A 56,353-nucleotide genomic window follows, 5' to 3' on the forward strand; every position below is an offset into this window, starting at 1 on the left:
GCTCAGCCGGTTCAGCTCGCCCGTCGGGCCGGGCATCAGCCGCTCCTCGACCTGCGTCTCGGCAAAGCCCGCCAGCGCCGCGCGGATCGCCGCAAGATCGGCCGTGCCTGCAGGCGCCGCATTCGGCGCGGCGACCGGCTCGGGCGCGAAGAAGCGCGCAAGGTAGAGCGGCCCGCCCGCCTTCGGCCCGGTGCCCGAGAGCCCCTCGCCGCCGAAGGGCTGGCTGCCGACGACGGCGCCGATCTGGTTGCGGTTGACATAGGTGTTGCCGACGCGGATCGCCTCGGACACCTCCTGCACACGGGCGTCGATGCGGCTGTGCAACCCGAAGGTCAGCCCGTAGCCGCGCGCGTTCACCGCCTCGATCACGGTGCCGAGCTCGCCCGCCCGGAAGGTGGCGACATGCAGCACCGGGCCGAAGACCTCGCGCTCGAGATCGGCGATGCCCGAGACCTTGAGCATCACCGGGGCGACGAAGGTGCCCTCGGCCGGCGCCGCGGTGCGGTGCAGCACCGCGCCCTCGCGGGCGGCGACATAGTCGAGGATGCCGGCCTGCGCGCGGGCGTCGATCACCGGGCCGACATCGGTCACGAAGTGCCGCGGATCGCCCAGCTTCAGCTCGTCCATCGCGCCCTTCACCATCGCCAGAAGATGCGGCGCAATGTCTTCCTGCACATAGAGGCAGCGCAGCGCCGAGCAGCGCTGCCCGGCCGAACGGAAGGCCGAGGCGACGATGTCGCGCACCGCCTGTTCGGGCAGCGCGGTCGAATCGACGATCATCGCGTTCAGGCCACCGGTCTCGGCGATCAGAGGCGTGCCGGGTTCGAGGGTGTCGGCCATCACCGCGGCGATGCGCTGCGCGGTGGCGGTCGAGCCGGTGAAGACCACGCCCTTCACCCGCGGGTCCGAGGTGATCGCCGTGCCGACGACCGAGCCCGGCCCCGGCATGAGCTGCAGCGCCGAAGCCGGAACGCCCGCCGCATGCAGGAGCCGCACCGCCATCGCGGCGATGAGCGGCGTCGCCTCGGCCGGTTTCGCGAGCACCGCATTGCCCGCCATCAGCGCGGCCGAGATCTGGCCGGTGAAGATCGCCAGCGGGAAGTTCCACGGGCTGATCGCGGAGATGATGCCACGGGGCGCGGCGGCCGAGGTCTCGCCCTCGGCGGCGTAATATCGCAGGAAGTCGCAGGCCTCGCGCAGCTCGCCCACCGCATCGCCCCAGCTCTTGCCGGCCTCGGCGGCGAGGGTGGCGAAGATCGGGCCGAAGTTCTCCTCATACAGGTCGGCGGCGCGGCGCAGCACCGCAGCGCGCTCGGCGGCCGGCACGTCCCAGATGCGGGCGTCATCGAGGGCGCGGGCAACCGTCGCCGCATCGGCCTCGATCACCTGCGCGACGGCGGCGCCGGTCGCGGGGTTGGTCACGGTCAGCGCGGTGCCGGTCGCGGGCGAGACGGTCAGCGGCGCGGCATCGGGGATGGTGCAGTCCCGCGCCGCCTCGATCGCCTCGACCACGCGCTCGTCGGTCAGATCGAAGCCCTTCGAGGCCTTGCGGCGCGGCCCGAACAGATCGGCCGGCGCCAGAAGGCTGGCCGGCGCCTTGGCGGTCGCAAGCGCGGTGAAGGGGTCGCGGGCGATCGTCTCGGGCGCGATGCTCTCGTCGACGAGCTGGTGCACGAAGGACGAGTTCGCGCCGTTCTCGAGCAGGCGGCGCACCAGATAGGCCAGAAGGTCGCGATGCGCACCGACCGGCGCATAGATCCGGCAGCGGCCCTTCGTTTCCTTCAGCACGATGTCATGCAGCCGTTCGCCCATGCCGTGCAGGCGCTGGAACTCGAACGGACGGCCCTCGGCCAGTTCGAGGATCGACGAGACGGTATGCGCGTTGTGCCCGGCGAATTGCGGGAAGATCCGGTCACCCATGCCGAAGAGCTTCTTCGCCAGGCAGATATAGCTGACGTCGGTCGCGGTCTTCGAGGTGAAGAGCGGGAAGCCCGGATGCCCCTCGACCTGCGCCAGCTTCATCTCGGCGTCCCAATAGGCGCCCTTCACCAGCCGCACGCAGATCTTGCGGTCATAGCGGCAGGCCATGTCGTAAAGCGCATCAATCGCAAGGCCCGCGCGCTTGCCATAGGCCTGCACGACGATGCCCATGCCCTCCCAGCCGGCGAGCGAGGGATCGGCCATCACCGCCTCGATCACCTTGAACGACAGCGACAGCCGCGCCTGTTCCTCGGCGTCGACATGCATGCCGATGCCCGCCGCCGCGGCCTGCCGCGCAAGGCGCAGCACCACCGGCACCAGCTCGGCCATCACCCGCTCCTCGTTCGCCAGCTCATAGCGCGGATGCAGCGCCGAGAGCTTGATCGAGATGCCGGGGTTGTCGTGGATCGAGGCCTTGGTCGCCGCCTTGCCGATCGCCGCGATGGCGCGGGTGTAGTCGGCGTCATAGCGCGCCGCATCGGCCGAGGTCATCGCCGCCTCGCCGAGCATGTCATAGCTGTAGGTGAAGCCGATCGCCTCGCGGGTGCGGGCATTGCTCAGCGCCCCCTCGATCGTCTCGCCCAGCACGAACTGCCGGCCCATCTCCTTCATCGCGCGACCGACCGCGGCACGGATCACCGGCTCGCCAAGGCGCTTGATCGCGCCGCGCAGCGTGCCCGCCACGCCCGGGTAATCGTCATCAAGCACCTTGCCCGTCAGCATCAGCGCCCAGGTCGAGGCATTGACCAGCGACGAGGCGGCGGTGCCGAGGTGCTTGCCCCATTCCGCCGGCGCGATCTTGTCCTCGATCAGCGCGTCGATGGTCTGGGTGTCGGGCACGCGCAGCATCGCCTCGGCCAGGCACATCAGCGCCACGCCCTCGCGCGTCGACAGCCCGTATTCGGCCAGGAAATGCTCCATCAGCGTCGGTTTCGCCTCGGAGCGGATGCGCCCGACGAGGGCCGCGGCGCGCGCCGAGATCGCGGCGCGGGTCTCGGCCGAGATCGCCGCGGTGGCGACCAGCCGTTCGAGCAGCGGCGCCTCGGGGGCGAATTTCACTTCCGGCCCTTCGAGGGCGGGGAAGACGGGGACGGGCTTGGCGATCATGGCGGCACTCCGGAAGGGCGATTTCCGGATTCTGTACCCGAATCGCACTGGACGCTGTGACCAATGATTGCCGATACTGCAGCCGATCAGACCAAAATGAAGGACAAATTCAGACCATGGAACCCGCACTCGACGCCACCGACCGCAAGATCCTGAGCGAGCTGGTTGCCAATGCCCGGCTGCCGATCACGGAACTCGCCCGTCGCGTCGGCCTGTCGAAGACCCCGGTCGCGGCGCGGATCAAGGCGATGGAGGAGATGGGGCTGATCACCGGCTATCGCGCGATCCTGTCGCCGCTGAAGCTGGGCATGACCCATGTCACCTATCTGGAGGTGCGGCTGAGCGACACGCGCGAGCGCGCGCTTGCTGCCTTCAACGCCGCGGTGCGGGCGATCGAGGAGGTCGAGGAGTGCTACATGATCGCCGGCGGTTTCGACTATCTGCTGAAGGTGCGCTCGCACGACATGGCCGATTACCGCCGGATCATGGGCGAGAAGATTTCCGCCCTGCCCCATGTCCATGCCACCTCGAGCTATGTCGCGATGGAGGCGGTGGTGGAGCAGAGCTGGATGAGCCCCTGAGCGCTCAGGGGATATGGTGCAGCCAGGCGGGGGTTTCGAACTTCTCGCGCGCCAGCGTCTCGGCCGCGGCCAGTTCCTCGGCGGTGATCGCGCCCGGGGTGCCGCCGTGCAGGTCGAGGAAGGTGGCCTTCATCCGCTCGATCACCGCGCCGCGTTCCAGCCCGGTCTGGCTGCGCACGGGATCGACGCGCTTGCCGGCGCTGGCGATGCCCTTGTCCGACAGCTTCTCGCGGCCGATGCGCAGCACCTGCATCATCTTCGAGGCGTCCATGTCATAGGCCATGGTGACATGGTGCAGCACCGCGCCGCCGGCATAGCGCTTCTGCGCCGCGCCGCCGATCTTGCCTTTCGAGCTCGCGATGTCGTTGAGCGGCTTGTAGACCGCATCGATGCCCAGATCGTTCAGCGCCTTCAGCACCCAGGTGTCGAGGAAGGCATAGGAGTCGGCAAAGCTCATGCCGTCGACCAGTTCGGCGGGCGCATAGAGCGAATAGGTGATGGTCGAGCCCGGCTCGACGAACATCGCGCCGCCGCCGGTCACCCGCCGCACCGTCTCGACGCCCAGCTCCTCGGCCGCCTCGAGGTCGACCTCGTTCCTCAGCGACTGGAAATTGCCGATGATGATCGCCGGGCGCTCCCATTCCCAAAAGCGCAGCGTCGGCGCACGGCGGCCGGCCGCGACCTCGTGGGCCAGCACGTCGTCAAGCGCCAGGTGCATCGCCGGCGACAGCGGCGCCCCGTCGAGCACCTGCCATTCGAAATCGCGCCAGCCGCGGCTGACGCCAAGCGCGCGGCGCACCGCGATCGCAACGGCCTCGAGGCTGAACCCCACCAGCACCGCCTCGGGGCGCAGCCCGGCGCGCAGCGCGGCGGTGATCTCCTCGACCGTCGCCGTGGCCGGCAGCCCCTCGAGCGCGGCGCCCAGATCGAAGATCGCCTCGCCGGGTTCCAGGAAGAAATCGCCCGAGATCTGCACCTGGGCAAGCCGGCCCTCGCGCAGCTCGAGATCGGCCACCACCAGCTTGCCGCCATGGACCTTGTATTCGCCGTGCATCCGCGCCTCCTGCCTGCCGCCCGGGTTTGGGCAACAGATGTGCCGCGGGCGGCGCGCCGGCAACCCCCCTTTTCACCCACCGGCCTGCGGCGGATTGCCGAAGCCCCGCGCCGGGGGTTGACGGCACCGCCACCCTCGGCGCCAAATGCCGCCGACCCGACCCGCGGCAGAAGGAGGCCCGCCATGCCGTTTTCCCGTCGCCGGACGCTGCTGCGCGGCCTGACCGGGGCGCTGATCGCCCCCGCCCTCGCACCGCTTCTCCCCCCGTTCACGAAAGGCCACGCCATGGGCGCCGAAACCTCCCTGCCACAGGCAGGCCGCGACCTGCCGATCCCCGCAAGCTGGACGGGTGTCACCGGCGCGCTCGCACGCGATGATGGCGAGCCCCTGCCGCAAGGCACCCTGCGCCGCTATCGCAGCGACGACAGCCCCGCGCCGCCCGCCTCGGTGCGCGCCCAGATGGACCTGTTCGCCCGGCTCGCGGACCTGCCCACCGGCCCTGATGGCCAGGACGTGACCGCGGCGGCCGCGGCGCGCGGCGTGACGATCGAGGCGCTCGCCACGGCGATCTTCGGCCCCGGCAAGTTCACCCGGCCGACGGTCATCCTCGGCTACCGGCTCGGCAGCGCGCAGCCCGGCTTTGCCCTCGCGCGGATCGCCGTCGACCGTCCCGAAGCCGCGGTGCGGGTGACCCTGTGCGGCCTTGGCCCCGGCCGGCGCGTCACCCTCGCCCATCTCGCCACGGCGCACCCAGCACAGTTTTCCGCGGTGCTCGCGGCCGTTTGTCCAATTGACGGTTGAGCCGTTTTCGGCAAGTTTGTTGACGTGGGGGGAGGTTCCGCGATCGGCGGCCGGAAATGGCGCCGGATCAGGGAAGGTGACTCCGCCTTATAGATTTCGAGACGGAGGGAATTACCCATGGCCCAGACCAAGGCAGAAGCCGCAATTTCCAGTGCGCTCCCCGCAACGGGTCAGCAAATGCTGGCTGACATCACCAACAACCGTGTGTGGGCCGACGGGACGCTGCAATACTATCTCGGCACCGGTGGCGACATCGATCTCGACAGCGAATTCCGCAGTTTCTACAACACCTACTTCGTGGCCGGGTCGATGGCTGACACGACCTATGCCTTCACCTCGCTGACCGAGCGCGCCTTCCGGATGATCGACAGCGTGATCGCGACCGACTTCAGCCGGGTGACCGATCGCACCACCGCCGCGGCCACCGCCGATCTCGTGCTGGTGAGCTCGGACACGCCGGCCTCGGCCGGGCTCGAGGGGTTCTGCATGTTCCCGCAAAGTGCCACGCGCGGCCCGGGCGACTACTGGAGCTTCGGCACCTTCACCAGCAATCTCGACTACATGAACACGCCCGCCGAGCTTGGCGGCGGCGAATATGCGAACTGGACCCTGATCCACGAGATCGGCCACGGGCTCGGTCTCTATCATCCGTTCCAGGGCTCCGCCGCGACCAGCGTCGGCCCGGCGCTCGACAACGAGCGCTACACGGTGATGTCCTACACCGGCTCGGCCTCGGCCGACGCCTATGGCCATGCGGTCACGATGATGGCGCTCGACATCGCCGCCCTGCAGCAGCAATACGGCACCGAGACCTATGCCGCGGGCAATTCCACCTACACGCTCTTTGACGCGCGCGGCGGGGCGCTGTCGCTTGCCGAGGGCGCGATGAGCATCGGCCGCGCCTATGCCGCGATCTGGGACAGCGGCGGCACCGACACGATCCGCTACGGCAACAGCGCCAACTCGGTGATGATCAACCTCAACGACGCGACGCTCGACCGCAGCCAGATCGCCGCCGACGCCGCCCCCTCGATCGCGGCACTGCAGAACACCTCGATGTTCTCGCATCTCTCGGCCAGCCTGCAGACCGAGATCGTGAACCCCGACTACAACGCCGGCGGCTTCTTCTCGCGCGTGCTGACCAATTCGGGCGGCACCTACAGCGGCATCGACGGCGGCTTTGCCATCGCCAATGGCGCGCAGATCGAGAATGCCGCGGGCGGGGCGCAGGCCGACCTGCTGATCGGCAACGAGCTGAACAATACCCTGACCGGCAACGGCGGGAATGACGTGCTGATCGGCGGCGCGGGCAACGACATCCTGCAGGGCGGACTTGGCACCGACACCGCGGCCTTCTCGGGCGTGCGCGCGCAATACACGATCACCGCGAACGCGAACAACTCCTTCACCATCACCCACAACGGCGGTGTCGACGGCACCGACACGCTGTGGGATGTCGAACAGGCACAGTTCGACGACCAGCTGGTGCAGCTCACCGGGATCACCCCACCGCCGGTGCTCGACTTCACCCCGATCGCGAACAACGCCTTCCTGCCCTTCGGCGCCAACGTGCTCTATCACAACGATGACGAATACCAGAGCGACATCGACATCACCTCGATCTTCGAGAACGGGCTGACGATCGGGGGCGTGACCTATACCACCTTCTCGGTCAACACGAACGGCAACGTCACCTTCGGCGGCGGGCTGAGCACCTACACCCCCGGCGCGATCGACGACACCAACTACGAGATCGTCGCCCCGTTCTGGGCCGACGTCGACACCAGCGACAGCTCCTCGGTGACCAACCCCGGCGACGTCTTCTGGGACTTCAACGCGGCGCGCGACTCGCTCGTCATCACCTGGAACGACGTGGGCTATTACGACACCCACTTCGATCTGCAGAACTCCTTCCAGCTCGAGCTGCTCGACCGCGGCAACGGCAACGTCGAGATCGTCTTCCGCTATACCGACGTGGAATGGACGACCGGCGACGCCTCGGGCGGCACCGGCGGGCTTGGCGGCACCGTGGCGCGGGCGGGCTTCTCGCTTGGCGACACCTATTACGAGCTGCCCGCCTCCGGCTATCAGGGAGCGATGCTCTCGCTTGAGAACACCGCCGGCAACACCGGCGTCACCGGCGTGTGGCAGTTCATCGTCGCCGGTGGCCAGGTCCAGGGCGTGGGCACCGACGGCAACGACAACTTCGTCGGCACCGCGGGCAACGACAACTATCTGGGCGACCTCGGCAATGACACGCTGATCGGCAACGGCGGCAACGACACGCTGCTCGGCGGTCTGGGCGATGACAGCATCGCGGGTGGCCCCGGCGACGACAGCCTGAGTGGCGGCGACGGGCGCGACACGATCTTCGGCGGCACCGGCGCCGACACGATCCAGGGCGGCGACACGGGGGCCGATCTGGCCGACCTGATCTATGGCGGCGACGGCAACGACCTCATCAGCGGGGGCGCCGGCAACGACGTCATCCATGGCGAGATCGGCAATGATGCGATCTACGGCAACACCGGCGCAGACCGGCTGTTCGGCGAGGCCGGCAACGACACGATCGACGGCGGCCTTGGCAACGACAGCATCGCGGGCGGCGCCGGCGCCGACAGGCTGTTTGGCGGTGACGGCAACGACTATCTCTTTGGCGGCACCGAAAACGACACCCTTTATGGCAATGCCGGTGCCGACCGGCTGTTCGGCGACGCCGGCAACGACGCCCTCGGGGGCGGCGATGGCAACGACACGATCGACGGCGGCCTCGACAACGACACGCTCTATGGCGGAACCGGCGCCGACCGGCTGCTGGGCGGCGACGGCAACGACTCGATCTATGGCGGCACGCAGAACGACGCGCTCTATGGTCAGAACGGCGCCGACCGGCTGTTCGGCGAGGCCGGCGACGACATCGTCGACGGCGGCAACGGCAACGACAGCCTGAGCGGCAATGATGGCAACGACCGTCTCTATGGCGGTTACGGCAACGATGCGCTGAATGGCGGCAACGGCAACGACCTGCTGATCGGCGGGGTCGGCGCGGGGGCTGACTGGCTGTTCGGCGGTGCGGGGAATGACACGATGAATGGCGGCCTGGGGGCCGACCGCTTCGTCTTCACCAACGGCTTCGGCAATGACGTGATCCAGGACTTCAGCGCCGACGATGCCGAGCGGATCGTGCTGACCGGCGTCACCGGGATCACCGATTTCTATGATCTGGTGAGCAACCACCTCATCACCAATGCCGGCACCGGCTTCGCGATGATCGTCGACGGCGTCAACAGCATCCTGCTGAACAACGTCCACGTCACCGACTTCGGCGCGGACCAGGCCTATTCGGCGAACGACTTCCTGTTCTGAAGGGCGGCCGGCCCCGGCCCCCTCTCCCGAAACGACGGCGCCCCCTGTGGGGGGCGCCGTTTCCGTTTCAGAGCCGCTCGAGCCGGTAGGGCGCGGGGTCGACGATCGGCGGCGCGCCGCACAACAGATCCGCCGCAAGCTGCCCCGCCGCCGGCCCGGTGCCGAAACCGTGGCCCGAAAACCCGGTGGCCAGCATCAGCCCCGGCACCTTTTCGACCGGCCCGATCACCGGTTGTGAATCGGGCGTGATGTCCATCGTCCCCGCCCAGGCCTCGACGATCCGGGCAGTCTCGAAGGCCGGCCAGGCGGCGCGCAGATTGGCCAGCGCCTCGGCGTTCAGATCGGGCCGGGTCGGCGGATCCATCGTGCGCAGCCGCTCGAAGGGCGAGATCGCCTCTGCCCGCCAGCGCCGTGCCAGCGCAAGATCGGTCAACGCCTCGCGCCCGAGACCGATGCGCAGCAATTTGCGCTGGCCGCGCAGCATCGGCAGATAGCGCATCCCGATCAGCAGGTGGTCAAGCATCAGCGGCGCGCCAAGCGCGCCCCGCTGCGTGATGATGAAGCCGCCGTCGCGATGCTTGCGGAAGGAGAAGTCGGGCCCGCCCACGGCGATCTCGGTCGGCCCCTCCATCGGCGCGGTGCGGAAGACCGAGCACACGAGCGGCAGCGTCGGCAGCGAGATCCCGAGATTGCCGAGGAAGCGGCGCGACCAGAGCCCGCCCGCCAGCAGCACCTGTTCGCAGGCGATCTCGCCGCGTTCGGTCACCACGCCGCAGACCCGGCCGGCGGCGCGCGAAAGCGTGCGCACCGCGCAGTTTTCCACGATCACCGCGCCTTTCGCGATCGCCGCCGCGGCAATCGCCGCCGAGGCAAGCGTCGGTTCGGCACGCCCGTCCGACGGGGTGACGATGCCGCCCGCCCACTGCCCGCGCCCGCCCGGCACCAGCGCGTCGATGTCGGCGGGGCGCAGCAACCGGCTGTCGAGCGACAGATCCGAAACCGATTTCAGCCAGTCGGCGTGCATCGCCATCTCGGCCTCGGTCCGGGCCAGATACATGATCCCGGCCTGACGATAGCCGACCTCGGCGCCAAGCCGCGCGGGCATCGCGGCCCAGAGCCGGTCCGCCGCCTGTGCAAGCGGCACATCGGGGGCCGCGCGGCCCATCTTGCGCACCCAGCCCAGGTTGCGCGAGGATTGTTCCGCCCCGATCCGGCCCTTTTCCAGCACGGTGACGGGGATGCCGCGCTCGGCCAGCACCAGCGCGGCGGACAGGCCGACGATGCCGCCGCCGATCACCACGACCGAGGTCTTCTCGGGCGCGTCGCGGCTGGTCAGGACGGGGGTTTGAACGGGCGCCATGGCGGATCTCCTTCAGTCGGGACAATCGGTCGGGAAAGTCGGTCGGGAAAGTCGGGAGGGCCCGCCGCACGCAGGGCGGCGGGCCCGTCGGTCACACTGCGATCACGCGCCGTTCGGTCTCGGCCCGGCCCGCGCCGCGCCGCGCCGTCACCTCGATCTCGACGCGGTAGACGGTCGAGCCGAGCGGCGGGCAGGTCACGGTGGTGGCCGGGTCGATACCGCGGAACATCTCGCCGACGATGGTCATCACCGCCTGGGTGTCGGCGGGGTCCTGAATGAAGACGCGGCTCATCACCACATCCTCGAGCCCCGAGCCGACGGCGGCGAGCGCCCGCGTGACATTGGCGAAGACCTGACGGGTCTGCGCGCCGATCTCGGCGGGGATCTCCTTCGTCACCGGGTCGCGCCCGGCGGTGTTCGACACGAAGATCCAGTCATCCACCGCGACAAGGCGCGAATAGCTGCCGTGATCCTCGAAGGGCGAGCCGGTCTTGATCTTGGTCACCTGCATGGGGCTCTCCTCAGCGCAGCGCCGGCACGTCCCAGAGGTTCAGCTTCGTGCCGATCCCCCGGGCGAGCGCGTTGCGATAGATCATCGTGCCCCAGGCCACGTCCTCGACCGGCATGCCGCCCACCGACATCAGCACGATCTCGTCGTCATTGCGCCGGCCCGGGGTGACGCCGGCGACGATCGCGCCAAGGTCTTCCAGATCCGCGCGCGCCATCCGGCCCTCGGCGATCATGTCCATGAACTTCACCCCGATCACCGGGATCGTGTGATGCGCGGGCTTCGGGCATTCCTCGAACCACGCCTCGTAAAGCCCGGTGTTGTCGAGCACCTTGCGCACATCCCGCGCCTCCATCCCCGCGTCGATCTCGCAGCCGGCGGGCATCGCGAGGAAGGCGCCCGGTTTCACCCATTCGCGCTTCACGATCGGATAAAGGCTCGGATCGCCGGTCTCGCCCGAGGCGCAATAGGTGACGATGTCGGAACCGCGCACCACCGCCTCGAGCGTGTCGACGACCTCGATGGTGGTCACCTGCGGGTAATGCTCGTTCACCCAGGCGATGAAGGTGTCGAGGCTCTTCTGCCCGCGCGCCTTCACCTTGACCGTGTCGATCTGCGGGCAGACCGCGATGAAGGCCGCAAGTGCGGTGCGCGCCATCACCCCCGGCCCGAGGATGCCGACGATCTTCGAGTCCTTGCGCGCCAGGTGGCGCGCGCCGACGCCGGGCACCGCGCCGGTGCGATAGGCCGAGAGCAGGTTCGCCGACATGAAGGCCAGCGGTGCGCCGGTGTCGGCGTCATTGAGGGTGAACATCAGGATCGAGCGCGGCAGGCCCTTTTCCCGGTTCTCGATGTTCGAGCCGTACCACTTGACGCCCGCGGTGCGGAAGTTGCCGCCGAGATAGGCCGGCATCGCCATGAAGCGGCGGTCGGCGGTCGGCTTGGGCATGTCCGGGAAGGGCGAGTTTTCCGGGAACATCACCATCGCGCCGTGGCTGTCGTTGTTGGCGCCGGCCATGCGGTAATCGCCGTGGTAGAGCAGGCCGAACATCTCTTCCATGCAATCGACGCAGGCGGGCATGTCGGTGACACCGGCGCGGATCATCTCGGGTTCGGAGAGATAGAGGAAGTCGATCTTGGGAAGGGCAGTCATCTTGGGTCTTTCACTGCTTGCAGAAAGGGTGAGCCCTGCCGCGCGCCGCCCGCACCGGGAGCACCAACGGATCGTCGCGGCAGGGGGAAAGGTCAGTCGAAGGCGCGGCCGAGGCGGGCGAATTGCTCGGGCCGGGTGCGCTTGATCCAGGCGGCGAACAGCAGCCCGCAGGCGCCGGTGGCGATCACGATCTCGGGGAAGGCGAGCACGATCGGGTTTTCCGAGCCGGTGAGCAGGGTGAGGTTCGAGGAGACGAGGAGGAACGCTCCGACGAGCCCCGCCGTGGCCAGCACCGGCGCCACGAGAACGGTGAGGACCGAGCGCTGATGCGCGGTGCGGCGGAAGAAGACGATCACCGCGACCGAGACCAGCACCTGCACCGCCAGGATGCCCAGCACCGCAAGCCCCGACATCCAAGAGAAGACGAGGGTGTAGGGATCGGCACCCGAGAGGCCGAAGCCCAGGATGATCAGCGCCACGAGCCCCGCCTGCACCAGCCCCGCGACATGCGGCGAGCCATGCGTCTCATGCACCGCCGAGAGCGACTTCCATGCCAGCCCCTCGTGGCCGAGCGCATAGAAATAGCGGTTGAGCGTGTTGTGGAAGGAGAGCAGGCAGGCAAAGAGGCTGGTCAGCAGCAGCACGTTCATCACCTGCACCGACCAGTGGCCAAGCATCGTCTCGGCGGCGGCGAAGTAGAAACCGTCGAGGTTCTCGGTCGCCGCGCCCGTCACCGCGGCCGGGCCGTAGAACTGCACGATCGCCCAGGTCGAGACCGCATAGAAGGCGGTGATCAGCAGCACCGCGACATAGGTCGCGCGCGGAATGGTGCGGTCGGGATCGCAGGCTTCCTCACCGAAGATCGCGGTGGCCTCGAAGCCGACATAGGCGCCCAGAACGAAGACCATGGTGACGCCAAGCCCGGGGCCGAAGACCTCGGAGGGGCGGAAACCCGCAAGGCTCAGCCCCTCGGCGCCGCCGTGCATCACGATCGCGATGTCGAGAAGCAGCAAGATCACCAGCTCGGCAATCATGCACAGGCCGAGGATGCGGCCCGAGATCGCGATGTTGCGCCGCCCGAAAAGCACGACGACGGCCAGCACCGCCAGCGACCACACCCACCACGGCAGCGAGACGCCCAGGCTTTCCATCGCCCCCGCCATGAACACCGCGAAGAGCGCATAGATGCCGATCTGGATCGCGAAATAGGCGAGCAGCGCCATCAGCGCGCCGCCGATCCCCGCACCGCTGCCAAGCCCACGCGAGATATAGGCGTAAAACGCCCCTGCCCCGGTCACGTGCCGCGTCATCGCGGTGAAGCCCACCGAGAACAGCAGGTAGAGGATGCCCGACAGGATGAAGGCGCCCGGCACGCCTGCGCCATTGCCGAAGGCAAAGGCCGGCGGCGTCGCCCCCACCACCGCGGTCATCGGCGCCGCCGCCGCGACCACGAAGAACACGATATGGGTCAAGCCGATCGAATTTCCCTGCAGACGATTTGCGCCTGTCTGATTGTCCATCTGGTGATCATCCCTGTCAGCGTTATGTCATTTAAGGACGAGTTACCCTGCCGCCTCCGGCCCGAGACCATTGCATCTTGCGCCAGAAATCCGATACTTCACGCCAAATGGCCGTTTCGAACGGAGAAACCGCGCCAATGCCGCCGTCCAACGCGCCGCTGCCGAAAATCACGTCCGTCCGGGCCCTAATTCTTGAGCCGATTTTCGCGTACTTTGATAACGATTTGAGCAGAATGGGAATTTTGCTCCATCGCAACGGGCTCTCGGCCGAGATCTTCGACGACCTCTACACCCCGATTCCCCTCGCCGCCTATCTCGACATCTTCGAACAGGCGGCCGAGCTGGCGGGCGACCCGTTGCTTGGCGCGCGGCTCGGCTTCGGCATGCGGCCGGGCACGCTCGCGCCGATCGGGCTGCGCGCGGTGCAGTCGGCGACGATCCGGCGCGGGCTTGCGGCGCTGGCGCGCTGGTCCGGGGCCTTGCAAAGCGGCACGCAGGTCAGCCTCGAGGATGACGGCGCGCATCTGGTGCTGCGCTACATGATCAGCGCGCCGCAGTCCCGCCCGTGCCGGCAGGACAGCGAATTCACCCTCGCCGGGATCTGCACCCTGATCCGCACCGGCTTCGACACCCGCTGGCGCCCGGAGGAGGTGCATTTCGCCCATCCCGAGGGTCCGGGGGCGCTGACACTCGCGCGGATGTTCGGCGCGCCGGTGCTGTTCTCGCAGGGCGCGAACGCGATCGTCATGGCCGCCGCCGAGGCAGACCGGCCGCACCGGACCGAGGATGCCGACATGATCGCGCTGATCGAGCGGCATCTGGGCGATCTGGTCGGCGAGGCGCATCACGCGGGCTCAGTGCGCGAGCAGGTGACGGCGCTGATCGGGCTGCATCTCGGCGTGCGGCCGGTGACGCTCGAGACGATCGCCGCCGCCATGCGGATCGCGCCGCGCAGCCTGCAGCGGCGACTGGCGGACGAGGGCGAAAGCCTGAGCGGATTGCTGGCCGAAGTGCGCCGCGCCCGGGCCGAGACCCTGCTGCGCGAGCATGGCATGAGCATCGAGGCGGTGGCGACCGCGCTCGGCTATGCCGACGGCACCGCCTTCTGGCGCGCCTGGCGGCGCTGGACCGGCGAAAGCCCGAGCCGGCTGCGCACACCGCCCAAGGGGCGGGGGTGAGCCCCCCTCGGCTTCGCCTCACCCCCGGAGAATTCGCACCAGGAAAAGGCAAGGGCGCCCCGATCGGAGCGCCCTTTGTCTTCATCTTGCCGCAAATACCTCGGGGGCCGAGGCATTGCCTCGGCGGGGCAGCGCCCCCACCCGATGGGGTCAGAGCTTCGCGGTCATTTCCGGGACGGCCTGGAACAGATCGGCGACCAGACCGAAATCGGCGACCTGGAAGATCGGCGCCTCTTCGTCCTTGTTGATCGCGACGATGATCTTGCTGTCCTTCATCCCCGCAAGGTGCTGGATCGCGCCCGAGATGCCGCAGGCGACATAGAGCTCCGGCGCCACGACCTTGCCGGTCTGGCCGACCTGCCAGTCGTTCGGCGCAAAGCCCGAGTCGACCGCCGCGCGCGAGGCCCCGACCGCCGCGCCGAGCTTGTCGGCGAGCGCCTCGATGATCGCGAAATTCTCTTCCGAACCGACGCCGCGGCCGCCCGAGACGACGATCTTCGCCGAGGTGAGCTCGGGGCGATCCGAGGTCGCCACCTTGTCCTCGACCCAGGAGCTGAGACCCTTGTCGCCCGCCGGGGCGGCGGCCTCGATCGGCGCCGAGCCGCCCGCACCCGCCGCCTCGAAGGCGGTCGTGCGCACGGTCATCACCTTGACCTTGTCCGAGGACTTCACCGTCTGGATCGCGTTGCCGGCATAGATCGGGCGCTCGAAGGTGTCGGCGTCGACGACGCCGATGACATCCGAGAGCACCATCACGTCGAGCAGCGCCGCGATCCGCGGCAGCGCATTCTTCGCCGCTGCCGTCGAGGGCGCGACGATATGGCTGACGCCACCCGCGAGCGAGACGACGAGATCGGCGAGCGGCTCGGCCAGCCCATGGGCATAGGCCGCGTCCTCGGCGACCAGCACCTTCGCCACACCGTCAAGCGCCGCGAAGGGGGCCGCATCGACGCCCGCGCCGGCGAGCAGAACCGTCACCGGGCCGAGCTTCTTCGCCGCCGTCAGCGCCTTCGCCGTCGCGTCGAGGCTGCTTGCTTCCGCAATCAGAAGAACCGACATCAGATCACCCCCGCGTCTTTGAGTTTGCCGATCAGCTCGTCGACCGAACCGACCTTGATGCCGGCCGAGCGGCCCGCGGGCTCGGCGGTCTTGACCACCGTGAGCCGCGGCGTGACGTCGACGCCATAGTCGGCGGCGGTCTTCTCCTCGAGCGGCTTCTTCTTCGCCTTCATGATGTTCGGCAGCGAGGCATAGCGCGGCTCGTTGAGCCGCAGGTCGGCGGTGACGATCGCCGGCAGCTTCACCTCGATCGTCTGCAACCCGCCGTCGACCTCGCGGGTGACCTTGGCCTTGTCGCCCTCGATCGCCACTTCCGAGGCGAAGGTCGCCTGGCTCCAGCCCAGAAGCGCGGCGAGCATCTGCCCGGTCGCGTTCATGTCGTTGTCGATCGCCTGCTTGCCGGCGATGATCAGGCCGGGCTGTTCGTCCGCCGCGACCTTGGCGAGGATCTTCGCCACCGCGAGCGGCTCGATGTCCTGATGCACGTCATCGGCGGCCACCACCAGGATCGCGCGGTCCGCGCCCATGGCGAGGGCCGTGCGCAGCGTCTCCTGTGCCTGCTTCACGCCCACCGAGACCACCACGATTTCCGAGGCGACGCCCTTTTCCTTCAGGCGGATCGCTTCCTCGACCGCGATCTCGTCGAAGGGGTTCATCGACATCTTCACGTTCGCAAGATCGACCCCCGTGCCATCGGGACGCACCCGCACCTTGACGTTGTAATCAATCACCCGCTTGACCGGGACGAGAACCTTCATGTCTCTCTCCTTCAGACACGTTCCAGAAGCAGCGCGGCGCCCTGGCCGACGCCGACGCACATCGTGGCCAGACCGTAGCGGCCGCCCCCCCGCGCAAGCTCGAGCGCCACCGACCCTGCGATGCGCGTCCCCGACATGCCGAGCGGATGGCCAAGCGCGATCGCGCCGCCATTCGGGTTCACCCGCGGATCGCCATCGGCAAGGCCGAGGCCGCGGGTGACGGCAAGCGCCTGCGCGGCGAAGGCCTCGTTCAGCTCGATCACATCGAGCGCGTCGAGCCCGATCCCGGCGTTGGCCAGAAGCTTGCGCACCGCGGGCACCGGGCCATAGCCCATCACCCGCGGCGCGACACCGGCCGCGGCGGCGCCGACCACCCGCGCGATCGGGGTCAGGCCATGGCGTTTGGCGGCCGCGGCCGAGGCCACGATCAGCGCCGCGGCGCCATCGTTCACGCCGCTGGCATTGCCGGCCGTGACCGAGCCATCGGGCCGGGTGATCGGCCTGAGGCGCGCGAGATCCTCGAGCGTGGTGGCGCGCGGGTGTTCGTCCTGCACCACCTCGACCGCCTTGCCACGGCCGAGGGCCACGGTGACCGGCACGATCTCGGCCGCAAGGCGCCCGTTTGCCTGTGCCGCGGCCGTCAGCACCTGCGAGCGCAGCGCGAAGGCATCCTGATCGGCGCGCGAGATGCCGTGTTCATCGGCAAGGTTCTGCGCGGTTTCCGGCATCGAGTCGGTGCCGTAAGCCGCCTGCATCTTCGGGTTGACGAAGCGCCAGCCGATCGTGGTGTCATGCACCTCCGCCGCCCGCCCCCAGGGGGTAGAGGATTTTGGCATCACGAAGGGGGCGCGGGTCATGCTTTCGACGCCCGCCGCGATCGCCAGCTCCATGTCGCCCGCCTGCACCGCGCGCGCCGCCGCCGCCACCGCCTCGAGCCCCGAGCCGCAGAGCCGGTTCACCGTGACGCCCGGCACCGTCTCGGGCAGGCCCGCGAGCAGAAGCGCCATGCGCGCCACGTTGCGGTTGTCCTCGCCCGCCTGATTGGCGCAGCCCATCCAGACCTCCTCGACCGCCGCCGGATCGAGGCCGGGGTTGCGGGCAAGCAGTGCAGCGAGCGGAATCGCCGCCAGATCGTCGGTGCGCACCGGGGCAAGCGCCCCGCCATAGCGGCCGATGGGCGTGCGGATATAGTCGCAGATGAAGGCGTCGGTCATGGTGTCCTCGCAAGGTCGGAGAGGCTGCGCCCGGTCTCGGCCGCGCGGCGCAGGATGTCGGGCAGCGCCCAGGAAAGCGGGTCCTCGGCGGCGAAGGTCTCGATCCGGGCGCGAATCCCGGGCAGGCCCAGCCGTTCGGCATAGTGCATCGGGCCGCCGCGCCAGCGCGGGAAGCCATAGCCATGCACCAGCACGAGATCGATGTCGGACGGGCTTTCGGCGATGCCCTCCTCGAGGAGACGCGCGCCCTCCTCGATCATCGCGGTGATCGCGCGCGCGACGATCTCGTCATCGCTGAAGGGGCGACGGGTGATCCCCGCGCGCGCGCTTTCCGAGGTGACGATCTGGTTGATCGCGGCGGAGGGCACGGGCTTGGCCCCCTCGTAATCATACCAGCCGGCACCCGTCTTGCGGCCAAGCCGGCCGGTCTCCTCGACGATGCGATCGGCGATCGGGATGTAGCGGATGCCGGGTTTCGTCTTCCATCCCATGCGCTTGCGGTTCGCATGGGCGATGTCGAGGCCAGAGAGATCCTGCACCTCATAGGGCCCCATCGCCATGCCGAAACCGCGCAGCGCGGCATCGACCTGCGCGGGCAGCGCGCCCTCGATCAGCATCACGTCGCAGATCTGGCGGTAACGGGTGAGGATGCGGTTGCCGATGAAGCCGTCGCAGCCCCCCGCCGGCACCGCGATTTTCCTGAGCCGCGCGGTGAGCCGCAGCACGGTGGCGAGCGTCTCGGGCGTGGTCGTGGCGGCGCGGATCACCTCGACCAGCTTCATCACATGGGCGGGCGAGAAGAAATGCAGCCCGAGGAAGCGGCCCGGGTTGCGCAGCCCCTCGGCGATGCGGTCGGGGTTCAGATAGGAGGTGTTCGTCGCCAGGATCGCGGTTTCGGGCAGTGCGGCATCGAGCGCGGCGAAGACCTGTTTCTTCACCGCAAGATCTTCGAACACCGCCTCGATCGCAATATCGGCGGGGGGCAGATCGGCATAGCCCACATGGTAGGAGTGGCGCGCGGCCTGGGCGGCCTCGGCCGCCTCGGGGGAGGATTTGCCGCGCGCTACGGCCTCGGCGTAGAGCGTGGCGACATTCGCCCGCGCCCGTTCCGCCCCGGCCGCATCGGTTTCCACGAGCGCGACCGAGATGCCGACGCCCGCGAGTGCATAGGCGATCGCCGCGCCCATCGTGCCGCCGCCGACGACGACGGCGGTGTCAATCGCCGCGCCGCCCGCGCGGCCGCGGGCAAGCGCCGCGCGCTCGGCAAAGAAGACATGGCGCAGTGCGGCGGCCTGATCGGAGGTCTTCAGGCTCAGGAAGGTCTCGCGCTCGCACGCCAGCCCCTCGGCGAGCGGAAGCGTGGCCGAGGCGGCGACGAGGTCGATCGCAAGGCCGGGCGCCACCTGCCCTTTCGCACGTTTCGCCGCCTGCGCCAGCGCGGCCTCGACCGCCGCCGGGTCGGCGGCCGGGGCGGGCAGCGCATCGGGCAAGGGGCGTGCGGGCAGCGCGAGGGTTTCCGCTGCGGCGACCGGGTCGTCCGCCAGCGCATCGACGAGGCCGAGGCGCAGCGCCTCGGCGGCACCGATCACCCGGCCCTCGGAAATCAGCGCGAGCGCCGGGGCAAGGCCCACAAGCCGCGGCAGGCGCTGCGTGCCGCCGGCGCCCGGCACCACACCGAGCGTCACCTCGGGCAGGCCGAGCGTCGCGCCGGGCCCCGCCACGCGGGCGGCACAGGCCAGCGCCAGTTCCAGCCCGCCGCCCAGCGCCGCGCCATTGATCGCGGCGATCACCGGCACCGGAAAGGCGGCGATCCGCGCCACCAGATCGGGCAGATGCGGCGCGACCGGGGCCGCATCGAATTCCTTCGCATCGGCGCCGGCGACGAAGGCCCGCCCGGCGCCCGTGAGCACCACGCGGGAAACGCCCGCCGCCAGCGCAGCATCAAGCGCCGCACTCAGCCCGGCGCGCACCGGCTGCGCGGTGACATTGACGGGCGGGTTGTCGATGGTGATGCGCGCAATGCCGCGCCGCGCGGTGAAGCGCACCGGATCGGTCATGGGAACCTCTCGGACAGTCTGGGATTTGGGGGGGCGCGAGGCCCCCCGCTCAGGTCATCGCCGCGCGGCTTGCCTCGTATTCGGCCTTCAGCGCATTGCGCAGCGCGAATTTCTGGATCTTGCCCGAGGCGGTCGCGGGCAGCTTCTCGCGAACTTCGAGCCGCTCGGGGAAGTATTGCTTCGCCAGATGCTGCCCCTCGAGGAAGGCGATCATGCCGGCGAAATCAAGGCTCTGCCCCGGTTTCGGCACGATGAAGGCGCAGGCGCGCTCGCCCAGGCGCTCGTCGGGATAGGCGACGATGGCGACCTGATGCACGGCCGGGTGCTTGTAGAGCAGCGCCTCGACCTCGACGACCGGGATATTCTCCGCGCCGCGGATGATGACGTCCTTCGAACGGCCGCAGATCCGGATATAGCCCTCGGCATCCATCCGCGCGATGTCGCCGGTGTCGAACCAGCCGTTTTCGTCCGTGGCATTCCACTGCGGCCGCTTCAGATAGCCCACGAAGTTCGAGCAGCCGCGGACGTAAAGCTCGCCCTCGTGGCCCACGGGCACCGGCACACCATCCGCGCCGCGGATCTGGATCTCCATCCCCGGCAGCACGAAGCCGTCGGTATGCACCGAGCGCTCGTCGGGGTCGGTGGGCGCCACCACGGTGACCGCGCCGTTCTCGGTCATCCCCCAGGCGGAGATCACCTTGGCACCAAGGATCGCATGGGCGCGCTCGACCAGCGGTCCGGGGATCGCGGTGCCGGCGCACAGGAAGATGCGCAGGCTCGACATGTCGGCGCCGCCCGCCTCGACCGCGGTCGCAAGGTCCATCAGGAACGGGGTCGAGGCCATGGTGAAGGTGACGCCCTCGGAGGCGATCAGCCGCGCGCCGAGATCCTTGTCCCAGCTGTCCATCAGCACCATCCGCGCGCCGAGCATCACCGGCAGCAGGAAGCCATACATGAAGCCGGTCTGGTGCGCCATCGGCGAGGCCATCAGGATCCGGTCCTGCGCGCCCAGACCCAGCCGCGCCGCATAGGCGACAAGGTTCGAATACATCGTGTTCGCCGTGTGCATCACGCCCTTCGGCTCGCCCGTCGTGCCCGAGGTGTAGATCAGCTGGCACACGTCATTCGCATCGCCGCGCATCTCGGCCGAACGCGCGCGCAGCGCGTCATCGACGACAAGCGCCGGGTCGAGCAGAAGCGCCTCGAAGCTGTTCGGCCCCTCGCCGCCCGCGACGATCAGGTGCTCGAGCTCGGGCAGGTCGGGGCGCATGCCCTCGGCCATCGCCTCGTGGTCGAAATGGCGGAAGATCTTCGGCACGACGAAAGCCTTCGCCTCGCCATGGCGCAGCATGAACAGAAGCTCGTGCTCGCGGAAGATCGGCATCACCGGGTTGAACACGATGCCGAGCTTTCGGCAGGCGATGTAGAGGACGATGAACTCCCACGAGTTCGACAGCTGGCAGGCCAGCACGTCGTCCTTGCCCAGCCCCAGCCGGTCGAGCCCCGCCGCCGCGCGCCACGACAGCGCGTCAAGCTCGGCCCAGGTGAAGTCGCGCCGCCCGCCCTCGGTCACGGTGATCGCGGTCAGCGCGCGGACGTCGGGCTCTGCCGCAAGGCAGGCCTCGAAATAGTCGAGAAGCGTCTTGCCGGGCCAGAAGCCCGCCGTCTCCATCGCCTCGCGTCTCGGTTCGATCAGGATCGCGTCGAATTTCATCGTGTCTTCCTCCCCAAAGACCCGGCTCAGCCCGCCACCGCGGCCCGGCCCGCCCGCTCGCGGGCGATGATGTTCTTCATGATATGCGCAGTGCCGTCGCCGATCTGCAGGCCCAGCACGTCGCGCAGCCGCTGCTCGAAGGGCAGCTCGTCGGAATAGGCGGCATGGCCGTGGATCAGAAGGCAGGCATGGATCGCCTCATAAGCCAGCAGCGGCGGCCACCATTTCGCCATCGCCGCCTCGGCCACATGCGGCCGGCCGGTGTCCTTGAGCCAGAGCGCATTGAGGCACATCAGCCGCGCCGCCTCGACCTTGGTATCGAAATCGGCGAGCTGGTGGGTGATGCCCTGGAACGCGGCAAGCGGCTTGCCGAAGGCGTGGCGCTCGCCGATATAGGCCCAGGCCTCGTCCAGCGATTGCCGCGCCGTGCCGAGGCATTGCAGGCCAATGAGCGAGCGCGAGAAATCGAAGCCCTGCATCACCTGGACAAAGCCCTTGCCCTCCTCGCCCAGCAGGTTCGCCGCCGGCACCCGGACATTGTCGAAGAAGATCGAGCCGCGGCCGATCGCGTGCTGGCCGAGGTCGGAGAACCGCGTGGTCGAGATCCCGGGCGTGTCCATCGGCACGAAGATCGCCGAGATGCCTCGGGCGCGGTCCTCGGGCTGGCCGGTGCGGGCAAAGACCACCGCGCCCTTCGCCTGATCGGCGGCCGAGATCGAGGTCTTCTCGCCGTTCAGCACGTAATGGTCACCCACCCGCTCCATCTTCAGCCCGAGGTTCGCCGCATCGGAACCGCCGCGCGGCTCGGTCAGCGCGATCGCCACCATCAACTCGCCCGCGGTCAGCTTCGGCAGCCAGTCGCGCTTGATCTCGTCATTGCCGAAGCGCGCCAGGATCTGGCCGTTCAGCGAGGCGAGGATGTTGATGTAGCCCATGTTGAAATCGGCGCGGGCGATTTCCTCGATGATGACGCCCGAATAGATCGAGCCGGCGCCAAGCCCGCCCAGCTCCTCGGGCAGTTCCGGGGCGATCAGGCCAAGGCTGCCCATCTCGCGCAGGATGTCGGGGCCGAAGGCGCCGGCCTTTTCGCGCGCCTTGTAGCCGGGGGCGAGTTTCTCGCTGGCGAACTTGCGCGCCATCTCCCGCAGCGCGGTCAGTTCCTCGGTGTCGAAGATCGTGGGGTACATCGCTTTCCTCCTCAAGCATGGGACGGGTCCGGCCCCCTCAGACCGGACCCGCCGGCCCGCGCCCTCCCCCGAGGGCGCGGCGCGTCGTCACTTGCCGAACTTGCGGAAGTCGGGCTTGCGCTTCTCGCGGAAGGCGACGCCGCCTTCCTTGCTCTCGTCGGTATCGTAATAGAGGCTGAGCGCGCGCATCCCCAGGGCCGAGATCCCGCGGATGTTCTCGCTGTCGGCGTTGAAGCTGACCTTGGCGAGCGCCAGCGCGGTCGGCGAGCGGTCCATCAGCTCGGCCACCCAGCGGTCGACCTCGGCGTCAAGCTCGTCATGCGGCACGACGGCATTCGCGAGCCCCCAGGCCAGCGCCTCGGCGGCAGTGTAGCGCTTGTTCAGATACCAGATCTCGCGCGCCCGCTTCTCGCCGACGACACGGGCGAGGTAGGCGGTGCCGAAGCCCGGATCGACCGAGCCGACCTTGGGCCCGACCTGACCGAACTGCGCCTTCTCGGAGGCGATCGTCAGGTCGCAGATCGTGGCGAGCACGTTGCCGCCGCCGATGGCGAAGCCGTTCACCCGCGCGATCACCGGCTTCGGCACGTCGCGGATGAGGCTCTGCAGCTCGTCGATCGGCAGGCCGATCACGCCGCGCCCGTCATACTGCCCGTCATGCGCCGACTGGTCGCCGCCGGTGCAGAAGGCCTTGTCGCCCGCGCCGGTGAGCACGATCACGCCCACCTTGCGATCCCAGCCCGCGGTCTGGAAGGCGTGGATCAGCTCGTCGACGGTCTGGCCGCGGAAGGCGTTGTATTTGTCGGCGCGGTTGATGGTGATCCAGGCGGCGCCGCCGCGGATTTCATAGAGGATATCTTCGTAGGTCATCGGTCGTCCTCAGCCGTGCATGGTCAGGCCGCCAGACACCGAGATGGTCTGGCCGGTGATGAAGGCGGCGTCGTCGCTCGCCAGGAACAGGATCGCGCCGGGCAGATCCTCGGGCTTGCCAAGCCGCCCCATCGGCACCGCCTTGGCGAAGGCCACGCGCAGCTTTTCCTTGTCACCCGCCGCTTCCATGAAGTTTTCGAGCATGCCGGTCTCGGTCACGCCGGGGCAGACGGTGTTGAAGGTGATGCCGTGGCGCGAATGTTCACGCGCGAGCGTCTTCATCAGCGCGATGACGCCGGCCTTGCAGGCGGAATAGACGCTCTCGCCCGAGGAGCCGCCGCGGCCCGCGTCGGACCCGATCGAGACAACCTTGCCGCCCGCCTTGCGCTCGACCATCGACAGCAGCACGGGCTTGGTGATGTTCAGCACCGCGCGCAGGTTGATGTCGATGATCTTCGACCAGTAGTCGGGTTCCGACTTCAGGAAGGGCACGAAGAGATCCCAGCCCGCGTTGTTCACCAGCACGTCGATCGGGCCGAACTCGGCCTCGACCCTGGCCACCGCGGCGCAGGTCGCCGCGTAATCGGTCAGGTCGACGACCATCGCCGTGGCCTCGCCGCCCTGCGCGGTGATCGCCTCGACCGCGGCCGCCGCGGCCGCCGCGCTGATATCGGCGACGATGACGCGGCTGCCCTCTTCCGCAAAGCGCCGGCAGGTCGCCGAGCCGATGCCGCCGCCCCCACCCGTTACGACAACAACTTTCCCTTTCAGACCACGCAAGATGTTCTCCTTCCCGTGTGCCGGGCCATGCGGACCCGATGCCGGAACCGGGTTCCCCCGAGATTTCCGCGCCGAATCGCCTTTCCGAATGCCGGATGGCCTCCCTGCCCCAAACATGCGCGGCCCGGCAATTTATGTCAATATATTTACTTTCTTTGTGCGCAACGCCATCGCTTGACCGCGCCGCGGACTGCAGCCATTCTGGCGGACATGATGCAAAACGGCGAAAAACCCAAAGATCAGGCCCCGCGGCTGAGCAACCGGCTCTTCTTCCGGCTCTACCAATGCGCCAACATGTTGCACAAAACCGGGACACGGGCGCTCGATGCGCATCACATCACCACGCAGCAATGGGCGGTGCTGGGCGCGCTGACGCGGCCCGCGTTCGAGCCGGGCGTGGCGGTGGGTGACCTCGCCGCCTTCCTGCTGGTCAGCCGGCAGAACCTGACCGGCGTGCTGACCCGGCTCGAGGCGATGGATTACATCGAGCGCACCGTCGACGAGAACGACAACCGCTCGCGGCTGATCCGGCTGACGACGAAGGGCCGCAGCCTCTGGGACGAGGACATGCGGCCGGTGATCTCGGATTTCTATGACGATGCGCTGCGCGGGTTCTCGACCGAGGACCGGATCCACATGATCCATTACCTCGACAAGATGCTGCGCAATTTCAAGGACATCGACCCCGAAATTCAGACAGACAAGAAGGCCGCCGAGTAACCGGCGGCCTTTGGCGTCTCACAGCCCCGCGGCCGCGCGCGCCTCGGTCACCAGCGCCTTCGCGATGACGATCTGCTGGATCTGCGTCGTGCCCTCATAGATCCGGAACAGCCGCGCATCGCGGTAAAGCTGCTCGGCGCGGTATTCGCGGATATAGCCGTTGCCGCCATGCACCTGCACGTTGCGGTCGGCGATCCGTCCCACCGCCTCGGAGGCGAACATCTTCGCGCAGGAGGCCTCGACCGAGACATTGAGTCCCGCATCGCGCTTGCGCGCCGCGTCGATCACCATGCAGCGCGCCGCGTAGGCATCGGCCCTGCTGTCGGCGAACATCGCCTGGATCAGCTGGAAATCCGCAAGGGTCTTGCCGAACTGCCGGCGCCCGACGGCATAGGCCAGCATGTCGTCGAGGATCCGCTCCGACAGACCGACGCAGGCCGCCGCGATGTGCAGCCGCCCCTTGTCAAGCACCTTCATCGCGGTCTTGAACCCCTGCCCCTCGACCCCGCCGATCAGCGCCGAGACGGGCACCCGGCAGTCCTCGAAGATCACGTCACAGACATGCGCGCCCTGCTGCCCCATCTTCTTCTCGGGCTTGCCAAGGGCAAGGCCGGGCGTGCCGCGTTCGACCGCGAAGGCGGAGACGCCCGAGGCGCCCTTCTGCGCCGGATCGGTGCGCGCCATCACGGTGAACAGGCCCGCATGCGGCGCATTGGTGATGAAGCGCTTGGTGCCATTGAGGACGTAGACATCCCCCTCGCGCCGTGCCGTGGTGCGCACCGAGCCCGCGTCCGAGCCGACCTCGGGCTCGGTCAGCGCGAAGGAGCCGATCAGCTCTCCGCTGGCCAGCCGCGGCAGGTATTTCGCCTTCTGCTCGGGCGTGCCGTCGATCGCGATCCCCTGCATGCCGATGCCGACATTGGTCGCGAACATCGAGCGGAAGGCGGGCGCGGCGCGGCCCAGCTCGAAGATCGCGTTCACTTCCTCCTCCATCGTCAGGCCGAGCCCGCCGAAGTCTTCCGGGGCGGTCAGGCCGAACAGGCCCAGCTCGCGCATCTGTGCGACGATGCGCTCAGGGATCGCGTCGGTCTCGGCCACCTCGGCCTCGGCCGGGATCAGCTGCTCGTCGACGAAGCGGCGCAGGGTGGCACAGAGCTGCGCGAGCGTATCGGAATCCAGCGCCATTTCATCCTCCCATTTATGGCAATATATTTACGTATAATGTCGAAGAGCGCACCGCGCAAGATGAAACAATCGGCGCATGTCTGAGCAATATGGAGATCAAGCGAGACACCCCTTGTCGATAAATGACAATGTCTTTACATTTATCCGCAGGGAGGACCCACGCATGAAGGCAATCGTTCTGAGCGAACGCGGGCGCGCCGGAGTCGCGCTGCGCGAAATGCCCCGGCCGGACTGTCCGCCGGGGTCGGTGCGGGTGCGGATGGTCGCGGCCTCGGTCAACCGAGTCGACCTCTACATGCGCGACAGCGGCGCCGGCATCACCCACAGCCTGCCGCAGATCATGGGCGTCGACGGCGCGGGCACGGTGATCGAGGCGCCAGGCTGCCCTGGCCTTGCGCCGGGCGATCCGGTGGTGCTCTACCCGGCCGAATTCTGCGGCACCTGCCGCGCCTGTCTCGCGGGTGACCAGCCGCTGTGCCACACCATCCGCATCCTCGGCGAGCATCGCGACGGCACCTTCGCCGAGGAGGTGGTGGTGCCCGCGCGCTCGGTCGTCCGCCTTGCCCCCGGCGCCGATCTCGAGGCCGCGGCGATGCTGGGCGTGGCGGGTCTCACCGCCTGGCGCATGGTCTTCGGCAAGGTGGCGGCGGGGCCGGGTCAGGTGGTGCTGGTGCAGGGCGCGGGCGGCGGCGTCGCGCAGGTGGCGACCGAGCTGGCCCGGATGGCCGGGGCGCGGGTGATCGTGACCACCACCGGCGAGGGGAAATGGGGCCATTTCCGCGCCCGCGGCCTCGAGGTGATCGACTACCGCGCCGAGGATATCGCGAAGACCGTGCTGCGCCTGACCGATGGCGAGGGCGCGGATCTGGTGATCGACACCGTCGGCGAAAAGACCTGGGGCGCCAGCCTGCGCAGCCTCACCCGCGGCGGCGCGCTTGTCACCTGCGGCGCGACGACCGGGGCGCATCCATCGGCCGACATCCAGCGCCTCTTCGTGCGCCAGCTCTCGGTCCATGGCTCGACCATGGGCTCGATGGAGGAGTTCCGCCGCTTGATCCGCTGCTGGGAAAGCGGCGCGATCCCCCCGCTCATCGACAGCACCTTCCCGCTGGCCGAGGCGCCCGCCGCCTTCGAGCGCCTCGAACACCCCGCCCGCATGGGCAAGATCCTGATCCGCATCGCCTGAGGTATCCATGGCTTATGACACCATCCTCGTCACCACCGACGGCGCCGTCGGTCTCATCACCCTGAACCGGCCCGAGGCGCTCAATGCGCTGAACAGCACGATCACCGCCGAGATCTCGGCCGCCGCCGCCGCCTTCGACGCCGATCCCGCGATCGGCGCGGTGGTGCTCACCGGCTCGGACCGCGCCTTCGCCGCCGGCGCCGACATCAAGGAGCTGAAGGACAAGACCTTCGCCGAGGTGTTCGAAGAGAACCTGATCACCGCCACCTGGGAAGGGATCTCGCGGCTGCGCAAGCCGGTGATTGCGGCGGTCTCGGGCCATGCGATCGGCGGCGGCTGCGAACTCGCGCTGATGTGCGACATCATCATCGCCTCGGAAACCGCCCGCTTCGCCCTGCCCGAGACCGCGATCGGCGTGATCCCGGGGGCGGGCGGCACGCAGCGGCTGACGCGGATCGTCGGCAAGGCGGTGGCGATGGACATGATCCTGAGCGGCCGGGCGCTGAGCGCGGCCGAGGCGCTGGCGCATGGGCTGGTGAGCCGCGTCGTGCCCGCGGGCACCCAGGTGAGCGAGGCGGTGACGCTTGCCGCAAGCCTCGCCGCGCGCTCGCGCCCCGTTCTCGCCCTCGCCAAGGAGGCGGTGAACAAGGCCTATGAGACGCATCTGCAGGAAGGCATCTATGTCGAGCGGCGGCTGCTCTATTCCACCTTCGCGCTCGAGGACCGGCGCGAGGGGATGACCGCCTTCGCCGAAAAGCGCCCTCCCGTGTTCCGCAACCGCTGAGCGGCGCCCGGCAGGCGGACGCCCCGCCGCCGCCGCTTGACGGCCGGCGGCGGCGGCGCTTCCCTGCACGGACACCAGCGAAAGGCCCGCCATGTCCCCCTGCCCGCCCATTCCCGACGAAACCTGGCCCGCCGAGATCGAGGATCTGCGCGCGGGCTTTGCCGGGCGGCTGAACGTCTATCGGGTGATGGCGCATCACCCGGCGCTGCTGCGGGCCTGGGCGCCGCTGCGCGCCCATGTCGTCACCGACAGCGCGCTTGGCCCCGACCGCTCCGAGGTGGTGATCCTGCGCTGCGCGGTGCGGATGGGGGCGGAATACGAATGGGCGCATCACGTCACCCGCGCCCGCGCGCTTGGCTTTTCCGACGCGAGGATCGCCGCGATCGGCAGCACGGCCGAAGGCGAGGACGGGCTGATCGCCGCCGCGGTCGATGCGCTGTTCGACGCGCGCCGCCTGCCCGCCCCGCTCGAGGCCGCGCTTGCCGCGGCGATCGGGCAGAAGGCGGTGCTCGACCTGATTGCCACGGTCGGCTTCTATTCCGTGCTCGGCTATCTGCTGATGACCTACGAGACGCCCGTCGACGCCGATGTCGCCGCCGCGATGGCGCGCGCGCCGCTGCCGCTGCCCTAGGCGGAAAGCCCCGCCGCGATCTTGCCGGCAAGCTCGACCAGCGGCGCGCCATAGGTGTCGAGCACCTTGCGCGTGCTCATCGCGGTGCGGATCCAGATCATCGAGACGCAGCCCGCCACCGCCCCCTCGATCAGCACCGGCGCGGCGATCGAGGCGGTCTGCGCGCGAAACTCGCCCGCGTCGCGCAGCGCAAACCCGGCGGCGCGGGTCTCGCCGATCATCCGCTCGAGCCGATGGGGTTCGAGGAACAGCATGTCCGCCGGGTCGCCCAGACGGCGCAGGTGGTCAAGGATCAGCTCCCGCTCCTCGGTGCCGCAAAAGCTGAGATAGGCGCGCCCGGCCGAGGTGCGCAACATCGGCAGCCGATAGCCGATCATCGCGCGGTCGATCGACAGCGGCGAGCGGCCATGCGTCGTCTCCTGGATCACCATCGCGGCGTTGTCGTAGACGGAGAGATCGAGCGGCCAGACCAGCCGCGCGCCGTAATCGGCGAAAAGCGGTCCGGCGATCTGGCACAGGTCCGAGGTCAGCGCCCCGGCATCGCCAAGCGAGGCCGCAAGCCGCGTCACCCGCACCCGGTTCGAACTGGCGGAAAAGGCGACATAGCCCGCCTCCTCGAGCGTCTCGAGCAGGCGATAGACCGTCGGCCGCGGCAGGCCAAGCGCCGCCGCGATCTCGCCGGGACGGCAGGCGCCCTCGGCATTCACATGGCGCAAGATCGCAAGCCCGCGGGTCAGGGACCGCACGGACTCGCTTTTCTTAGGGGCAGGTTCACGCATCGTCATCGGCGCACAGTGGCATGGCGCGCGCGGCCCGGAAAGGCTCAGACTTCGTTCGCGACCGGGTTCGACAGCGTGCCGATGCCCGAGATCTCGACCTCGCAGACATCGCCGTCGCGCATCCACAGGGGCGGATTGCGCCGCGCGCCGACCCCGCCCGGCGTGCCCGAGACGATCACGTCGCCCGGCAGCAGCGGCAGGATCGTCGAGCAATAGGCGATCAGCCGCGGGATCGAGGTGATGAGCAGCGAAACCTCGGTATCCTGCACCACCTGCCCGTTCAGCCGGGTCTGCAGATGCAGCGCCGCGGGATCGGGGATCTCGTCCGCGGTCACCATCCAGGGCCCGAAGGCGCCGGTGCCGGCAAAGGTCTTGCCCGGCATGAACTGATGCGTGTGCTTCTGCCAGTCGCGCACCGAGGCGTCATTGTAGCAGGCATAGCCTGCGACGTGATCGAGCGCCTCGGCCTCGGGGATGCGGCGGCCTGCCTTGCCGATGATGACCGCAAGCTCGCCCTCGTAGTCGAACTGATCGCTTTCGAGCGGCTTCACCAGCGCCGCGCCATGGCCGATCTGGCTGCCGGCATAGCGCGCGAAGAGCACCGGGTTCGGCGTCTCCTCGCGGCCGGTTTCCTGAATGTGGTCGTGATAGTTCAGCCCGACGCAGATGATCTTGTCGGGGTTCGGGATCACCGGGTCATGGGCGACGGCGTCGAAGGCATAGTCGGCGGGCGCCGAGGCCAGCGCTACCGCCCCCGCCAGATCGCCCGCGGCGAGGAAATCGCGCAGCGTCGGCGCGGCGAAGCGGCGGCCGAGATCGACGATGCCGGCCTCGGTGACAAGGCCATAGCTCGCACGGCCGTCTTTGGTGAAGGAACAAAGTTTCATGGGTCAGACCATCTCCGGTTCGGGAAGGGGGATCGGGTTCGGCAGGATCGCGGCGATCAGCGCCGCAAGCGCCTCGGGGGTGTCGGCACCGCCAAGCGTGTGGCGGTCGGGGCGCAGAACGGTGGCACGGGCGCCAAGCCGCGCAAGATGCTCGGCGGCGTTGCTGGTCTCGGTCGTGACCAGACCGACACCCGCCGGCAGGGCAAGGCCGCGGGCCAGATCGGCCTCGGCCACCACTACCCATTGGTGGCGGAAGACCTCGTCCATCCGCCGCCCGTCGGCGAGCCGCGGCTGACCGAAGAGCCGCCCGGCCTTCGGCCCGATGCCAAGTCCCGGGCCGATCGGCGGCGCGATGCTTTCCATCCGCGCCGAGCCGTCGGCCGAGGGCAGTGCCGCGCGCAGCGCCGCCTCGGTGCCCGCGGTGTTGATGAGGCCGCCAAGCCGCACCGCGGTCTGGATATATTCGCGGGCATTGGGCTTGCGCTCGCTCTCGTAGCTGTCGAGAAGCGCCTCGGCCGCCGCGCCCGTCACCTTGCCCTGACACAGAAGCGCGAGCTTCCAGTAGAGGTTCGCGACATCGCGGGTGCCCGCGCACATCCCCTGGCCCATGAAGGGCGGGGTCTGGTGGCAGGCATCGCCCGCCAGCAACAGCCGCCCCTTGCGCCAATCCTCGGCGACAAGCGAGTGGAAGACGTAGACCGCGGTGCGTTCGAGCACCGCCTCGTCCGGACCGAGCCAGTCGGAGAGCAGCTCCCACACCCGCTCGGGGCGGGCGATCTCGGTGCTGTCCTCGCCGGGCTTCACGGTGATCTCCCACCGCCGCCGCGTCCCCGGGCAGCGCACATAGGTCGCCGGCCGGTCGGGCACGCAATACTGGATCGAGTGGTCGCCCAGCTCGGGCTTGTCGGCGTTCAGGATCACATCGACGACCAGCCAGCGTTCGTGGAAGCCGTAATCCTCCATCCCGCTCTCGATGTAGCGGCGCACGAGCGAACGCGCCCCGTCACAGCCGACGACATATTTCGCCGCGACATGTTCGACCTTGCCGCGCGACATGTCCTCGAAGCGGATCTCGACCCGCTCGCCCTGATCCTCGACGAAGAAGGCCTCGCAACGGGTGCGGACGGTGACGCCCGGCCGCGCCGCCATGTCCTCGCGCAGGATCCGTTCCAGATCGGGCTGGTGGAAGCGGTAATTCGCGCGCCAGCCCTGCGGCCCCTCGCCCTGCGGCCGCGGCCAGTCGAGCAGCAGATCGCCTTCGGCCGAGACGAAGCGCATGCCCGGATGCAGCGCCGTGAGCGGCTCGATCTTCTCGGCGATACCGATCCACTGGAACACGCGCATCACCTCGGCATCGAAATGCACCGCGCGCGGCAGGTGATAGGCGGCGCTCTCGCGTTCGAGCACCAGAACGCTCAGCCCGCATTGCGCCAGCAGATGGGCGAGCGTGGCGCCCGCCGGCCCGTAACCGATGATGGCGACGTCATACTCCTGCATCAGCCCCTCCCGTGCTTGGCAAGTTCGCCGTAAAGCCAGGGGCAATCGGCCACCGGCGGCGAGCGGCGCCCGTTCTGTGCCGCCGCGAGCCGCATCTCGCGCAGCGCGATCCGGGCCGGGTCGTTTTCCTCCAGATAGAGCCGGTCATGGCCCCAGAAGCTCGGGCCCACGGTGGTCTCGTGCGGCTCCCAGCTTGCCTGGTCGATCAGCCGCCCGCCCCAGCCGTTCTCGACGAAGAAGCCCGAGGGCGAATTGGCGTAATAGCTGGTCATGTAATCATTGGTGTGCCGCCCGAGGGTGTAGGCGACGCGCCCTTCCTCGAGCTGGGCAAGGTCATAGCCCTGGCCGAGATCGTCGAGGTTGCAGAACTCGACCATGAAATGGTGGAAGCCCTCGCGCCCCGAGCCGACCATGGCGAAGGAATGGTGCCGGTCGTTGAGGTGGAAGAAATAGAGCCCATAGGGCACCCGCCCGAAATCCGAGACGCGGAAGTCGAGAAGATCGCGGTAGAAGGGCATCATCACCTCGATGTCCTTCACATGCAGCACCGCGTGCCCCATTCCGAGCGGACCGGTCATGAAGCCGTCGATCGGCCGGCCGGGCACGAAGGGATCGGTGGCGATCATCGGCGCGTGAAAGAGCTCGACGCGGTTGCCCATCGGGTCCTCGAACCAGATCAGGTCGCCCACAAGGCGGCGGTCGGCAAGCGCACCGGTGCCCCAGTGCACCGCGGTGCCGGCGGCATCGAGCCGCGCGGCATAGGTCTCGAGATCGGCGCGATGCGCCACCTCGAAGCCGAGGAAGGCCAGCGTCTCGCCCGGCTCGTCCGAGACGAGCAAGCGCTGCGCCTTGTCGTCCATGCGGAAGGCAAGCGCCTTGCCGCCGCGGTCGATCTTCTGCATCCCCAAGAGCTTGCCGGCGAAATCGCTCCACGCGTCAAGCTTGTCGGAGCGCACGCCAAGATAGCCCAGTGCAATGATTGCCATGGTCACCTCCATCATCGGTCGGGGTTTCCCCCGGTCTGGGCGGCGCGCCGCGCGCGCCCGGGAAAGGGCCCCGGCCCGTCCGGCAGACGGACGGACCGGGCCCGGCTCATTCGCCCGCGATCGCCTGCGCGCGGGTCAGCACCGCCTCGGCAGCGGTCTTGTCGGTCTGCTCGGCCAGCCATTGCGCCGGCGCCCCGGCGAGCGCCGCGTCCCACTCGGCCTGCGTCGCGGCATCGAGATCGGTGAAGGTCACCTTGCCATCGGCGCGGAAGGCCGCCTCGATCTCGGCATCGGTGCCGTCGACCACGCCCGCGATCCACTCCGCCGCGGCGCGCCCCGACATCGCGTCGATCACCGCCCGGTCGGCCTCGGGCAGGCTCGCATAGGTCGCCTTGTTCATCAGGATCGCCATCGGCGAGGCGGTGAAGCGGGTGTCGGTGACATAGGGCGCCACCTCGTTCAGCCGGAAGGTGCGATAGGCGTCCATCACCCAGACCGCGCCCTTCACCACGCCGCGCTCGAGGTTCTCATAGACCTGCGGCGCGGGCACCGAGACGCCCGAGGCGCCGACGAGATCGAAGAGGGTCGAGCCGAATTTCGACGGCGTGCGCAGCTTCAGCCCCTTCAGGTCGGACGGATGCAGCGCCGGCGCCCCGGTCATGAAGACCCGGTAACCGGTCGTGGTGAACAGCGCGATCACCTTGTAATCGGCGTATTCCTTGCCCAGAAGCCCCTCGTCGGCGAGGGTGTCGAGGATCTTCGCCCCGCCCGACGCGCTTTGCACGAGGCCCGGCAGCTCGACCACGCTGCTCATCGGGAACAGTCCCGGGGTATAGGTCGGCACCACCAGCGCGACATCGGCGACGCCCGCCTTCACCAGCTCGGCCTGCGCCGGCGCCGCGCCGAGCATCGCGCCCGGGTAAAGCTTGAAGGCATTGCCCTTCGAGAGCTGCGGATTGACCCGGTCGATCCAGGCCTGCAGGACCTTCGCCGAATAGAAGCCCTGCGGCGGCTCGTGGCTCGACACCCGCATCTCGCGCGCCTCGGCCACCGGTGCGGCCAGCAGCAGCGCCAGTGCCGCAGTCTTCAGGAACGTGTTGAACATGGAAATCCCTCCCTTGGATGTCCGGATGTCAGATTGCTGCATGGGGAAGCCAGGTCACGATCGCGGGCACGGCGATGACGATCGCCACGCGCAGCAGATCGGCCAGCACGAAGGGGGTGACGCCGCGCCACAGGTCCATCATGCTCAGCTCGGGGTTCGTCGTCTTCAGCACGAAGAGGTTCATCCCCACCGGCGGCGTGATCAGCCCCATCTCGACCACCATCACCGCGAAGATGCCGAACCAGATCAGATCGATCCCCGCCGCCTGCGCCACCGGCACGAAAAGCGGCACGGTCAGCAGCAGCATCGCCAGGCTGTCCATCAGCGTGCCGAGGCCGAGATAGATCGCCAGCATCAGCAAGATCACCAGCAGCGGATGGTCGAGCAGCCCCGAGAACAGCCCGGTGAGCGAGAACGGCAACCCCGAGAGCGCGAGGAAGAAGTTGAAGAGGTTCGCCCCGATCAGCACCAGATAGAGCGCGCCGCAGGTCAGCGCGGTGTCCATCGCCGCGTCGAAGAAGCCGCGCGCGCTCAGCCGGCGCGACAGCACGCCATAGGCCAGCACCACCGCCGCGCCGATCGCCGCGGTCTCGTTCGCGGTGAAGAGGCCGGAATAAAGACCGCCCATGATCAGCCCGAAGATGCCGAGCGGCGGCACCAGCTCGCGCAGCGCCTCGCGCCGCTCGGCGCCGGTCGCGCGGTTCCGGCTGGGCGCCGAGGACAGGCCGAGCCAGATCGGCACCCAGATCGCGAGGCAATAGAGCGTGATCGCGATCACAATCGGGCCCGCCGTCGCCAGCAGCAGCGAGCGGATCGACTGCTCGGCGATGAAGGCATAGATCACCAGCACCGTCGAGGGCGGGATCAGGATGCCGAGCGTGCCGCCCGCGGCGATCGCGCCCGCCGAGAGCGAGGGCGAATAGCCCGCACCGCGCATCTCGGGCAGCGCGATGCGGCCCATCGTGGCGGTGGTGGCCAAGGACGAGCCCGAGATCATCCCGAAGCCCGCCGAGGCGCCGATCGTGGCCAGCGCCAGCCCGCCGCGGCGATGCCCGATCAGCACCGACATCGAGCGGTAGAGCTTCGACGACAGCCCGCATTGCGCCGCCAGATTGCCCATCAGCACGAACAGCGGCAGCATCGTCAGGGTGTAATTCGTCAGGCTGTCCCAGACCGTGGTGGCGCCGATCGTCATCGCGCCCGAGACGCCGATGATCATCGCCGCGCCCCCAAGCCCGACAAGGCCAAGCGCGACCGCGACCGGCACCTCGAGGAAGATCATCACGATCGCGGCGAGAAACCCGAGCCCGCCCAGCACCAGCCCGCTCATTCCGCCGCCCCCCGGCGCCATTCCAGCCAGAGCCCGACGCAGGCGGCGAACAGCGCGGCCGCCAGCGTCACCGCGGTGACCGAAAGCAGCATCGGCATCGACAGGCCGAGATCGGCCGAGGTCTCGGGCGAGCCGAGCTTCGACAGCGCATTGGCGCCGACGATCCACACCATCAGCCCGGCGAAGACCAGCGAGGCCACCGCGCCGAGCCGGCCGAGCGGGCGCAGGAACAGGGTCGGCATCAGCTCCGACAGCAGTTTCGCGGTGACGTGGCTGCGCAGCGCATAACACACCGGCATCGACAGCAGCGCCCCGAAGCCGATCGAATAGGAGGTCAGCTCGATCGCGCCGCGGACGTTGATGCCGCCCAGCTTGCGCAAGATCACATCGGCCACGGTGACCCCGGTGCCAAGCAGGAAACAGCCTGCCGCCGCGCTGAGAAGCGCCACGGAAATCAATGGATTGGTCTTGCGCACCATGTGTCCCGCGCCCTCCCAAGCGCCGCGCCGCCGCGTGGTTGCGGCGCCCTCGTCCGGATGTCCTTGCTGGCGGCCGCCGGTTCTCCCAAACCGCGGGCCGTCACTCCCGCCCCCGGGATAGCGGAGGGTGGGGGCGGAAACGAAGCCTGATGCCGGAAGTGTCCGTCAGGCGGACACGGCGTCTCAGCTCAGCACGCGGCGCAGCCCGGCCTGCACCTTGAGCAGCGCCGGCAGATAGAGCGTCACCAGATCGGCGGCGCTGCCCTGCACCGCGGCGACGCCGGTGTTGAGCGCGGCGACCACCCGCCCGCGCGCGGAATAAAGCGGCACCGCGATCGAGCGCAGGCCGGGTTCGACCTCCTGATCGATCAGCGCATAGCCCTCGCGCCGCACCTGGGCCAGGCGCGCCATGATCTCCTCGGGGTCGGTCAGGCTGAAGGCGGTGCGCGGGCTCAGATCGGCACGGTCAAGAAGTGCATGCGCCTCCGCCTCGGGCAGCGCGGCCAGCAGCACCCGCCCCATCGAGGTGCAATGCGCCGGCAGCCGCGAGCCCGGCATCAGCCCGATCGACATCACCCGGCGTTGCGCGGCGCGGGCCAGATAGACGATCTCGGTCTCGTCGAGGATCGAGACCGAGGTCGACTGCCCGATCTGCTCGCTCAGCTGATCGAGCCAGGGCTGCACCAGTTGCGCCAGCGGCAGCGCGGCCAGCGCCCCCATGCCAAGCCGCAGAACCCGTGGCGTCAGGGTGAAGAACTTGCCGTCATAGTCCGCATAGCCGCCCTCGTGCAGGGTCAGCAGGCAGCGCCGCGCCGTGGCCCGGTCAAGCCCGGTGATCTCGCTCACCTCGCTGATGCTGAGTCGCGGATGCTCCGCCCGGAAGGCCTCGATCACGCTCAATCCCTTGAGCATCGAGGCGATGATGTCTGTCTTGTTCGCCATGCGCACAAAGATTTGCGCAATCCGAACAAAAGTCAACATGCGCACAAAAGCGCTTCGCCCGACCGCCTGCCCGTGCCTAGGTTCCGGCAATCCAATCGGAGGAGACCATGGACAAACGCATCGCGACACTGGCCGAGGCGGTGGCCGGCATCGAGGACGGGGCGACGGTGATGATCGGCGGCTTCGGCGGCTCGGGCGCGCCGATCGAGCTCATTCACGCGCTGATCGACCGCTTCATCGCCACGGGCAGCCCGAAGAACCTGACCGTCGTCAACAACAACGCCGGCAACGGCCATGTCGGTCTTGCGGCGCTGATCGAACAGGGGATGGTGGCGAAGCTGATCTGCTCCTTCCCGCGCTCTGCCGACCCGAAGGTGTTCACCGAGCTCTATCTGGCCGGCAAGATCGCGCTGGAACTGGTGCCGCAGGGCACGCTGGCAGAGCGCATCCGCGCCGGCGGCGCCGGCATCCCGGCCTTCTACACGCCGACGAGCTATGGCACCGATCTGGCGCAGGGCAAGCCGGTCGAGGAGTTCGACGGGCGGCCCTATGTGCGCGAACGCTGGCTCAAGGCCGATGTCGCGCTGATCAAGGCGGAGCTCGGCGATCACCATGGCAACCTGACCTTCCGGATGGCCGCGCGCAACTTCAACCCGCTGATGGCGATGGCCGCCGCGCGCACCATCGCGCAGGTCAGCCACGCCGTGGAGCCGGGCGGGATCGCGCCCGAAGAGGTGATCACCCCGGGCATCTTCGTTCAAGGCATCGTCGAAGTGCCTGCCCCCGCGCAGGAAGAGGCGCTGAACCGCGCCAATGCCCATTACCCGGAGGTGACAGAATGACCGCGAAACTCTCGAACGCCCAGATCGCCTGGCGCGCGGCGCAGGACATCGCCGACGGCGCCTATGTCAACCTCGGCATCGGCTTTCCCGAGATGGTGGCGAAGTTCCAGCCCCCCGGCCGCGAGGCGGTGTTCCACACCGAGAACGGCGTGCTCGGCTTCGGCGAGGCGCCCGCGCCCGGCGAAGAGGACTGGGATCTGATCAATGCCGGCAAGAAGGCGATCACGTTGAAGCCCGGCGCCGCCTTCTTCCACCATGCCGACAGCTTCGCCATGGTGCGCGGCGGGCATCTCGATGTCGCGATCCTCGGCGCCTATCAGGTGGCCGAGAATGGCGATCTGGCGAACTGGTCGACCGGGCCGAAGGGTGTGCCGGCCGTCGGCGGGGCGATGGACCTTGTCCATGGCGCCAAACGCGTCGCGGTGATCACCGACCATGTCACCAAGGACGGCAAGCCGAAGCTGCTTCAGGCCTGCACCCTGCCGCTCACCGGGGTCGGCTGCGTCACCCGGGTCTATACCTCGCTTGCGGTGATCGACATCGAGGACGGCCATTTCGTGCTGCGCGAGAAGCTGCCGAGCCTGTCCTTCGATGACCTTCAGGCCGTCACCGGCGCCGCGCTGCACCTTGACGGTGCGGTCGCCGACCTCATCACTCCGGAGCTCTGAGATGACCGACGTTTTCATCTGCGACTACATCCGCACGCCGATCGGCCGCTTCGGCGGCGCACTCGCCACGGTGCGGGCTGACGATCTGGGCGCCATTCCGCTGCGCGCGCTGAGGACGCGCAACCCGAATGTCGACTGGGCCGCGGTCGACGATGTGATCTTCGGCTGCGCCAACCAGGCGGGCGAGGACAACCGCAACGTCGCGCGCATGTCGCTGCTGCTTGCGGGTCTGCCGGTCACGGTGCCGGGCAGCACGATCAACCGGCTCTGCGGCTCGGGCATGGACGCGATCCTGACCGCCGCGCGGGCAATCAAGGCGGGCGAGGCCGAGCTGATGATCGCGGGCGGCGTCGAGAGCATGTCGCGCGCGCCCTTCGTGATGCCCAAGGCCGAAAGCGCCTTCTCGCGCGCGGCCGAGGTGCATGACACCACGATCGGCTGGCGCTTCGTCAACCCGCTGATGAAGGCGCAATACGGCGTAGACTCCATGCCCGAGACCGCCGAGAACGTCGCCGAGGATTTCGCCATCTCGCGCGCCGATCAGGACGCGTTTGCGCTCCGCTCGCAGGCGAAGGCCGCGGCGGCGCAGGAAAACGGCCGGCTGGCGCAGGAGATCACCCCGGTCGAGATCCCGAACCGCAAGGGCGCGCCGAAGATCGTCGACCGCGACGAGCATCCGCGCGCGACGACGATCGAGGCGCTCTCGGGCCTCAGGGCCATCGTGAAGACGGGCGGCACGGTCACCGCGGGCAATGCGAGCGGCGTGAACGACGGCGCCGCGGCGCTGATCCTCGCCTCGGAGGCGGCGGCACGGCGGCACGGGCTGACCCCGATCGCGCGGGTGCTGGGCGGGGCCGCGGCCGGCGTCGCGCCGCGGATCATGGGCTTCGGCCCGGCGCCCGCCTCACAAAAGCTGATGGCGCGGCTCGGGCTGAGCCAAGCGGATTTCGACGTGATCGAGCTGAACGAGGCCTTCGCGAGCCAGGGCCTCGCCACGCTGCGCGCGCTTGGCATCGCCGATGACGATGCGCGGGTGAACCCGAACGGCGGCGCGATCGCCCTTGGCCATCCGCTTGGCATGTCCGGCGCGCGGATCACCGGCACGGCGGCGCTCGAGCTGCTGAAGACCGGCGGCAGGCGCTCGCTCTCCACCATGTGCATCGGCGTAGGCCAGGGCATCGCCATCGCCCTCGAACGGGTCTGAGGCCCAAAGGAAACGGCCGGCCCCGGGACGAGGGGCCGGCCGCGGACGCAGGACGCGGGATGTGGGATCAGTAGCGCGCGTCCTTCGGTTTCGGGTCCTTCGGCCAGTCCTTCACCTTGTCGGGGAAGTCGGGGCGCGGCATGTGCGAGAAGTATTCCGCCACGTCGATCGCGTCCTGATCCGACAGCCCCCCCTGCCCGAGCGGGAACTTGCCATGCGCCGCAATCGGCATGTTCTGCTTGACGAAGGCGGCAGCGGTGAAGGTGCGCGCCATGCCGGCGCCGATGTTGAAGGAATGATCCCCCCAGAGCGGCGGATAGACCATGCGCCCGGCGGCATCGGTCAGCCCCTCGCCATTCTCGCCATGGCAGGCGGCGCATTGCTCGGCATAGATCGTCTTGCCGCGCACCGGATCGGGGATCAGCGAGGTATCGACCTTGCCCACGCCGCGGCCCTCGACCTTGTCCTCGGGCTTGGTCTCGCCCTTCATCCAGTCGAAATAGGCCAGCATCGCCTTCATGTCGGGGCTGTCCTTCGCCAGCGGCTTGCCGTTCATCGAGCGGCGGAAGCAGCCGTTGATGCGGTCCTCCATGTCGATCACCTTGCCCGCCCGCTTCTGGTAGGAGGGGAAGAAGGCGGTGATGCCGACATAGGGCGAGCCATTCGCCACCGTGCCCGCGTTCAGGTGGCACGAGGTGCAGTTCAGCTCGTCGCCGACATGATCGGGCAGCAGGTCGCGGGTCTCGGCATTCAGCCGCATGCCGTGCACCAGCTGATCGGCATTCGGCGCGCCGAGCATCGCGGCAAGCCGCGGCGTCTCGAAGGTCGAGCTGTCGACCTCGGGGCCGATCGCCTTGCGGGCCTTGGCCACTGCCTCGGGCGTCACCGGCGCGGCGCCCGCGCCGAAGTTCTCGCGCACGAAGCTGAGAATCTGCGCGATCTCGTCATCGCCGAGCTTGGCGAAGCCCGGCATGTGGAAGGCGCGCGGATGCGCCGCGGTCATCGCGCTTTGCCCGCCGGTCAAGGTGATGTGGATGAGCGTCGCGGGATCTTCGGCCGAGATCGTGTGGTTGCCGCCGAAGGGCGGGAAGACGCCGGGCACGCCCTCGCCGTTCGGGCGGTGGCAATCCGAGCAGAACTGCGCATAGCCAAGCCCGCCCGGCGTGGTCCAGGTGGTCTCGGGCACCAGCGCGGCGACCACCTCGGCGGGGCTGGTCGGCTGCTCCGGCCGGTCGGCGGGCAGCGATTTCATGTAGACCGCCATCGCCGTCAGATCGAGGTCGGAGAAATGCTGCGTCGAATGCGAGATCACGTCGACCATGCTGCCCGAGACGGTGGCAAAGCGGTTCTGCCCGGTCTTCAGCAGCCGCACCATGTCGGAGACGGTCCACAGGTTGCGCAGGTTGACGGCATTCCAGTTCTCGACCTGGGCGCCCGACAGGAACTTGTCCCCCTGCGGCCCGGTGCCGTCCATGGTGACCTCCTGGAAGCCGATGCCGCGGGGCGTGTGGCAGGCGCCGCAATGGCCGAGGCTCTGCACCAGATAGGCGCCGCGGTTCCACACCGCATCCTTCGACGGATCGGGGGTGAAGGGGGCGCTTTGCAGGAAGGCGGTGTTCCAGTAGGCCAAGCCCCAGCGCTGGTTGAACGGGAAACCAAGGTTGGTTTCGGGCGTCGCCTGTTTCACCGGCGCAAGGCCCTGGCTGAGATAGGCCCAGAGCGCGCCCATGTCGGCCTCGGTCATCTTCGCATAGGAGGGATAGGGCATCGCCGGATAGAGGTGATGGCCGTCCGCCGCCACGCCCTTGCGCATCGCGCGGTCGAACTCGGCATAGCTCCAGCCGCCGATGCCGGTCTCGGGATCGGGGGTGATGTTGGTCGAGTAAATCGTGCCCATCGGGCTTTCGAGGGCAAGCCCGCCCGCCATCTCCACCCCGTCCTTGGCGGTGTGGCAGGCGACGCAATCGCCAAGCTCGGCGATGTAGCGGCCGCGCGCGATCAGCTCGGCGCTGGCCTCGCCGGTGAAACCGGGCGTCACCGCCTCGAGCGCCGGAGGTCGGGCGAGGAACAGCGCCGTCCCCCCGGCCAGCACCGCGACCACCCCGACGGCGGCTGCATATTTCCCCTTGCGACTTGTCTTGTCCGTAGCCATGGCGATCACTTCCACTCTTCTGCGCTTGTCCGAGGCTAGGAAGAGGCCCCCTTGCGGGCAATCCGGGGTTAGCCCGAAGCCTCTAGGGGTTTACCCGAGGGGGAAAGCGCGCGACGTCAGAAAGACGGCCCCAGCGCCGGATCGCGCCACGACTTTCAATGCACTGAAATCAATATGGATTTCCGACATCCGGCCGTGCAAACGCGCTGCCCGGGAGTGCCCGCACCTCGGGGCGCGGCACAATGACACGGGGCGCGCCCCCGATGGATGTGGAAAGGCCCGCGCGGCACCATGAAGGTGCGGCGCGGGCCCGAGGGGGCAGCGGGGCGCCCTGCCCCGCCACCACGGGGTCAGAGCGCGATCATCACATGCCGCACGACCGAGTAATCCTCGAGCGCATAGATCGACATGTCCTTGCCATAGCCCGACTGCTTCAGCCCGCCATGCGGCATCTCGTTGGTCAGCATGAAATGGGTGTTCACCCAGGTGCAGCCGTATTGCAGCCGCGAGGCGACCGAGAGGCCCTTGCTCACGTCCTTGGTCCAGACCGACGACGCCAGACCATAGTCCGAGTCATTCGCCCAGCCGATCGCCTCCTCGGGCTCGTCGAAGCGGGTAACCGAGACGACGGGGCCGAAGACCTCGCGCCGGACGATCTCGTCCGACTGCAGGGCGCCCGCGATGACGGTCGGCTTGTAGAAGAAGCCCTTGCCCTCGGGGATCTCGCCGCCGGTGGCGACCTCGATGTGGTTCTGTTCACGGGCGCGGGCAACGAAGGAGGCCACGCGGTCGCGCTGCCGCGGCGAAATCAGCGGCCCCATCTCGTTCAGGCTGTCGTCCTCGTTGCCGAAGCCGATGGTCGAGACCGCGGCGGCGAGGTCCGCCACGAATTTCTCGTAGACGCCCGATTGCGCATAGATCCGGCAGGCGGCGGTGCAATCCTGCCCGGCGTTGTAATAGCCGAAGGCGCGCAGCCCCGCGACGGCCGCCTCGACATCGGCATCGTCGAACAGGATCACCGGCGCCTTGCCGCCCAGTTCCAGATGCGTGCGCTTGATCGTGCGCGTCGCGGCCTCGAGCATCTTGCGCCCGGTGGCGATGTCACCGGTGAGCGAGATCATCGCCACCTTCGGGTGGTTGATGAGCGCCGAACCCACGGTCTCGCCACGGCCGAGGACGATGTTCACGACGCCCTCGGGCAGCACCTCGGCAAAGATCTTCGCCATCGCCAGCGCGGTCAGCGGCGTCTGTTCGGAGGGCTTGAAGACCACGGTGTTGCCTGCGCCGATCGCCGGGGCGATCTTCCAGGCCATCATCATCAGCGGATAGTTCCAGGGCGCGATCGAGGCGACGACGCCGATCGGGTCGCGCCGGATCATCGAGGTGTGGCCCGGCAGGTATTCGCCCGCCACCGGCCCGTGCATGGTGCGCACGGCGCCCGCGAAGAAGCGGAAGCAGTCGATGATCGCCGGCAGTTCATCGCCAAGCGCCATGTGCCCGGGCTTGCCGCAGTTCAGCGCCTCGAGCCCGGCGAGCGTCGCCGCCTCGGCCTCGATCTTCTCGGCGATCTTCAGCAGATAGCCCGCGCGCTCGGCCGGCGTGGTGCGCGACCAGGTGGTGAAGGCCTTCGTCGCGGCCGTGACCGCCGCCTCGACCTGCGCGAGCGAGGCCTCGGGAAGGGTGACGATCACCTCGCCGGTGCGGGGGTTGAGGATCTGTTCCTCGGTCTCGGTGCCCGAAACGAGGTCGGCGCCGATCAGCATCTGCGTTTGCATGGAGGTCTCCCAGTCAGTCATTTCTCGGAACCGGCGGTGTTTTCGCCGTCTTTGGTCAGGTAATAGGCGGCAAGGATCGGCAGTACCGTCACCAGCACCACGGCCATGGCGACGACGTTGGTCACCGGGCGCTGGCGCGGGCGGACGAGTTCCTCGAGCATCCAGATCGGCAGGGTCGACTGGTTGCCGGCGGTGAAGGTGGTCACGATCACCTCGTCGAAGGACAGCGCGAAGGCGAGCATGCCGCCGGCCAGAAGCGCCGTGCCGATATTGGGCAGGATCACCAGACGGAAGGTCTGCTCCCCGTCCGCGCCGAGATCCATCGCCGCATCGATGAGCGAGCCCGAGGTGCGGCGGAACCGCGCCACGGCGTTGTTGTAGACGACCACGATGCAGAAGGTCGCGTGGCCAAGGACGATGGTCCAGGTGCTGAACGGGATGTCGAGCAGCGCGAAAGCCGAGCGCAGCGAGATCCCGGTGATGATGCCCGGCAGCGCGATCGGCAGGATCACGAGGAGCGAGATCGCCTCGCGTCCGAAGAAGCGCGAGCGGGCGACGGCGGCGGCGGTCAGCGTGCCCAGCACCAGCGCGATCGAGGTCGAGATCGCCGCGACCTTCAGCGACAGGCCAAGCGCCTGCCAGACGTCGCCACGTCCGAGCGTCACGCCCAGCCACTTCGTGGTCAGCCCCGGCGGCGGGAACTGATAGCTCTTTTCCTCGGTGGTGAAGGCGTAAAGGAAGATCAGCGCGATCGGGGCGAGCAGGAACACGAGCCCGCCGATCGCCGAGAGTTTGAGCGCAAGCGGCGCCTTGGTATCAGAGTGCATCGAAAGCCCCCATCTTGCGCGCGCCCCACAGGTAGAAGCCCATGAGCACGATCGGAACCACGGTGAAGGCGGCGGCAAGCGGGATGTTCCCGGCCGTGCCCTGCTGGGTGTAGACCGCCTGACCGATGAACAGCCGGCCCGAGCCGATGATCTGCGGGATAATGTAATCGCCGAGCGTCAGCGAGAAGGTGAAGATCGAGCCCGCGACGATGCCCGGCAGGGCCAGCGGGAACAGCACCATGCGGAACGACTGCCGCGGCGTCGCGCCGAGGTCCGAGGCGGCCTCGAGCAGCGGTCCCGGCACCCGTTCAAGCGAAGCCTGCACCGGGATGATCATGTAGGGCAGCCAGATGTAGACGAAGACGATGAAGGTGCCGAGATAGCTGACCGAGAGCGAGTTGCCACCGATGACCGGCAGCGACAGGATGCCGTCGAGCGCCCAGGTCAGATGCAGCTTGGCAAAGACCCAGTTCAGGATGCCTTCCTTCGCCAGCACCAGCTTCCAGGCGTAGACCTTGACCAGATAGCTCGACCACAGCGGCAGCATGACGCCGATGTAGAAGAGCGCCTTCCATTTCCCCTTGGCATAGCGCGCGGCGAAATAGGCGATCGGGAAGGCCAGCACCGCCGAGGCGAGCGTGACCGAGCCCGCCATCACCACGGTGCGCGCGATGATGTCGAAATTCGACGGGCGCAGCAGCTCGGCATAGGTGGAAAGGGTGAACTCGTGCTTCACCACGCCCGAGAACTCGTCGATCGAGAAGAAGCTCTGCATCAGCAGCGCGATCAGCGCGCCGATGTAGACGATGCCGAGCCACAGCACGATCGGCAGGATCATCAGGAAGGTGAACATCCGCGGATGGCGGATCACCCAGTCGACGCCCCGCGCGACAAGCCCCGCGCGCGGCGGGAAGATCGCGTGATCGGTCATGCGCCCGGCTCCATCACATGCACCTTCGCCGCGTCCCAGCCGATGCGGGCACTCTGGCCGGGTTCGGGCAGGGTCTCGGCGGGCGAGACGAGCGCGGTCAGCGCCTGGCCGTCCAGCTCGAGGCCAAGCTTGACCACCCGGCCGTGATAGGCGCGCGCGGTGACCCGGGCCTCGCGGCCGGCGGGATCGAGGCGGATATCCTCGGGGCGCAGGCTGGCCCAGCGGCCGGCGGGACCGGCGCCGACGAACTCGGCCGGCAGCACGTTCGAGGAGCCGACGAAATCGGCGACGAAGCGGCTTGCCGGGCGGCGGTAGATCTCTTCGGGGGTGCCGACCTGCTGGATCGTGCCCTGCGCGAAGACCGCGACGCGGTCGGCCATCGACAGCGCCTCTTCCTGGTCATGGGTGACGAAGACGAAGGTCATGCCAAGGGCGCGCTGCAGCCGGCGCAGCTCTTCCTGCATCTGCTCCCGCAGCTTGAGGTCAAGCGCGCCGAGCGGCTCGTCCAGAAGCAGCACGCGCGGCTTGTTGACGAGCGCCCGGGCGAGCGCCACACGCTGCCGCTGGCCGCCCGAAAGCGCCCCCGCACGGCGGTCGCCATAGCCCGCGAGTTCCACCAGCTCGAGCGCCTCCTCGGCGGCGCGGTTGCGCTCGGCCCGGCCCACGCCCTTCACCCGCAGCCCGAAGGCCACGTTGTCGCGCACATCCATATGCGGGAAGAGCGCATAGTTCTGGAACACGGTGTTGACGTTGCGCCGATAGGGCGGCACGCCCTCGGCCCGTTCGCCATAGATCTCGATATGGCCGGCGGTCGGCTGCTCGAAGCCCGCGATCAGGCGCAGACAGGTGGTCTTGCCGGAACCCGAGGGCCCCAGCATGGCGAAGAACTCGCCATCGGCGATGTCGAGGTCAACACCGTCGACGGCACGGACGATGCCGAAATGCCGACAGACGCCGCGGAAACTCACAGCTTGGGTCATGCTTGGTCTTTCAGGGGAGGAAGTCAGGAAGGGGGGCCCGGGCGTCACCGCCCGGGCGCAGGGCGGATCAGCCGCCCATCACGGCGATGTAGTCGGACACCCAGCGGTGATAGGGCACGCAGCCGCCGGCCTCGCATTTCGAGGTGGGGGTGCGCCAGAACCAGATCTTGTCGAAGTCCTTCAGCCCGTTCGCGTCGCAGCCCTCGGCGGTCTGCATCCCCGACTTGTCGGTGCAGGCCTCGGGGACCGAGGGCACGGCGCCGAACCAGACCGACAGGTCCGACTGCAGGTTCGAGTTCAGCGAATGCTCCATCCACAGATAGGCGCAGGTCGGGTGCTTGGCGTCCGAGTGCAGCATCAGCGTGTCGGCCCAGCCCGAGGCGCCTTCCTTCGGCACGACCGAGCCGACCGGCGCGCCGTCGGCCTTCAGCAGGTTGACCTGGAACGGCCAGGAGGACGAGGCGACGACGCCCTCGTTCTTGAAGTCGTCGATCTGCACCATCGCGTCATGCCAGTAGCGCGAGACGAGCTGGCGCTGGCCCTTCAGGAGTTCAAGCGCGGCGGCATACTGGTCCTCGTTCAGCTCGTAGGGGTTCTCGATGCCGAGCTCGGGCTTGTGCGCCTTCAGATACATCGCGGCATCGGCGATGTAGATCGGGCCGTCATAGGCCTGCACCCGGCCCTTGTTCGACTTGCCGTCGGGGAGCGTCTGTTCGTTGAACACGACATCCCAGCTGTCGGGCGCGGTCTTGAACACCTCGGTGTTGTACATCAGCACGTTCGGGCCCCACATGAAGGGCACGCCGTAATGGGTGCCGTCGACGGTGTGCCAGGGGGCATCCTTCAGCCGGTCGTCGACGCGCTTCCAGTCGGGGATCAGATCGATGTTGACCGGCTGCACCTTGCCGCCCGCGATCAGCCGCAGCGAGGCATCGCCCGAGGCCGTCACCAGGTCGAAGCCCCCCTGGTTCATCAGCGACACCATTTCATCGGAGGTGCCCGCGGTCTTCACCTCGACCTTGCAGCCGGTGGTCTGCTCGAACTTGGTGACCCAGTCATAGGCCGGGTCGGTCTCGCCGCGCTCGATATAGCCCGGCCAGGCAACGATCGAGAGCGCGCCCTCGGGCTTGCCCAGTTCCTTCAGCATCTCGGCCTGCGCCGGCAGCGACAGCGCTGCGCCGAGGGCAATCCCCGAGGCGCAGAGGTTCAGAAGCTTTTTCATCAAAATGTTCCCTGTTGTCGCGGGGCATGTTGGGGCCCCTCGCACGGAAGCGTGATCGAGATGGCACGTTTTCGCAAATTCAATTGACAGAAGCGCGCTATCGGAAAAGTCGATACCGGAATTTATCGTTGCGCCGAATAGCTTTGCGCGGCGCGGATAAATTCGCGCGCGGTCTCGGGAAGGGGCGCGCCCTTGCGCCAGACCACCCCCACCTGCACCACAGGCAGCTTGCCCGAGACATCGCGCGAGACGATCCGGTCACCTTCGAGCGACCAGCGGCGATAGACGAGCTCGGGCAGAAGGGCGATTCCCGCCCCCGTCGCCACCAGCGAGCGCACCGCCTCGACCGACCGGGTGCGGAAGGCCACCCGCGGGCGCGCGCCGAGCGCGCTCAACAGGCCCCGCGTCGCCTCCTCGATCTCGTCGAGGCGCAGCATGATCATCGGCTCGCCCACCAGATCCTCGATCGCGACCGAGGTCGCCTCGGTCAGCCGGTGGCCGTTCGGCAGCCACAGCTGATAGGGCGAGACCTCGAGGATCTCGGTCTGCAGCGCCATCCGGTCGCGCAGCGCCGAGGTCACCATCACCGCCACGTCCAGCTCGCCGCCGATCAGCAGGTGTTCGAGGTAATCGCCGCTGTCCTCGAGCGCGGTGACATCGACATTGGGGTTCGCCCGGCGGAACCGCGCGAGGATGTCCGAGAGCACATAGCCCGCGACCAGCGAGGTCACGCCGACATGCAGCGACCCGCTGAGCTTTTCGGTGTCCGAGACCACCGCCTGCCGGGCGTCGGCGATGCTGGCCAGAATGCCCTGCGCGTGGCGCAGGAACTGGTGCCCCTTCTGGGTGATCTCGAGCCCGCGCGGGTGACGCTCGAAAAGCGCGACGCCCAGGTCGGCCTCGAGGTCGCGGATCGCCTCGGTCACCGCCGATTGCGAGATCGACAGCGCCAGCGCCGCCCCCGAAACCGTGCCGCTTTCGGCGGCGGCGATGAAATAGCGCAGCTGGCGGATGGTGAAGGCCATGCGGGGGCTCCCTCTCTTGCCCGGGACAAGACCCGCCCGCGCCGGCGCGGTCAAGCCCCGCGGGCGGGCTCAGGGCAACTCGGCCGGCTCGCCCCAGTCATAGCCGCGCACCAGATCGAGCCAGGCCTGCGCCGCGGCCGACAGATAGGCGCCGCGGCGCCAGACCATCGCCATCACCCAATCGGTGCCCGGCTCGCTCAGCGGCACGCAGCGCACCGCCTTGCCGGCCCGCTGCTGCGCGATCATCCGCGGCAGGAAGGTGGTGCCCATCCCCGCCGCGACCAGTTTCACCATGAAGTCGATCTGGCTGCTCACCGCCACCACCTTCGGCTCGAGTTCCGCCCGGCGGCAGGCGTCGAGGATCACCCGGTGCAGCGCGAAGCCGCTCTCGAACATGATGAAGGGGGTCTCGCGCAGCTCGGCCAGCGCGATCCGCCGCCGCCGCGCCAGCGGATGGCCGGGCGGCAACAGCGCCACCAACGGCTCGCGCCGCACAAGCTGCACCTCGAAATCCTCCGAGGTCGGCAGAAGCGCGCCGGCAAAGTCGATCTCGCCCGCGCGCAGGCTTTCCTCGAGCCGGTCGCTGCCGTGCTCGGTCAGCTGCACTTCGACGCCGGGATAGCGCTGCCGGTAGGTGGCGAAAAGCGGCGCGAAAAGCGTGCTCGACCCGATCGGCGGCAGGCCGAGCCGCAGCACGCCGCGGCCGAGCCCGCGCAGATCGTCGAGCTCGGCCAGCAGGTCGTCGCGGTCGGCCAGAAGCCGCACGCCGCGGCGATAGACGATCTCGCCCGCCGTGGTCAGCACGCTGCGGTGCCCGATCCGGTCAAGCAGCGGCACGCCGATCTCGTCCTCGAGCTGCTTCACCGCCTTGCTGATCGTCGATTGCGTCGCGTTCACCTCGCGCGCGGCCTGGGAAAACCCGCCCTGGCGGACGACCTCGACGAACATGCGCAGCGGGCGGAATTCCACGATCATTCTCCTTTGGAATAGTTTTCAGTCAATCAATTCATTTCACTCATGGCAAGCCCTTCCCTAGATAAGAGCGATCGAAAGGAGGGCCGCGATGTCGACTCACTATGCTGTTTCAAAGCGGCTGCACCGCAGCACGGCGCTGCAGATCGGGGCGGTGCTGGTCTTCTGGGGCCTTGGCACCGCGCTCGCGGTCGCCTCGGGCGTGCCGCTGCCGGGGGGCATCCTCGGCCTTGCGCTGCTGCTCGCGCTGCTGCTCAGCCGCCGTCTCAGCGCCCTCAGCCTGCGCCGCGGCACCAGCTGGTTCCTGGCCGAGATGCTTTTGTTCTTCGTGCCCGCCGTGCTTGCGGTGCTTGGCCATCGCGAATTCTTCGGCCTGATCGGGCTGAAGATCCTTGCCGTCATCCTGGTCAGCACGATCTCGGTGATGGTGTCGACCGCGCTCGCCGTCGAGGCCTGCTATCGCTGGACGTCCCGCCATGCCTGATCTGCCCGCCATGCCTGACCTGTCTCTCGCCACGCTCGATCCGATGGCGCTGACCGGCGCGAATGTGCTGCTGTGGTCGGTGCTGACGATCGGCTCCTATGCGATCGCCAAGCGGATCTACCGGCGCTGGACGCATTGGTGGCTGATGCCGCTCGCAGTCGCGCCGGTGCTGGTCGCGGCGGCGGTGCTGGCGTTGCATGTCAGCTATCGCGACTACATGCGCTGGACGCATTGGCTGGTGCTGCTGCTGGGCCCGGCGACCGTCGCCTTCGCGGTGCCGATCTACGAACAGCGCGTGCTGATCCGCCGGCACTGGCCGGTGCTGCTGGTGGGCATGATCGCCGGCAGCCTGACCGCGATCGTCACCAGCTGGGGCCTGGCCTCGCTCCTCGGTCTTGACGAGGCGCTGCGGCTGAGCCTGGTGCCGCGCTCGATCAGCACCCCCTTCGCGATGGAGGTCTCGGGCGACATCGGCGGCGTGCCGGACCTGACGGCGGTCTTCGTGGTGATCACCGGCATCACCGGCGCGGCGCTCGGCGACATGATCCTCGCCCGTCTGCCCTTCGCCTCGGCGCTGGCACGGGGCGCGCTCTTCGGCATGGGGGCGCATGGCGCGGGCACGGCGCGCGCACATCAGATCGGCTCGGCCGAGGGCGCGATCGCCGGCCTCGTGATGGTGCTCGTGGGCATCCTCAACGTGCTGATGGCGCCGGTCGTGGCGATGATCCTCGCCTAAACAGACTGCTGCGCCGCCCCGCTCAGGGCCAGCGCAGCAGCATCGGCGCGTTCAGCGCCATCGCCGCCTGATGCGGGGCGAGCCAGTCCTCCGCCCCGCTCGCGATCTCGCCGATCAGCGCGAAATAGACGAGGCGGGCCCGGGCCCGGGCGGGCTCGGCCGGCACCCCGGCGCTTTCGATCAGCTCCTGCAGATAGGCGCAGCGCCGCGCATCGGCGCGCCCGAGCGCCGCGCGCACCTGCGCATCGGCCGCCCCCCAGCCCCGCATCGCCGCCTCGAGCCGCAGATCGAGCCCGCTCAGCGCCGCCGAAAGCCGCGCCAGCCGCTCCTCGGGCGGGCCGCCCGCCGCCTCGACCTCGGCGATCACCGCGCCGGTCTGGCGCTGTTCCCAGACCTCGAGCATCGCCGCCAGAAGCGCCTCGCGCCCGGGGAAATGCCAGTAGAAACTGCCCTTGGTGACCGAAAGCCGCTTCGCCAGCAGCTCGACGCGCACCGCCGCAAGCCCGCCCTGCGCCAGCGCGGCCAGCCCCGCATCCACCCATGACTGACGATCGAGACGCTCCATGCGCGCACCATACGGTGCCGTATTGACCCGGGCAAGCCACTGCGCTACGTCTGCACCATACGCAACCGTATGGTGCATTCATGGACTGGCGCCTGCTTCTGGCCTCTGCCCTCGTCGCAACGATCGCCCTCGCGCATTCCGTGCAGGGGGAACGGCGCCTGCGCGCGCCCGATGGCCTTCCGCCGGGCACGCCGCGCGGGCTGCGCCCTGGCTGGCACCTCGCCTCGACGCTGCTGCTGGCCGGCGCAGGGATCGTGTCGGTTCTGGCCGCAGCACCACAGGCCCCCGCCGCGCCGCGGCTCGCCGGGCTCCTCGGCGGCACCGCCGCGGCGATCCTGCTGGCGATTGCGGCGCTGCATGGCTGGTGGGCGCTCGCCGGAACGCGGGGGCTGCGCGCGGTGATCCCCGAGCGCGACGACGGCACGCCGCTGTTCCGGCCGGGGCGGATCGGCACCGCCGCCGTGGCGCTGGCCCTTGCGGGCGCAAGCGGGCTTGTCGCGCAACAGGCGCTCGGCCTGCCCGGCCCCGTCCCCGCGGCCCTGCTCCGCCCGGGCGGCCTGCTGCTTGCGCTCGCGCTGATCGCGCGGGCCGTGGGCGAGCGCCACTATCTCGGCCTGTTCAAGACCCGGCGGCAGTCGCTCTTCGCGCTGCTCGACACCGGCCTTTACACGCCGCTGTGCCTGTTTCTGGGCCTCGCCACCGCCGCGATCTGGCTGGCCTGAGCCCACCGCGCCCGCGCGCCTTGCTTGACAGTCGCGCCGCGCCCGCCGAATCTGGCCTCAGGCTCGAGGAGGCCGGAGGAACCGCATGAACCGCCCCCCCAGACAGCGGGGCAGCACCAAGCGCGATCTGGTGCTGTGCTCGTGGCTGCGCTCGCAGGGCGCGGGCGGGCTCGATGCGCGCACCCATGCCCCAAGCGTCGGCGCCGACGAGTTCAGCCGCATCCTCGACGGCAACGACCGGCTGCGCGCGGCGGCGGGAACCCTGCTCGACCGCACGCGGGGGATGCTCGACGGCAGTGACGCGCTCCTGCTGCTGTGCGACGCGGGCGGGGTGGTGATGGAGGCGGTCGGTGGCCTGCAGGGGCGACGCCGGGGCGAGCGCAATAACCTGCAACCCGGCGGCTGCTGGAGCGAAAGCGCAATCGGCACCAATGCGATCGGCACCGCGCTGCACCTGCGCCAGCCGGTGACGATCAGCGATGACGAGCATTTCTGCACCGCGATCCGGCACTGGGCCTGCGCCGCGGTGCCGCTGCACGATCCGCTCGACGGCACGCTTCTGGGGGTGGTCGACATTTCCGGCACCCCCGGGGCGGGGTTCGGCACGGCCGGCGCGCTTGCCACGGCGCTTGCCGCGCAGATCGAGGGCACGCTGCGCGACACCGAGCTACGCATGCACCGCGCACTGATCGAGCAGCTGCTCGCCAGCCGGCCGCGCCGGCAGGGCGACGAGATGATGCTGCTCGACCGCTTCGGCCGGCTGGTCTGGGCGAGCGAAGCCTTTGCGGATTGCGCCGCGCACAGCGGCCTGCCCGCGCCCGAGACGCTGCGCCGCCTCGCCGCGGCGCGCGAGGGCGATGCGGCACAGGCCGCGACCTTGCTGCGCGACCGGCTGCCCGGCGCCGATGTCGACCTTCTGGGCCGCCCCGGCGCGCCACTCGGCCTTGTGGTGACCCTGCCGCCCGCGCCGCGCCGGCCGGCGCGCGGCACCGCAGACGGGCTGACGCTGGCGCGGATCGCGGCGGCAAGCCCCGCCCTTGCGCCGCTTTGCGCCTCGGCCCGGAAGTTCCACGAACGCGCCATCGCCCTGACCCTCGAGGGCGCGCCGGGCACCGGCAAAAGCACCCTCGCCCGCGCCCTGCACGCGGCCTGCGGCGGCCCCGGACGGCCGTTCGAGACGCTCGACTGCAGCGCCCTCGAGGCCGAGAGCCTGCGCACCGACCTGCGGGCGGGCAGCGGGCCGCTCACGCAGGGCACGCGCGGCGGCACGCTGTGCCTGAGCGAACCCGCGCGCACCCCGCCCGAGGCGCAGCCGCTGCTTGCCCAGCTGCTCGAACGGCTGACCGAGCGCAGCGCGGCCCCGGTCCGGCTGATCGCGCTTGCCAGCGCGCCGCTGGCCGAGGCGGTGCGGCAGGGCACGCTGTCGCGCGAGCTGCAGCTGCGCTGCGCGGGGGCGGTGCTGCGCCTGCCGACCCTCGCCGAGCGGCGCGACGAGATCGGCCCGCTGGTGCAGCATTTCGCCCGGCTCTGCGCCCCGGCCGGGCTGCGCCCGCTGCGCTTCAGCCCGGTCGCGCTCGAGGCGCTGCGCCGCTACGACTGGCCCGGCAACCTGTGGGAGATGCGCGACCTGATCGCCGCACTCGAGACCGAGCGCAGCGAGGGCGGGGTGCGGGTGATCGGCCCGGGCGATCTGCGCGCCGACATCCGCGCGAGCACGGCGCCGCCGGCGCCACGCCTGCATGAAAGCGAAAAGGCAGCGATCCTGAGCGCCGTGGCCGAGGCGGACGGCAACCTCAGCCGCGCCGCGCGCCGGCTCGGCATCGCGCGCTCGACGCTCTATCTCAAGCTCGAGCAATACGGCCTGCGCCGTCCGGCACGGCGCTGACACCCCCGCGCCGGGGCCGGAGTGTCCGAAAATCGGACAGAAGCCTGCCCTGCCCCGCCCTTCCGGCCCCTCTCGCCCGCCTTCTATGCTCCGGCATGCAATCGCATGCTGAAATCGAGTGAGGAGGCTTCGAGATGAAAGCACTGGTGTTCCGCGGTCCCGGCCAGAAGGAATGGGTCGAGAAGGATCGGCCGACGATCCTGAAACCGACCGACGTGATCGTGAAGATCAGCAAGACCACGATCTGTGGCACCGACCTGCACATCCTGAAGGGCGATGTGCCGACCGTGGCGCCGGGCCGCACGCTTGGCCACGAGGGCGTCGGCATCGTCGAGGAGGTCGGCGACGCGGTGGTGAACTTCAAGACCGGCGACACGGTGCTGATCTCCTGCGTCACCTCCTGCGGCAAATGCCCGAACTGCAAGCGCCATCTCTATGCCCATTGCGACGATGGCGGCTGGATCCTCGGCCACATGATCGACGGCACGCAGGCCGAATACGTGCGTATCCCGCATGCCGACCATTCGTTGCACCCGATCCCGGCGGGGGCCGACGAAGAGGCGCTGGTGATGCTGTCGGACATCATGCCGACCGGCTTCGAGATCGGCGTGCAATACGGCCATGTGAAGCCCGGCGACACCATCGCCGTGGTCGGCGCCGGCCCGGTGGGGATGTCGGTGCTGCTGACCGCGCAGTTCCTCTCGCCCGGCCGGATCATCATGATCGACATGGACCCGGCGCGGCTCGAGCTTGCCCGTCAGTTCGGCGCCACCGACACGATTCAGGTCGGCAGCGAGGATGTGGTGGCGCGGATCATGGAGATGACGCATGGCAAGGGCGTCGACGTGGCGATCGAGGCGGTCGGCGTGCCGGCAACCTTCGACACCTGCCAGAAGATCGTCGCGGCCGGCGGCAACATCGCCAACGTCGGCGTGCACGGCAAGCCGGTCGAGCTGCACATCGAGGAACTCTGGATCAAAAACATCAACATCTCGATGGGGCTGGTGAACACCAACACCACGCCGATGCTGCTGAAGACGCTCGGCAATGCCCGGGTCGACCCGGCAAAGCTCGTCACCCACCGCTTCAAGCTCGACGAGATGATGACCGCCTATGACGTGTTCGCCAATGCCGCACGCGAAAAGGCGATGAAGGTGATCCTGAGCGCCTGAGCGCGCTCGGACGGCGATCCGGCCGGGATGCCCCGGCCGGGTCCTGCGCGGCCGCGCGGCTCAGACGCCCGCGGCCTCGACCCCGGTCAGGAAGTCGGACACGGTGCGCAGGCACAGCTCCTTTTCCTCGACATGGGGCATGTGGGCCGAGTGCTCGAACAGCACCCAGCGGGCGCCGGGGATATTCTCGACCAGGGGCTTCGTCACCAGCGGCGTCGCCTCGTCATACTTGCCCGAGATCACCAGCGCCGGCACGTTCACCAGATGCAGCCGGTCCTCGATCGTCCAGTCCTTCATCGTGCCGATGACGTGGAACTCGGTCGGCCCGTTCATCGCGCGATAGACGGTGTTGTCGAGATCCATCAGTTCGAAGGTGCGGGTCACCTCGGGCGGCCAGGGGTCAAGCCGGCAGACGTGGCGCAGATAGAAGACGCGCGAGGCGGCCAGATAGTCCGGATCGGTCAGCGTGCCCGCAGCCTCGTGGCGCAACAGCGTCTGCTGCACCTCGGCCGGCAGTTCGGCGCGCAGCCGGTTCGCCTCGGCGACCCAGGTCGGCATGCTGGCCAGACTGTTGGCGAAGATGATCGCCTTCAGCCCCGCGGGCCGGCGCACCGCATGCTCGCCGCCCAGCATCCCGCCCCAGGACTGGCCGAGATAGGCATAGCGGTCGCGGATGCCCAGATGGTCGAGCAGGTGGTCGAGCTCGTCGAGGAACAGATCGACCGTCCAGAACTCGGGCCCCTTCTCGGGCAGGTGGGTGGAATTGCCGTTGCCGAGCTGGTCGTAATGGATCACCGCCCGGCCATCGAGCGCGGCGATCTCCCTGAAGCTGTCGACATAGTCATGCGTGCAGCCCGGCCCGCCATGCGCGATGACGAGCGGCAGCTTGCCGTTCTCAAGATCGCCGGTGACCCGATACCAGGTCTGCCAGTCGCGAAACGGCATGAAGCCCTCGCGCGTCGGAAGTTCCGCCTGCGTCCGATCCTGCATCTTCGCCCTCCTGTGCCGGTCCCCGAAACTCTATCGGCGGCGGCAGGCGGCGAGCAGCTATCAAAAATGAGGGGGTCAGATCAGCCCGCGCCGCACCGCCTCGGCCACGGCATGGCTGCGGTTGCGCGCGCCGAGCTTGCGCACCGCGGCGTTGAGATGCATCACCACCGTCGGCACCGAGCGCTCGATCAGCCGCGAGGTCTCCTTGGCCGAAAGCCCGCGCGCGGCATGGTCGAGGCATTCGCGCTCGCGCGCGCTCAGCACCGGGCGGGCGGCGGTCAGCCGCCGTCCGGGCGAGCCGATCTCGTTCTGGAACGCCTGCGCCATCAGCGCAAAGCCCGGCAGAACCTGCAGTGCGACGCGGCCGAAGGCCTGTCCGGGCCCGTTCCACAGCCCGTTCACCGTGACATAGCCGCCATCGGGCAGATGGATCGGCACGGTGA

50 protein-coding genes (2 of these 50 cut by a window edge) are annotated in these 56,353 nt (G+C 68.9%); 16 read left to right on the forward strand and 34 right to left on the reverse strand.

The genetic code is table 11. The annotated features are described in order from the left end of the window. On the reverse strand, window positions 1-3,087 hold the 5' portion of the coding sequence (gene putA, locus AC0QTQ_RS13440) for a bifunctional proline dehydrogenase/L-glutamate gamma-semialdehyde dehydrogenase PutA (protein ID WP_480256994.1). The gene continues 333 nt to the left of window position 1, outside the view; the window shows 3,087 of its 3,420 coding nt (coding positions 1-3,087); its start codon is at window positions 3,085-3,087; its stop codon lies beyond the left edge, outside the window. A 116-nt stretch (window positions 3,088-3,203) separates the two neighbouring features. Here putA and AC0QTQ_RS13445 point away from each other — a divergent pair, with 116 nt between their 5' ends. Beyond that, window positions 3,204-3,668 (forward strand): Lrp/AsnC family transcriptional regulator, encoded by a 465-nt coding sequence (locus tag AC0QTQ_RS13445; protein ID WP_121534343.1) that lies wholly within the window; start codon window positions 3,204-3,206, stop codon window positions 3,666-3,668. A 4-nt stretch (window positions 3,669-3,672) separates the two neighbouring features. Here AC0QTQ_RS13445 and lplAB read toward each other — a convergent pair whose 3' ends face one another. Then, the gene (lplAB, locus tag AC0QTQ_RS13450; protein WP_121534342.1) at window positions 3,673-4,722 is read right to left on the reverse strand and encodes a lipoate-protein ligase LplAB; all 1,050 of its coding nucleotides are present in this window, start codon (window positions 4,720-4,722) and stop codon (window positions 3,673-3,675) included. 183 nt (window positions 4,723-4,905) lie between these two features. Here lplAB and AC0QTQ_RS13455 point away from each other — a divergent pair, with 183 nt between their 5' ends. Further along, a complete protein-coding gene (locus tag AC0QTQ_RS13455; RefSeq protein ID WP_480256995.1) occupies window positions 4,906-5,523 on the forward strand; it encodes a hypothetical protein in 618 nt (205 codons plus the stop codon). 177 nt (window positions 5,524-5,700) lie between these two features. After that, on the forward strand, window positions 5,701-8,889 hold the full coding sequence (locus AC0QTQ_RS13460) for a nidogen-like domain-containing protein (RefSeq protein ID WP_480256996.1): 3,189 nt from the start codon (window positions 5,701-5,703) through the stop codon (window positions 8,887-8,889). A 67-nt stretch (window positions 8,890-8,956) separates the two neighbouring features. Here the strand turns inward: AC0QTQ_RS13460 and AC0QTQ_RS13465 are convergent, their stop codons facing one another. The 4 genes from AC0QTQ_RS13465 to AC0QTQ_RS13480 form a co-directional block, all read right to left on the reverse strand. Then, window positions 8,957-10,249: an NAD(P)/FAD-dependent oxidoreductase gene (locus AC0QTQ_RS13465; protein WP_480256997.1), complete on the reverse strand. Its 1,293-nt coding sequence runs from the start codon at window positions 10,247-10,249 to the stop codon at window positions 8,957-8,959. A 91-nt stretch (window positions 10,250-10,340) separates the two neighbouring features. Beyond that, window positions 10,341-10,760: a Rid family hydrolase gene (locus AC0QTQ_RS13470; RefSeq protein WP_480256998.1), complete on the reverse strand. Its 420-nt coding sequence runs from the start codon at window positions 10,758-10,760 to the stop codon at window positions 10,341-10,343. Between the two features lie 10 nt (window positions 10,761-10,770). Next, complete coding sequence (locus tag AC0QTQ_RS13475; protein ID WP_480256999.1) at window positions 10,771-11,910, reverse strand: ornithine cyclodeaminase family protein; 1,140 nt, start codon at window positions 11,908-11,910, stop codon at window positions 10,771-10,773. Window positions 11,911-12,002: 92 nt separating this feature from the next. Further along, complete coding sequence (locus AC0QTQ_RS13480; RefSeq protein WP_240664708.1) at window positions 12,003-13,382, reverse strand: APC family permease; 1,380 nt, start codon at window positions 13,380-13,382, stop codon at window positions 12,003-12,005. Between the two features lie 290 nt (window positions 13,383-13,672). On the opposite strand from AC0QTQ_RS13480, the gene AC0QTQ_RS13485 reads away from it, so the two are divergent. After that, a complete protein-coding gene (locus AC0QTQ_RS13485) occupies window positions 13,673-14,608 on the forward strand; it encodes an AraC family transcriptional regulator (protein WP_480257000.1) in 936 nt (311 codons plus the stop codon). Window positions 14,609-14,758: 150 nt separating this feature from the next. Here the strand turns inward: AC0QTQ_RS13485 and AC0QTQ_RS13490 are convergent, their stop codons facing one another. The 8 genes from AC0QTQ_RS13490 to AC0QTQ_RS13525 form a co-directional block, all read right to left on the reverse strand. After that, complete coding sequence (locus tag AC0QTQ_RS13490; protein ID WP_480257001.1) at window positions 14,759-15,667, reverse strand: electron transfer flavoprotein subunit alpha/FixB family protein; 909 nt, start codon at window positions 15,665-15,667, stop codon at window positions 14,759-14,761. Then, a complete protein-coding gene (locus tag AC0QTQ_RS13495; protein ID WP_480257002.1) occupies window positions 15,667-16,425 on the reverse strand; it encodes an electron transfer flavoprotein subunit beta/FixA family protein in 759 nt (252 codons plus the stop codon). Before AC0QTQ_RS13495 ends, AC0QTQ_RS13490 begins: the two co-directional genes overlap by 1 nt. An 11-nt stretch (window positions 16,426-16,436) precedes the next feature. Further along, on the reverse strand, window positions 16,437-17,639 hold the full coding sequence (pcaF, locus tag AC0QTQ_RS13500; RefSeq protein ID WP_480257003.1) for a 3-oxoadipyl-CoA thiolase: 1,203 nt from the start codon (window positions 17,637-17,639) through the stop codon (window positions 16,437-16,439). Further along, on the reverse strand, window positions 17,636-19,696 hold the full coding sequence (locus AC0QTQ_RS13505; RefSeq protein WP_480257004.1) for a 3-hydroxyacyl-CoA dehydrogenase NAD-binding domain-containing protein: 2,061 nt from the start codon (window positions 19,694-19,696) through the stop codon (window positions 17,636-17,638). Before AC0QTQ_RS13505 ends, pcaF (AC0QTQ_RS13500) begins: the two co-directional genes overlap by 4 nt. A 49-nt stretch (window positions 19,697-19,745) precedes the next feature. Then, on the reverse strand, window positions 19,746-21,410 hold the full coding sequence (gene aliA, locus AC0QTQ_RS13510; RefSeq protein ID WP_480257005.1) for a cyclohexanecarboxylate-CoA ligase: 1,665 nt from the start codon (window positions 21,408-21,410) through the stop codon (window positions 19,746-19,748). A 26-nt stretch (window positions 21,411-21,436) separates the two neighbouring features. Further along, a complete protein-coding gene (gene aliB, locus AC0QTQ_RS13515) occupies window positions 21,437-22,597 on the reverse strand; it encodes a cyclohexanecarboxyl-CoA dehydrogenase (RefSeq protein WP_480257006.1) in 1,161 nt (386 codons plus the stop codon). An 87-nt stretch (window positions 22,598-22,684) separates the two neighbouring features. Further along, entirely contained in the window at window positions 22,685-23,467 is a 783-nt protein-coding gene (badI, locus tag AC0QTQ_RS13520; RefSeq protein WP_121534975.1) for a 2-ketocyclohexanecarboxyl-CoA hydrolase, read from the reverse strand. 9 nt (window positions 23,468-23,476) lie between these two features. Beyond that, the gene (locus AC0QTQ_RS13525; protein WP_480257007.1) at window positions 23,477-24,247 is read right to left on the reverse strand and encodes an SDR family NAD(P)-dependent oxidoreductase; all 771 of its coding nucleotides are present in this window, start codon (window positions 24,245-24,247) and stop codon (window positions 23,477-23,479) included. A 294-nt stretch (window positions 24,248-24,541) separates the two neighbouring features. Between AC0QTQ_RS13525 and AC0QTQ_RS13530 the strand changes: the two genes are divergently transcribed. Further along, a complete protein-coding gene (locus AC0QTQ_RS13530) occupies window positions 24,542-24,967 on the forward strand; it encodes a MarR family winged helix-turn-helix transcriptional regulator (protein ID WP_240664568.1) in 426 nt (141 codons plus the stop codon). A gap of 18 nt (window positions 24,968-24,985) precedes the next feature. Here AC0QTQ_RS13530 and AC0QTQ_RS13535 read toward each other — a convergent pair whose 3' ends face one another. Then, entirely contained in the window at window positions 24,986-26,152 is a 1,167-nt protein-coding gene (locus AC0QTQ_RS13535; RefSeq protein ID WP_480257008.1) for an acyl-CoA dehydrogenase family protein, read from the reverse strand. A gap of 163 nt (window positions 26,153-26,315) precedes the next feature. Here AC0QTQ_RS13535 and AC0QTQ_RS13540 point away from each other — a divergent pair, with 163 nt between their 5' ends. The 3 genes from AC0QTQ_RS13540 (at window position 26,316) to AC0QTQ_RS13550 (ending at window position 28,753) form a co-directional block, all read left to right on the forward strand. Beyond that, a complete protein-coding gene (locus tag AC0QTQ_RS13540) occupies window positions 26,316-27,338 on the forward strand; it encodes a zinc-binding dehydrogenase (RefSeq protein ID WP_480257009.1) in 1,023 nt (340 codons plus the stop codon). Between the two features lie 7 nt (window positions 27,339-27,345). After that, window positions 27,346-28,122, forward strand: coding sequence for an enoyl-CoA hydratase-related protein (locus tag AC0QTQ_RS13545; RefSeq protein WP_113900511.1), 777 nt, complete (start codon window positions 27,346-27,348; stop codon window positions 28,120-28,122). A 91-nt stretch (window positions 28,123-28,213) separates the two neighbouring features. After that, the gene (locus AC0QTQ_RS13550; protein WP_480257010.1) at window positions 28,214-28,753 is read left to right on the forward strand and encodes a carboxymuconolactone decarboxylase family protein; all 540 of its coding nucleotides are present in this window, start codon (window positions 28,214-28,216) and stop codon (window positions 28,751-28,753) included. On the opposite strand, the gene AC0QTQ_RS13555 is transcribed toward AC0QTQ_RS13550, so the two are convergent. From AC0QTQ_RS13555 to AC0QTQ_RS13590, 8 genes are all read right to left on the reverse strand, one after another. Then, a complete protein-coding gene (locus AC0QTQ_RS13555) occupies window positions 28,750-29,499 on the reverse strand; it encodes a DNA-binding transcriptional regulator (RefSeq protein ID WP_480257011.1) in 750 nt (249 codons plus the stop codon). The genes AC0QTQ_RS13550 and AC0QTQ_RS13555 overlap by 4 nt on opposite strands. A 77-nt stretch (window positions 29,500-29,576) precedes the next feature. After that, window positions 29,577-30,419, reverse strand: a complete 843-nt coding sequence (locus tag AC0QTQ_RS13560) for a fumarylacetoacetate hydrolase family protein (protein WP_480257012.1) — start codon at window positions 30,417-30,419, stop codon at window positions 29,577-29,579. Window positions 30,420-30,422: 3 nt separating this feature from the next. Continuing rightward, a complete protein-coding gene (mhpA, locus tag AC0QTQ_RS13565) occupies window positions 30,423-31,916 on the reverse strand; it encodes a bifunctional 3-(3-hydroxy-phenyl)propionate/3-hydroxycinnamic acid hydroxylase MhpA (RefSeq protein ID WP_480257013.1) in 1,494 nt (497 codons plus the stop codon). Next, entirely contained in the window at window positions 31,916-32,902 is a 987-nt protein-coding gene (locus AC0QTQ_RS13570) for a VOC family protein (RefSeq protein ID WP_121534980.1), read from the reverse strand. Before AC0QTQ_RS13570 ends, mhpA begins: the two co-directional genes overlap by 1 nt. A gap of 106 nt (window positions 32,903-33,008) precedes the next feature. Then, window positions 33,009-34,007, reverse strand: a complete 999-nt coding sequence (locus AC0QTQ_RS13575; protein WP_480257014.1) for a TRAP transporter substrate-binding protein — start codon at window positions 34,005-34,007, stop codon at window positions 33,009-33,011. Between the two features lie 28 nt (window positions 34,008-34,035). Further along, a complete protein-coding gene (locus AC0QTQ_RS13580) occupies window positions 34,036-35,337 on the reverse strand; it encodes a TRAP transporter large permease (protein WP_128148350.1) in 1,302 nt (433 codons plus the stop codon). Further along, on the reverse strand, window positions 35,334-35,816 hold the full coding sequence (locus tag AC0QTQ_RS13585) for a TRAP transporter small permease (protein ID WP_480257015.1): 483 nt from the start codon (window positions 35,814-35,816) through the stop codon (window positions 35,334-35,336). The genes AC0QTQ_RS13580 and AC0QTQ_RS13585 overlap by 4 nt, the downstream gene beginning before the upstream one ends. Before the next feature lie 183 nt (window positions 35,817-35,999). Next, window positions 36,000-36,758, reverse strand: a complete 759-nt coding sequence (locus tag AC0QTQ_RS13590; protein ID WP_480257016.1) for an IclR family transcriptional regulator domain-containing protein — start codon at window positions 36,756-36,758, stop codon at window positions 36,000-36,002. 107 nt (window positions 36,759-36,865) lie between these two features. Here AC0QTQ_RS13590 and AC0QTQ_RS13595 point away from each other — a divergent pair, with 107 nt between their 5' ends. The 3 genes from AC0QTQ_RS13595 to pcaF (AC0QTQ_RS13605) are packed head-to-tail and all read left to right on the forward strand — an operon-like array spanning window position 36,866 to window position 39,472. Further along, window positions 36,866-37,600: a 3-oxoacid CoA-transferase subunit A gene (locus AC0QTQ_RS13595; protein ID WP_480257017.1), complete on the forward strand. Its 735-nt coding sequence runs from the start codon at window positions 36,866-36,868 to the stop codon at window positions 37,598-37,600. Then, the gene (locus AC0QTQ_RS13600) at window positions 37,597-38,268 is read left to right on the forward strand and encodes a 3-oxoacid CoA-transferase subunit B (protein ID WP_480257018.1); all 672 of its coding nucleotides are present in this window, start codon (window positions 37,597-37,599) and stop codon (window positions 38,266-38,268) included. Before AC0QTQ_RS13595 ends, AC0QTQ_RS13600 begins: the two co-directional genes overlap by 4 nt. Before the next feature lies 1 nt (window position 38,269). Then, window positions 38,270-39,472 carry a 3-oxoadipyl-CoA thiolase gene (pcaF, locus tag AC0QTQ_RS13605; protein ID WP_480257019.1) on the forward strand — a complete coding sequence of 401 codons (1,203 nt, stop codon included), beginning with the start codon at window positions 38,270-38,272 and terminating at the stop codon, window positions 39,470-39,472. Window positions 39,473-39,539: 67 nt separating this feature from the next. Here the strand turns inward: pcaF (AC0QTQ_RS13605) and AC0QTQ_RS13610 are convergent, their stop codons facing one another. From AC0QTQ_RS13610 to AC0QTQ_RS13645, 8 genes are all read right to left on the reverse strand, one after another. Then, complete coding sequence (locus tag AC0QTQ_RS13610) at window positions 39,540-41,624, reverse strand: c-type cytochrome (protein WP_480257020.1); 2,085 nt, start codon at window positions 41,622-41,624, stop codon at window positions 39,540-39,542. A gap of 350 nt (window positions 41,625-41,974) precedes the next feature. Continuing rightward, window positions 41,975-43,399, reverse strand: a complete 1,425-nt coding sequence (locus tag AC0QTQ_RS13615) for a gamma-aminobutyraldehyde dehydrogenase (RefSeq protein ID WP_480257021.1) — start codon at window positions 43,397-43,399, stop codon at window positions 41,975-41,977. A 17-nt stretch (window positions 43,400-43,416) separates the two neighbouring features. Next, window positions 43,417-44,226, reverse strand: coding sequence for an ABC transporter permease (locus tag AC0QTQ_RS13620; protein WP_480257022.1), 810 nt, complete (start codon window positions 44,224-44,226; stop codon window positions 43,417-43,419). Continuing rightward, on the reverse strand, window positions 44,216-45,157 hold the full coding sequence (locus tag AC0QTQ_RS13625; protein ID WP_480257023.1) for an ABC transporter permease: 942 nt from the start codon (window positions 45,155-45,157) through the stop codon (window positions 44,216-44,218). The genes AC0QTQ_RS13620 and AC0QTQ_RS13625 overlap by 11 nt, the downstream gene beginning before the upstream one ends. Next, window positions 45,154-46,137 (reverse strand): ABC transporter ATP-binding protein, encoded by a 984-nt coding sequence (locus tag AC0QTQ_RS13630; RefSeq protein WP_480257024.1) that lies wholly within the window; start codon window positions 46,135-46,137, stop codon window positions 45,154-45,156. The genes AC0QTQ_RS13625 and AC0QTQ_RS13630 overlap by 4 nt, the downstream gene beginning before the upstream one ends. A gap of 67 nt (window positions 46,138-46,204) precedes the next feature. Further along, entirely contained in the window at window positions 46,205-47,359 is a 1,155-nt protein-coding gene (locus AC0QTQ_RS13635; protein WP_480257025.1) for an ABC transporter substrate-binding protein, read from the reverse strand. A 122-nt stretch (window positions 47,360-47,481) separates the two neighbouring features. After that, entirely contained in the window at window positions 47,482-48,384 is a 903-nt protein-coding gene (locus tag AC0QTQ_RS13640) for a LysR family transcriptional regulator (RefSeq protein WP_121534430.1), read from the reverse strand. Window positions 48,385-48,453: 69 nt separating this feature from the next. After that, window positions 48,454-49,353, reverse strand: a complete 900-nt coding sequence (locus AC0QTQ_RS13645) for a LysR family transcriptional regulator (RefSeq protein WP_121534506.1) — start codon at window positions 49,351-49,353, stop codon at window positions 48,454-48,456. Window positions 49,354-49,447: 94 nt separating this feature from the next. Between AC0QTQ_RS13645 and AC0QTQ_RS13650 the strand changes: the two genes are divergently transcribed. Continuing rightward, window positions 49,448-49,840, forward strand: a complete 393-nt coding sequence (locus tag AC0QTQ_RS13650) for a CidA/LrgA family protein (protein ID WP_121534431.1) — start codon at window positions 49,448-49,450, stop codon at window positions 49,838-49,840. Continuing rightward, window positions 49,833-50,576 (forward strand): LrgB family protein, encoded by a 744-nt coding sequence (locus AC0QTQ_RS13655; protein WP_480257026.1) that lies wholly within the window; start codon window positions 49,833-49,835, stop codon window positions 50,574-50,576. The genes AC0QTQ_RS13650 and AC0QTQ_RS13655 overlap by 8 nt, the downstream gene beginning before the upstream one ends. Before the next feature lie 22 nt (window positions 50,577-50,598). Here the strand turns inward: AC0QTQ_RS13655 and AC0QTQ_RS13660 are convergent, their stop codons facing one another. Next, entirely contained in the window at window positions 50,599-51,141 is a 543-nt protein-coding gene (locus AC0QTQ_RS13660) for a TetR/AcrR family transcriptional regulator (protein ID WP_480257027.1), read from the reverse strand. Window positions 51,142-51,221: 80 nt separating this feature from the next. Between AC0QTQ_RS13660 and AC0QTQ_RS13665 the strand changes: the two genes are divergently transcribed. The 3 genes from AC0QTQ_RS13665 (at window position 51,222) to AC0QTQ_RS13675 (ending at window position 54,920) form a co-directional block, all read left to right on the forward strand. Then, window positions 51,222-51,863: a DUF3995 domain-containing protein gene (locus tag AC0QTQ_RS13665; protein ID WP_480257028.1), complete on the forward strand. Its 642-nt coding sequence runs from the start codon at window positions 51,222-51,224 to the stop codon at window positions 51,861-51,863. 85 nt (window positions 51,864-51,948) lie between these two features. Beyond that, window positions 51,949-53,748, forward strand: coding sequence for a sigma-54-dependent Fis family transcriptional regulator (locus tag AC0QTQ_RS13670; RefSeq protein ID WP_480257029.1), 1,800 nt, complete (start codon window positions 51,949-51,951; stop codon window positions 53,746-53,748). A gap of 134 nt (window positions 53,749-53,882) precedes the next feature. Continuing rightward, window positions 53,883-54,920: a zinc-dependent alcohol dehydrogenase family protein gene (locus AC0QTQ_RS13675; RefSeq protein ID WP_480257030.1), complete on the forward strand. Its 1,038-nt coding sequence runs from the start codon at window positions 53,883-53,885 to the stop codon at window positions 54,918-54,920. Between the two features lie 60 nt (window positions 54,921-54,980). Here AC0QTQ_RS13675 and AC0QTQ_RS13680 read toward each other — a convergent pair whose 3' ends face one another. Both AC0QTQ_RS13680 and AC0QTQ_RS13685 read right to left on the reverse strand, forming a co-directional pair. Beyond that, window positions 54,981-55,910: a proline iminopeptidase-family hydrolase gene (locus AC0QTQ_RS13680; RefSeq protein ID WP_121534432.1), complete on the reverse strand. Its 930-nt coding sequence runs from the start codon at window positions 55,908-55,910 to the stop codon at window positions 54,981-54,983. A gap of 75 nt (window positions 55,911-55,985) precedes the next feature. Beyond that, on the reverse strand, window positions 55,986-56,353 hold the 3' end of the coding sequence (locus AC0QTQ_RS13685) for a helix-turn-helix transcriptional regulator (RefSeq protein ID WP_480257031.1). 394 nt of this gene lie beyond the right edge of the window; the window shows 368 of its 762 coding nt (coding positions 395-762); its start codon lies off the right edge, out of view — the gene reads right to left on this strand; it ends in the stop codon at window positions 55,986-55,988.

The organism is Paenirhodobacter sp. YD-8, assembly GCF_056590935.1.

Coding starts and splice junctions, on each gene's coding strand:
- mhpA (WP_480257013.1), bottom strand. CDS start 31,916: ATGCAGGAGTATGACGTCGCCATCATCGGTTACGGGCCGGCGGGCGCC.
- AC0QTQ_RS13600 (WP_480257018.1), top strand. CDS start 37,597: ATGACCGCGAAACTCTCGAACGCCCAGATCGCCTGGCGCGCGGCGCAG.
- lplAB (WP_121534342.1), bottom strand. CDS start 4,722: ATGCACGGCGAATACAAGGTCCATGGCGGCAAGCTGGTGGTGGCCGAT.
- AC0QTQ_RS13495 (WP_480257002.1), bottom strand. CDS start 16,425: ATGAAGGTTCTCGTCCCGGTCAAGCGGGTGATTGATTACAACGTCAAG.
- AC0QTQ_RS13455 (WP_480256995.1), top strand. CDS start 4,906: ATGCCGTTTTCCCGTCGCCGGACGCTGCTGCGCGGCCTGACCGGGGCG.
- AC0QTQ_RS13660 (WP_480257027.1), bottom strand. CDS start 51,141: ATGGAGCGTCTCGATCGTCAGTCATGGGTGGATGCGGGGCTGGCCGCG.
- aliA (WP_480257005.1), bottom strand. CDS start 21,410: ATGAAATTCGACGCGATCCTGATCGAACCGAGACGCGAGGCGATGGAG.
- AC0QTQ_RS13655 (WP_480257026.1), top strand. CDS start 49,833: ATGCCTGATCTGCCCGCCATGCCTGACCTGTCTCTCGCCACGCTCGAT.
- AC0QTQ_RS13570 (WP_121534980.1), bottom strand. CDS start 32,902: ATGGCAATCATTGCACTGGGCTATCTTGGCGTGCGCTCCGACAAGCTT.
- AC0QTQ_RS13620 (WP_480257022.1), bottom strand. CDS start 44,226: ATGCACTCTGATACCAAGGCGCCGCTTGCGCTCAAACTCTCGGCGATC.
- pcaF (WP_480257003.1), bottom strand. CDS start 17,639: ATGACCGACGCCTTCATCTGCGACTATATCCGCACGCCCATCGGCCGC.
- AC0QTQ_RS13650 (WP_121534431.1), top strand. CDS start 49,448: ATGTCGACTCACTATGCTGTTTCAAAGCGGCTGCACCGCAGCACGGCG.
- AC0QTQ_RS13490 (WP_480257001.1), bottom strand. CDS start 15,667: ATGTCGGTTCTTCTGATTGCGGAAGCAAGCAGCCTCGACGCGACGGCG.
- AC0QTQ_RS13545 (WP_113900511.1), top strand. CDS start 27,346: ATGGCTTATGACACCATCCTCGTCACCACCGACGGCGCCGTCGGTCTC.
- AC0QTQ_RS13535 (WP_480257008.1), bottom strand. CDS start 26,152: ATGGCGCTGGATTCCGATACGCTCGCGCAGCTCTGTGCCACCCTGCGC.
- AC0QTQ_RS13635 (WP_480257025.1), bottom strand. CDS start 47,359: ATGAAAAAGCTTCTGAACCTCTGCGCCTCGGGGATTGCCCTCGGCGCA.
- AC0QTQ_RS13595 (WP_480257017.1), top strand. CDS start 36,866: ATGGACAAACGCATCGCGACACTGGCCGAGGCGGTGGCCGGCATCGAG.
- AC0QTQ_RS13470 (WP_480256998.1), bottom strand. CDS start 10,760: ATGCAGGTGACCAAGATCAAGACCGGCTCGCCCTTCGAGGATCACGGC.
- badI (WP_121534975.1), bottom strand. CDS start 23,467: ATGACCTACGAAGATATCCTCTATGAAATCCGCGGCGGCGCCGCCTGG.
- AC0QTQ_RS13675 (WP_480257030.1), top strand. CDS start 53,883: ATGAAAGCACTGGTGTTCCGCGGTCCCGGCCAGAAGGAATGGGTCGAG.
- AC0QTQ_RS13680 (WP_121534432.1), bottom strand. CDS start 55,910: ATGCAGGATCGGACGCAGGCGGAACTTCCGACGCGCGAGGGCTTCATG.
- AC0QTQ_RS13630 (WP_480257024.1), bottom strand. CDS start 46,137: ATGACCCAAGCTGTGAGTTTCCGCGGCGTCTGTCGGCATTTCGGCATC.
- AC0QTQ_RS13610 (WP_480257020.1), bottom strand. CDS start 41,624: ATGGCTACGGACAAGACAAGTCGCAAGGGGAAATATGCAGCCGCCGTC.
- AC0QTQ_RS13560 (WP_480257012.1), bottom strand. CDS start 30,419: ATGAAACTTTGTTCCTTCACCAAAGACGGCCGTGCGAGCTATGGCCTT.
- AC0QTQ_RS13445 (WP_121534343.1), top strand. CDS start 3,204: ATGGAACCCGCACTCGACGCCACCGACCGCAAGATCCTGAGCGAGCTG.
- AC0QTQ_RS13580 (WP_128148350.1), bottom strand. CDS start 35,337: ATGAGCGGGCTGGTGCTGGGCGGGCTCGGGTTTCTCGCCGCGATCGTG.
- AC0QTQ_RS13530 (WP_240664568.1), top strand. CDS start 24,542: ATGTTGCACAAAACCGGGACACGGGCGCTCGATGCGCATCACATCACC.
- AC0QTQ_RS13590 (WP_480257016.1), bottom strand. CDS start 36,758: ATGGCGAACAAGACAGACATCATCGCCTCGATGCTCAAGGGATTGAGC.
- AC0QTQ_RS13505 (WP_480257004.1), bottom strand. CDS start 19,696: ATGACCGATCCGGTGCGCTTCACCGCGCGGCGCGGCATTGCGCGCATC.
- AC0QTQ_RS13550 (WP_480257010.1), top strand. CDS start 28,214: ATGTCCCCCTGCCCGCCCATTCCCGACGAAACCTGGCCCGCCGAGATC.
- AC0QTQ_RS13575 (WP_480257014.1), bottom strand. CDS start 34,007: ATGTTCAACACGTTCCTGAAGACTGCGGCACTGGCGCTGCTGCTGGCC.
- AC0QTQ_RS13540 (WP_480257009.1), top strand. CDS start 26,316: ATGAAGGCAATCGTTCTGAGCGAACGCGGGCGCGCCGGAGTCGCGCTG.
- aliB (WP_480257006.1), bottom strand. CDS start 22,597: ATGTACCCCACGATCTTCGACACCGAGGAACTGACCGCGCTGCGGGAG.
- pcaF (WP_480257019.1), top strand. CDS start 38,270: ATGACCGACGTTTTCATCTGCGACTACATCCGCACGCCGATCGGCCGC.
- AC0QTQ_RS13640 (WP_121534430.1), bottom strand. CDS start 48,384: ATGGCCTTCACCATCCGCCAGCTGCGCTATTTCATCGCCGCCGCCGAA.
- AC0QTQ_RS13665 (WP_480257028.1), top strand. CDS start 51,222: ATGGACTGGCGCCTGCTTCTGGCCTCTGCCCTCGTCGCAACGATCGCC.
- AC0QTQ_RS13625 (WP_480257023.1), bottom strand. CDS start 45,157: ATGACCGATCACGCGATCTTCCCGCCGCGCGCGGGGCTTGTCGCGCGG.
- AC0QTQ_RS13670 (WP_480257029.1), top strand. CDS start 51,949: ATGAACCGCCCCCCCAGACAGCGGGGCAGCACCAAGCGCGATCTGGTG.
- AC0QTQ_RS13585 (WP_480257015.1), bottom strand. CDS start 35,816: ATGGTGCGCAAGACCAATCCATTGATTTCCGTGGCGCTTCTCAGCGCG.
- AC0QTQ_RS13460 (WP_480256996.1), top strand. CDS start 5,701: ATGCTGGCTGACATCACCAACAACCGTGTGTGGGCCGACGGGACGCTG.
- AC0QTQ_RS13465 (WP_480256997.1), bottom strand. CDS start 10,249: ATGGCGCCCGTTCAAACCCCCGTCCTGACCAGCCGCGACGCGCCCGAG.
- AC0QTQ_RS13475 (WP_480256999.1), bottom strand. CDS start 11,910: ATGACTGCCCTTCCCAAGATCGACTTCCTCTATCTCTCCGAACCCGAG.
- AC0QTQ_RS13615 (WP_480257021.1), bottom strand. CDS start 43,399: ATGCAAACGCAGATGCTGATCGGCGCCGACCTCGTTTCGGGCACCGAG.